Annotated in this window: 46 protein-coding genes (2 of these 46 only partly in view); 20 read left to right on the top strand and 26 right to left on the bottom strand. The window is 71.5% G+C overall.

From position 1 onward, the window contains the following. Nucleotides 1-206: the 3' portion of an ROK family protein gene (locus Dsi01nite_RS24945; protein WP_203848667.1), read on the top strand. The gene continues 736 nt to the left of window position 1, outside the view; the window shows 206 of its 942 coding nt (coding positions 737-942); the start codon falls outside the window, past its left edge; it ends in the stop codon at nucleotides 204-206. Next, the gene (gene nagA, locus Dsi01nite_RS24940) at nucleotides 203-1,309 is read left to right on the top strand and encodes an N-acetylglucosamine-6-phosphate deacetylase (protein WP_203848666.1); all 1,107 of its coding nucleotides are present in this window, start codon (nucleotides 203-205) and stop codon (nucleotides 1,307-1,309) included. Before Dsi01nite_RS24945 ends, nagA begins: the two co-directional genes overlap by 4 nt. 57 nt (nucleotides 1,310-1,366) lie before the next feature. Here the strand turns inward: nagA and Dsi01nite_RS24935 are convergent, their stop codons facing one another. The 3 genes from Dsi01nite_RS24935 to Dsi01nite_RS24925 form a co-directional block, all read right to left on the bottom strand. Then, a complete protein-coding gene (locus Dsi01nite_RS24935) occupies nucleotides 1,367-2,050 on the bottom strand; it encodes a phosphatase PAP2 family protein (RefSeq protein ID WP_203848665.1) in 684 nt (227 codons plus the stop codon). Nucleotides 2,051-2,104: 54 nt separating this feature from the next. Next, nucleotides 2,105-3,292: a trypsin-like serine peptidase gene (locus Dsi01nite_RS24930; RefSeq protein ID WP_239136146.1), complete on the bottom strand. Its 1,188-nt coding sequence runs from the start codon at nucleotides 3,290-3,292 to the stop codon at nucleotides 2,105-2,107. Nucleotides 3,293-3,422: 130 nt separating this feature from the next. Further along, nucleotides 3,423-5,246 carry a potassium channel family protein gene (locus tag Dsi01nite_RS24925; protein ID WP_239136145.1) on the bottom strand — a complete coding sequence of 608 codons (1,824 nt, stop codon included), beginning with the start codon at nucleotides 5,244-5,246 and terminating at the stop codon, nucleotides 3,423-3,425. A 124-nt stretch (nucleotides 5,247-5,370) separates the two neighbouring features. Between Dsi01nite_RS24925 and Dsi01nite_RS24920 the strand changes: the two genes are divergently transcribed. Beyond that, on the top strand, nucleotides 5,371-6,507 hold the full coding sequence (locus Dsi01nite_RS24920; RefSeq protein ID WP_203848663.1) for a hypothetical protein: 1,137 nt from the start codon (nucleotides 5,371-5,373) through the stop codon (nucleotides 6,505-6,507). 48 nt (nucleotides 6,508-6,555) lie between these two features. On the opposite strand, the gene Dsi01nite_RS24915 is transcribed toward Dsi01nite_RS24920, so the two are convergent. Both Dsi01nite_RS24915 and Dsi01nite_RS24910 read right to left on the bottom strand, forming a co-directional pair. Then, nucleotides 6,556-6,912: a hypothetical protein gene (locus Dsi01nite_RS24915; protein WP_203848662.1), complete on the bottom strand. Its 357-nt coding sequence runs from the start codon at nucleotides 6,910-6,912 to the stop codon at nucleotides 6,556-6,558. Between the two features lie 19 nt (nucleotides 6,913-6,931). Then, nucleotides 6,932-7,933, bottom strand: coding sequence for a fatty acid desaturase family protein (locus Dsi01nite_RS24910; RefSeq protein ID WP_203848661.1), 1,002 nt, complete (start codon nucleotides 7,931-7,933; stop codon nucleotides 6,932-6,934). A 100-nt stretch (nucleotides 7,934-8,033) separates the two neighbouring features. Here Dsi01nite_RS24910 and Dsi01nite_RS24905 point away from each other — a divergent pair, with 100 nt between their 5' ends. Next, nucleotides 8,034-8,987: a lactonase family protein gene (locus Dsi01nite_RS24905; RefSeq protein ID WP_203848660.1), complete on the top strand. Its 954-nt coding sequence runs from the start codon at nucleotides 8,034-8,036 to the stop codon at nucleotides 8,985-8,987. Between the two features lie 5 nt (nucleotides 8,988-8,992). On the opposite strand, the gene Dsi01nite_RS24900 is transcribed toward Dsi01nite_RS24905, so the two are convergent. Further along, the gene (locus tag Dsi01nite_RS24900; protein WP_203848659.1) at nucleotides 8,993-9,235 is read right to left on the bottom strand and encodes a hypothetical protein; all 243 of its coding nucleotides are present in this window, start codon (nucleotides 9,233-9,235) and stop codon (nucleotides 8,993-8,995) included. A 112-nt stretch (nucleotides 9,236-9,347) separates the two neighbouring features. Here Dsi01nite_RS24900 and Dsi01nite_RS24895 point away from each other — a divergent pair, with 112 nt between their 5' ends. Both Dsi01nite_RS24895 and Dsi01nite_RS24890 read left to right on the top strand, forming a co-directional pair. Next, nucleotides 9,348-9,635: an MmyB family transcriptional regulator gene (locus tag Dsi01nite_RS24895; RefSeq protein ID WP_239136144.1), complete on the top strand. Its 288-nt coding sequence runs from the start codon at nucleotides 9,348-9,350 to the stop codon at nucleotides 9,633-9,635. Between the two features lie 340 nt (nucleotides 9,636-9,975). After that, nucleotides 9,976-15,780 (top strand): ThuA domain-containing protein, encoded by a 5,805-nt coding sequence (locus tag Dsi01nite_RS24890; protein ID WP_239136143.1) that lies wholly within the window; start codon nucleotides 9,976-9,978, stop codon nucleotides 15,778-15,780. A gap of 247 nt (nucleotides 15,781-16,027) precedes the next feature. Here Dsi01nite_RS24890 and Dsi01nite_RS24885 read toward each other — a convergent pair whose 3' ends face one another. Further along, the gene (locus Dsi01nite_RS24885) at nucleotides 16,028-17,161 is read right to left on the bottom strand and encodes a DMT family transporter (RefSeq protein ID WP_203848656.1); all 1,134 of its coding nucleotides are present in this window, start codon (nucleotides 17,159-17,161) and stop codon (nucleotides 16,028-16,030) included. A gap of 410 nt (nucleotides 17,162-17,571) precedes the next feature. On the opposite strand from Dsi01nite_RS24885, the gene Dsi01nite_RS24880 reads away from it, so the two are divergent. Next, on the top strand, nucleotides 17,572-18,579 hold the full coding sequence (locus Dsi01nite_RS24880) for a hypothetical protein (protein ID WP_203848655.1): 1,008 nt from the start codon (nucleotides 17,572-17,574) through the stop codon (nucleotides 18,577-18,579). A 401-nt stretch (nucleotides 18,580-18,980) separates the two neighbouring features. On the opposite strand, the gene Dsi01nite_RS24875 is transcribed toward Dsi01nite_RS24880, so the two are convergent. After that, a complete protein-coding gene (locus Dsi01nite_RS24875; protein ID WP_203848654.1) occupies nucleotides 18,981-20,663 on the bottom strand; it encodes an RICIN domain-containing protein in 1,683 nt (560 codons plus the stop codon). 128 nt (nucleotides 20,664-20,791) lie between these two features. On the opposite strand from Dsi01nite_RS24875, the gene Dsi01nite_RS24870 reads away from it, so the two are divergent. Further along, the gene (locus Dsi01nite_RS24870) at nucleotides 20,792-24,715 is read left to right on the top strand and encodes a wHTH domain-containing protein (protein ID WP_203848653.1); all 3,924 of its coding nucleotides are present in this window, start codon (nucleotides 20,792-20,794) and stop codon (nucleotides 24,713-24,715) included. A gap of 39 nt (nucleotides 24,716-24,754) precedes the next feature. Here the strand turns inward: Dsi01nite_RS24870 and Dsi01nite_RS24865 are convergent, their stop codons facing one another. Next, complete coding sequence (locus tag Dsi01nite_RS24865) at nucleotides 24,755-25,699, bottom strand: TIGR03557 family F420-dependent LLM class oxidoreductase (RefSeq protein ID WP_203848652.1); 945 nt, start codon at nucleotides 25,697-25,699, stop codon at nucleotides 24,755-24,757. Between the two features lie 85 nt (nucleotides 25,700-25,784). Between Dsi01nite_RS24865 and Dsi01nite_RS24860 the strand changes: the two genes are divergently transcribed. Further along, a complete protein-coding gene (locus tag Dsi01nite_RS24860) occupies nucleotides 25,785-27,014 on the top strand; it encodes an MFS transporter (RefSeq protein ID WP_203848651.1) in 1,230 nt (409 codons plus the stop codon). On the opposite strand, the gene Dsi01nite_RS24855 is transcribed toward Dsi01nite_RS24860, so the two are convergent. Continuing rightward, nucleotides 26,984-27,370: a hypothetical protein gene (locus tag Dsi01nite_RS24855; RefSeq protein ID WP_203848650.1), complete on the bottom strand. Its 387-nt coding sequence runs from the start codon at nucleotides 27,368-27,370 to the stop codon at nucleotides 26,984-26,986. The genes Dsi01nite_RS24860 and Dsi01nite_RS24855 overlap by 31 nt on opposite strands. Before the next feature lie 2 nt (nucleotides 27,371-27,372). Further along, the gene (locus Dsi01nite_RS24850; RefSeq protein ID WP_203848649.1) at nucleotides 27,373-29,175 is read right to left on the bottom strand and encodes a sigma-70 family RNA polymerase sigma factor; all 1,803 of its coding nucleotides are present in this window, start codon (nucleotides 29,173-29,175) and stop codon (nucleotides 27,373-27,375) included. A gap of 154 nt (nucleotides 29,176-29,329) precedes the next feature. On the opposite strand from Dsi01nite_RS24850, the gene Dsi01nite_RS24845 reads away from it, so the two are divergent. Then, on the top strand, nucleotides 29,330-31,903 hold the full coding sequence (locus Dsi01nite_RS24845; protein WP_203848648.1) for a Tex family protein: 2,574 nt from the start codon (nucleotides 29,330-29,332) through the stop codon (nucleotides 31,901-31,903). Nucleotides 31,904-32,004: 101 nt separating this feature from the next. Here the strand turns inward: Dsi01nite_RS24845 and Dsi01nite_RS24840 are convergent, their stop codons facing one another. Then, the gene (locus tag Dsi01nite_RS24840) at nucleotides 32,005-32,577 is read right to left on the bottom strand and encodes a class I SAM-dependent methyltransferase (protein ID WP_203848647.1); all 573 of its coding nucleotides are present in this window, start codon (nucleotides 32,575-32,577) and stop codon (nucleotides 32,005-32,007) included. Then, nucleotides 32,574-32,909, bottom strand: a complete 336-nt coding sequence (locus tag Dsi01nite_RS24835) for a winged helix-turn-helix transcriptional regulator (protein ID WP_239136142.1) — start codon at nucleotides 32,907-32,909, stop codon at nucleotides 32,574-32,576. Before Dsi01nite_RS24835 ends, Dsi01nite_RS24840 begins: the two co-directional genes overlap by 4 nt. Before the next feature lie 71 nt (nucleotides 32,910-32,980). Here Dsi01nite_RS24835 and Dsi01nite_RS24830 point away from each other — a divergent pair, with 71 nt between their 5' ends. Together Dsi01nite_RS24830 and Dsi01nite_RS24825 are read left to right on the top strand one after the other, a co-directional pair. Then, a complete protein-coding gene (locus Dsi01nite_RS24830) occupies nucleotides 32,981-33,946 on the top strand; it encodes a zinc-binding alcohol dehydrogenase family protein (RefSeq protein WP_203848646.1) in 966 nt (321 codons plus the stop codon). A 69-nt stretch (nucleotides 33,947-34,015) separates the two neighbouring features. Next, nucleotides 34,016-34,855 (top strand): DUF2207 family protein, encoded by an 840-nt coding sequence (locus Dsi01nite_RS24825; RefSeq protein ID WP_203848645.1) that lies wholly within the window; start codon nucleotides 34,016-34,018, stop codon nucleotides 34,853-34,855. Nucleotides 34,856-35,517: 662 nt separating this feature from the next. Here the strand turns inward: Dsi01nite_RS24825 and rho are convergent. After that, nucleotides 35,518-36,738 (bottom strand): transcription termination factor Rho, encoded by a 1,221-nt coding sequence (gene rho, locus Dsi01nite_RS24820; RefSeq protein WP_203848644.1) that lies wholly within the window; start codon nucleotides 36,736-36,738, stop codon nucleotides 35,518-35,520. A gap of 301 nt (nucleotides 36,739-37,039) precedes the next feature. Between rho and Dsi01nite_RS24815 the strand changes: the two genes are divergently transcribed. From Dsi01nite_RS24815 to Dsi01nite_RS24800, 4 genes are all read left to right on the top strand, one after another. Next, a complete protein-coding gene (locus Dsi01nite_RS24815; RefSeq protein ID WP_203848643.1) occupies nucleotides 37,040-37,303 on the top strand; it encodes a hypothetical protein in 264 nt (87 codons plus the stop codon). A 44-nt stretch (nucleotides 37,304-37,347) separates the two neighbouring features. After that, nucleotides 37,348-37,704: an ATP-binding protein gene (locus Dsi01nite_RS24810; RefSeq protein ID WP_203848642.1), complete on the top strand. Its 357-nt coding sequence runs from the start codon at nucleotides 37,348-37,350 to the stop codon at nucleotides 37,702-37,704. Beyond that, nucleotides 37,701-38,012 (top strand): STAS domain-containing protein, encoded by a 312-nt coding sequence (locus tag Dsi01nite_RS24805; RefSeq protein ID WP_203848641.1) that lies wholly within the window; start codon nucleotides 37,701-37,703, stop codon nucleotides 38,010-38,012. Before Dsi01nite_RS24810 ends, Dsi01nite_RS24805 begins: the two co-directional genes overlap by 4 nt. Before the next feature lie 81 nt (nucleotides 38,013-38,093). Continuing rightward, entirely contained in the window at nucleotides 38,094-38,369 is a 276-nt protein-coding gene (locus tag Dsi01nite_RS24800; RefSeq protein ID WP_203848640.1) for a hypothetical protein, read from the top strand. Between the two features lie 159 nt (nucleotides 38,370-38,528). On the opposite strand, the gene Dsi01nite_RS24795 is transcribed toward Dsi01nite_RS24800, so the two are convergent. Beyond that, nucleotides 38,529-38,732: a cold-shock protein gene (locus Dsi01nite_RS24795; RefSeq protein ID WP_033363591.1), complete on the bottom strand. Its 204-nt coding sequence runs from the start codon at nucleotides 38,730-38,732 to the stop codon at nucleotides 38,529-38,531. A gap of 519 nt (nucleotides 38,733-39,251) precedes the next feature. Here Dsi01nite_RS24795 and Dsi01nite_RS24790 point away from each other — a divergent pair. Beyond that, nucleotides 39,252-40,136 (top strand): RNA polymerase sigma factor SigF, encoded by an 885-nt coding sequence (locus tag Dsi01nite_RS24790; RefSeq protein WP_203848639.1) that lies wholly within the window; start codon nucleotides 39,252-39,254, stop codon nucleotides 40,134-40,136. 262 nt (nucleotides 40,137-40,398) lie between these two features. Here Dsi01nite_RS24790 and Dsi01nite_RS24785 read toward each other — a convergent pair whose 3' ends face one another. Next, nucleotides 40,399-41,493, bottom strand: coding sequence for an LCP family protein (locus tag Dsi01nite_RS24785; protein ID WP_203848638.1), 1,095 nt, complete (start codon nucleotides 41,491-41,493; stop codon nucleotides 40,399-40,401). Between the two features lie 215 nt (nucleotides 41,494-41,708). On the opposite strand from Dsi01nite_RS24785, the gene Dsi01nite_RS24780 reads away from it, so the two are divergent. Genes Dsi01nite_RS24780 through Dsi01nite_RS24770 form a run of 3 tightly spaced genes read left to right on the top strand, consistent with a single transcriptional unit; the run spans nucleotide 41,709 to nucleotide 46,232 of the window. Further along, nucleotides 41,709-43,724 (top strand): hypothetical protein, encoded by a 2,016-nt coding sequence (locus Dsi01nite_RS24780; RefSeq protein ID WP_203848637.1) that lies wholly within the window; start codon nucleotides 41,709-41,711, stop codon nucleotides 43,722-43,724. A gap of 40 nt (nucleotides 43,725-43,764) precedes the next feature. Continuing rightward, the gene (locus tag Dsi01nite_RS24775; protein WP_239136140.1) at nucleotides 43,765-44,718 is read left to right on the top strand and encodes a glycosyltransferase family 2 protein; all 954 of its coding nucleotides are present in this window, start codon (nucleotides 43,765-43,767) and stop codon (nucleotides 44,716-44,718) included. Next, nucleotides 44,715-46,232 carry an O-antigen ligase family protein gene (locus tag Dsi01nite_RS24770; RefSeq protein WP_203848636.1) on the top strand — a complete coding sequence of 506 codons (1,518 nt, stop codon included), beginning with the start codon at nucleotides 44,715-44,717 and terminating at the stop codon, nucleotides 46,230-46,232. Before Dsi01nite_RS24775 ends, Dsi01nite_RS24770 begins: the two co-directional genes overlap by 4 nt. A gap of 15 nt (nucleotides 46,233-46,247) precedes the next feature. On the opposite strand, the gene Dsi01nite_RS24765 is transcribed toward Dsi01nite_RS24770, so the two are convergent. The 10 genes from Dsi01nite_RS24765 to Dsi01nite_RS24720 all read right to left on the bottom strand — a co-directional run. Further along, nucleotides 46,248-48,107, bottom strand: a complete 1,860-nt coding sequence (locus Dsi01nite_RS24765) for a glycosyltransferase family protein (RefSeq protein ID WP_203848635.1) — start codon at nucleotides 48,105-48,107, stop codon at nucleotides 46,248-46,250. Nucleotides 48,108-48,153: 46 nt separating this feature from the next. After that, nucleotides 48,154-49,416: a nucleotide sugar dehydrogenase gene (locus tag Dsi01nite_RS24760; protein WP_308442096.1), complete on the bottom strand. Its 1,263-nt coding sequence runs from the start codon at nucleotides 49,414-49,416 to the stop codon at nucleotides 48,154-48,156. An 83-nt stretch (nucleotides 49,417-49,499) separates the two neighbouring features. Next, a complete protein-coding gene (locus Dsi01nite_RS24755) occupies nucleotides 49,500-50,255 on the bottom strand; it encodes a hypothetical protein (RefSeq protein ID WP_203848633.1) in 756 nt (251 codons plus the stop codon). A 46-nt stretch (nucleotides 50,256-50,301) separates the two neighbouring features. Next, nucleotides 50,302-52,110 carry a DUF4012 domain-containing protein gene (locus Dsi01nite_RS24750; RefSeq protein ID WP_203848632.1) on the bottom strand — a complete coding sequence of 603 codons (1,809 nt, stop codon included), beginning with the start codon at nucleotides 52,108-52,110 and terminating at the stop codon, nucleotides 50,302-50,304. Further along, a complete protein-coding gene (locus Dsi01nite_RS24745; protein WP_203848631.1) occupies nucleotides 52,091-53,311 on the bottom strand; it encodes a glycosyltransferase family 4 protein in 1,221 nt (406 codons plus the stop codon). The genes Dsi01nite_RS24750 and Dsi01nite_RS24745 overlap by 20 nt, the downstream gene beginning before the upstream one ends. Next, the gene (wzy, locus tag Dsi01nite_RS24740; protein WP_203848630.1) at nucleotides 53,296-54,483 is read right to left on the bottom strand and encodes an O-antigen polysaccharide polymerase Wzy; all 1,188 of its coding nucleotides are present in this window, start codon (nucleotides 54,481-54,483) and stop codon (nucleotides 53,296-53,298) included. Before wzy ends, Dsi01nite_RS24745 begins: the two co-directional genes overlap by 16 nt. Beyond that, entirely contained in the window at nucleotides 54,473-55,714 is a 1,242-nt protein-coding gene (locus Dsi01nite_RS24735; RefSeq protein ID WP_203848629.1) for a lipopolysaccharide biosynthesis protein, read from the bottom strand. Before Dsi01nite_RS24735 ends, wzy begins: the two co-directional genes overlap by 11 nt. 44 nt (nucleotides 55,715-55,758) lie before the next feature. Further along, nucleotides 55,759-56,913 (bottom strand): glycosyltransferase family 4 protein, encoded by a 1,155-nt coding sequence (locus Dsi01nite_RS24730; protein ID WP_203848628.1) that lies wholly within the window; start codon nucleotides 56,911-56,913, stop codon nucleotides 55,759-55,761. 8 nt (nucleotides 56,914-56,921) lie between these two features. Continuing rightward, nucleotides 56,922-57,545 (bottom strand): acetyltransferase, encoded by a 624-nt coding sequence (locus Dsi01nite_RS24725; RefSeq protein ID WP_203848627.1) that lies wholly within the window; start codon nucleotides 57,543-57,545, stop codon nucleotides 56,922-56,924. Continuing rightward, on the bottom strand, nucleotides 57,542-57,671 hold the 3' end of the coding sequence (locus Dsi01nite_RS24720; RefSeq protein ID WP_203848626.1) for a sugar transferase. Its footprint extends 473 nt past the window's final position; 130 of the gene's 603 nt are visible here — the last part of the coding sequence; its start codon lies off the right edge, out of view — the gene reads right to left on this strand; the stop codon is at nucleotides 57,542-57,544. The genes Dsi01nite_RS24725 and Dsi01nite_RS24720 overlap by 4 nt, the downstream gene beginning before the upstream one ends.

Here is a 57,671-nt window from a genome sequence, read left to right as displayed (position 1 = left end):
CGGCGGTCATCGTCCTCGGCGGCGGGCTCGCCGAGGCCGGCGAGGCATTGCTCGCCCCGTTGCGGGCAGGGGTCCATGCGCGCGTGACGTTCCACCGCGAGCCGACCATCACCCGCGCCGCGCTCGGCGACGAGGCCGGCTGCCTCGGCGCCGCCCTGCTCGCACTGGACAGCCTGCACGACAACAGCACAGGAGGAACGCGATGACGGTGGTGTCCGGCGTACGGGTGATCGCGGGTGACCGCGTGATCGAGGACGGCTTCGTGCGGATCGAGGGTGACCGCATCGCCGAGGTCGGTCCGGCCGAGCCGGGTGCCGACCGGTCCACCGTCGTGCCCGGGTTCGTCGACATCCACGTCCACGGCGGCGGTGGCGCCACCTTCACGACCGGCGATCCGGACGCCGCCCGCACCGCGGCCGCGTACCACCTCCGCCACGGCACGACCACGCTGCTGGCGAGTCTCGTCACCTCGCCCCCGGACCTGATGCTGTCGGCCACGAAGGCCTTCGCGCCACTGGTCACCGAGGGTGTGCTGGCCGGCGTGCACTTCGAGGGGCCGTACCTGTCGCAGGCCCGCTGCGGCGCGCAGAACCCGGCGTTCCTGCGCCACCCGTCCCTCGACGAGCTCACCGCCCTCATCGACGCCGGCGACGGCGCCGTGCGCATGGTCACCGTCGCCCCGGAGCTGCCCGGCGCGCTCGACGCGATCAAGCTGCTCGTCTCCCGCGGCGTCGTGGCCGCCATCGGCCACACCGACGCCACCTGGGAGGAGACCCTCGCGGGCGTCGAGGCCGGCGCGACGGTCGGCACCCACGTCTTCAACGGCATGCGCCCGCCGCACCACCGCCAGCCCGGCCCGGTCTTCGCGCTGCTCGGCGCCGCCCCGATCACCTGCGAGTTCGTCGCGGACGGGGTGCACCTGCACGACGGCACCCTCGCCTTCGCGGTCTCCGTCACCGGCCCGGCCCGCGCCGCCCTCATCACCGACGCGATGGCCGCCGCCGGCATGCCCGACGGCGAGTACGACCTCGGCGGCCAGGGCGTCGCGGTCGCCGACGGCGTGGCCCGCCTGACCCGCGACGGCTCGATCGCCGGCAGCACCCTCACCATGGACGCCGCCTTCCGCCGCGCGGCCGGCGCCGGCCTGTCCCTCGTGGACGCCGCCCGGATGGCCTCGACCACCCCGGCCGCCGCGATCGGCCTCGGCGACGAGCTCGGCACCCTGCGCCCCGGCCTGCGCGCCGACCTCGTCGTCCTCGACGAGTCCCTTCACGTCGCCCGCGTGATGCGCGCCGGCACCTGGCTCTAGCGACTCAGGTTGACCTTGGAGACTTTGTCTTGCCAGGACGAGACAAAGTCTCCAAGGTCAATATGCGATCGGGCCGGACCAGCCGCGGGTCGTGAACCAGGACGGCAGGGGGATGGCGTTCCAGGGGACGCGTTGCAGGACGCGGTCCAGGACGATGCCGAGGCAGATGGCGGCGAGGCCGTCGGTGACCCAGTGGAAGCTCAGGTACGTCGTGGTGAACAGCACGACGGCCGGGGCGCCGTAGCGGATGACGCGCAGCTGGCCGGGGCGCAGGAGACCGCCGAGGAGGATGGCGAGCACGCCGTACCAGACGATCGCGTTGACCACGTGTCCCGAGGGGTATGACATCCCGGTCGGCACGTGGAACAGGTACTCGGGGTGGACGACCTTGTGATCACTGGCCGCGGTGCGGTCGGTCCACAGCTTCAGCGGGCCGATCGTCAGGTACGTGATGGCGTAGCCGGCGATGACCGGCAAGGCGGGGCGCACGGAGTGGGTGCGCCAGCCGACGTACACCGCGGTCAGCACGGCCAGGGGGGTGAGGACCTGGCCGCCCTGGCCGAGGTAGTTGAAGACGCGGGCGGTCCAGTAGGCCCAGGTAGGGCGGTGCGCGTCGACCAGGTCGCGGACGGCGAGGTCGACGGACAGCAGCGGGGTGCGCAGCGCGAGGGCGACCGTGATCGCGGCGAAGAGTGCCAGGAGCACCAGGTCGAACCACAGGGCCGGGCGCACGTTCCGCATGCCGGAAAACCTACCCGACGGCGCGAAACGGACCCGGCCCTGAACACGAGACCTCTACAGAAGATTCCTGATGTCCGCGGCGATGTGGTCCATGCGGACGCCGGAGTTGGGGCAGCCGCCGAAGTGGTGCAGGGCGATGACCTTGTTGGTGCGGCGGGAGATGACCGGCGAGCCGGAGGAGCCGCCGTCGGTGTCGCAGTAGTACGACATGTCGGTGTCGACGTCGTAGCCGTCGTAGGCGGGGTTGGCGACGGCGCAGTTGCCGCTGCGCTCGCTGGTGTCGTGGGTGGTGATGACGGTCGGCATGCCGCGGGGGTGCTGCGGGATGTACAGCTCCTCGCCGCGGACCGGGGCACGGTCGTCCAGCTGCAGGTAGCCGAAGCGGGAGATCGCGTCGAAGTTGCGGACCGTGAACAGGGTGTAGTCGAGGACGTCGTCGGTGGAGAGGACCTGGTCGGCCATGACCTTGGTGGGGCGCAGGGTGGCGCCGCCGCCGCACTGGGCGCACTCGTAGTTGAACCAGACCTCGGTGTTGCGGGCCTCGCGGGTGGTGGTGAAGCAGTGGGCGTTGGTCATCATGCGGTTGTTCGCGCCGAGGCGCCAGGCGGTGCACAGCTCGACGCCGTTGATGAGGATGCGGGCGACGGGCCTGGCGTTGGCGTACGCGATGGGATCGCTCGACTTGTAACAGACGGCGTCCTGCTTCTCGTCGCGGCCGCAGATGCTCTCCTCGTGCCGGGCGGCGGCCGCGGCGGCCTTGCGCTTGGCCTCGGCGTCGGCGCGTTCCGTGGGCGTCTGGCCGCGGGCGACCCGGTCGACGGTGACGCCGAGGCCGTCGAGCTTCGACCGGATGCCCAGCGGGTCCTTCTCGGCCCGCTCGACGGTGACCGTGGCCGACTCGCCGGAGACCGACATCGTCCAGTTGTCCGCGTCGCGCAGCTGCTCGCCGCTGTACCGGTGGACCTCGGTGCCGCTCGCGTCGGCGACCTTGACCGTGTCTCCCGGGTCGAGCTGGAGCCGGGAGAAGTGCACCTTCACGTAGTCGGCGCCGGGGTAACGGAACGTCGAGGTGCGTTCGACGCTGCCGCCCGTGATCGCCTCGAGGACCCCTGACGGCTCGGGTGCGGGCTCCTCGTGCGCGGGCGCCGCGAACGCGGTCGCCGGCGGGCGCGCGGGGACGAACGACGTCGCGGCCGCGACACCTGCCCCGGCGAGTGCGACGACGGCGCACACCCCGGTCACCAGCAAAACCCTACGGCGCATGAGCGCATTCCTCCCGATGGTCCGCATGAAGGGACCGCCCGGACTGTTAGGGGTAAATCGGGCGATCCGCCCCATTCAACGACGGATCCCTGGGTGAGGAGGCGGGAACTCAGGGAGTTGGGTCGACCGTGCCGCCGGTCTGAGCCAAAAGGTTGCCCAGGCCCAGCCGGGTCGCTACCACGATGAGCAGGTCCCCTTCGCACAGCACGTAGCTGGCCGGGGGTCCCCAGACGGTCTGCCGGCCGCCGCCGGTGGTGACCGCGAGGACCCGGACCTCGCCGACGTCCTCCGCCGCCGCGACCTGGCCACCGTCGAGGTCGGAGGCCGCGACGACCGGCACCTCGGCCAGCAACAGTACCCGGCGGTCGACGGGGATCGTGCCGATCACCTCGCGTTCCAGCAGCGCGGCCGCGAAGGCCGGCGCGGCGAGGTACGAGACACTGCGCGACGCGGTGATGCCGAACGCCCGCTGCACCCGGTCGGCGAAGGCACCGTCGAAGAGCCGCAGCACGACCCGCAGGTCCGGCTTGAGCTCGCGGCTTTCGAGGGCCGCCTCCAGGTTGGCCTGGTCGTCGGTGGAGACCACGACGAGGGCCCGGCTGGTGTCGACGGACGCGGCCCGCAGCGTGGCGATCCGGCTGGCGTCGCCGACGATGAACGGCACGCCGCGGTCCCGGGCGGACTGGGCGCCGCGGGCGTTCTCGTTGCGGTCGATGACGACCACCGGCACGCCCAGGTCGACGAACGCGTGCATGACCCGGGTGCCGACGTTGCCGAGGCCGACGAGCACCACGTGGTCGGACAGCGGCTCGCGCAGCCGGCCGAGCGCGATCGCCAGCTTCGCGTTCACGACCGCCTCGACGACCGCGGCGGTGATGACCGGGATCAACGCGATGCTGACCAGGCTGAGCAGGACCGTGACCACCTTCTCGGGCCAGCGCGCCTGCAGGTCGGGCCCGGCGCCGACGAGCTCGGACAGCAGCGTCACGTAGGCCGCGTCCCACCAGGAGATCTGTTTGTAGTGCGCGATGATGGCGGTGCCGACGGCGAGCAGACCGAGCATGATCATCGCGGTGGTCCACAGCCGGCGGCCGACCAGGCCCCGGTAGGCCCGGAAGGGGTTGCGCAGCCAGCGCCAGCGGCGGGGCCGGCGACGCACCGGCGCGTTGTCCGGGCCGTCCTCGCGGGGCATGACGGTGCTGACCCGCTCACCGGTCGCGACGGCGAGGACGAGGTCGGCGGCGCCCTGGTCGGCGGGCAGCAGCGTGGGTTCGTGGTCCTCGGCGGTCACCGCCAGGCCGCAGATCACGTCCTCGGCGCGGACCTCGGAGCGGCGGGCGACGAAGAGGGTGCGGCGCGCGACCCGCACGTGGACCGGCGCGACCTCGCCCAGCGCCTCCGACACGAACGCGGGCGCCGCCATCTGTGCGTCGGACAGCACCCGGGCGTCGGCGAAGTGGCGGCGGAGGCTGTAGCCGAGGCGCAGGTTGAACATCCGGATGACGAGCCGGAGCCCGGGATTGATCTCCTGGGCCTGCAACGCGGCGTCGAGGTTGCCGATGTCGTCCTGCCTGACCAGCGCGAGCGCGTCGGCGCCGGCCAGGTCGGCGCGCTGGAAGGCGTCGCCGTCGGCGTGGTCCGCCTCGACGATCCGCCCGCCGCTGTTGCGCACCAGGCGGGCGATCTCGGGTCCGTGCCGGCGGTTGACGCTGGGCAGGATCGCGGTGACGTGCACCCCGTACTGGTTGACCAGCTCCTCGATCAGGCGATACGCGAGGGGGTCGTCACCCCAGACGACGATCTGTTTCGTGGCGGCCGTCCGGGGCGGCCGGCTCGGGTCGACGGCGGGTCCGAGCCGCCACGGACGGGTGATCGCCTGAGGGCGGGGCAGCCCGCTGCGGAGCCGACGCATCAACCAGGATTCGGACTCCACGGGACGATCCTAACGATGATCACCAACGCCCGATGACCCGTCCGATCGACAACTGCCGCGTCACTTTGTCCGGGTTGGTCGTTGAACTGACGATCGGATTTGTCGACCAGATTGGTTTACGAGGATGAACACGTGGTTTCGCCGGGCGGTCGGTACCGTCGGTTTGGCCGGGGGCATGTTGCTGCTCGGTGCCGGTGCCGCACATGCCGATGACGCCTCGCTGGTACCCGGCCAGCTGGACGATCTCTTCTCGCCCGCCGGGGGTCCCAACAACCAGTCGTTGCAGCTCGAGGCACACGGCTCGCGCATCGACACGAGTGCGGCCAGCAGCTCGCAGGCGGGTCGCCGCACCACCACGACGCAGATGGGGAGCCAGCAACTTCCCAACGTGCTGGACATGATCCCGACGGAGATGCTGGGCCTGCCCCGCACCACGTCGAGCAAGGTCTCCAACATCTCGGCGGTGCCGGGCCGGACCCTGCCGACCAACGCCCTGCCGACCAACGCCCTGCCGGCCGAGGGCTCCGTCGCCGCGCTGCCGCTGGTCGGTTCGCTGCAGCAGTTCGGCCTGCCGGGCATGACCGGGATGCCGGTCGACGCCGGCGACACGCTGCGGGGCACGTCGATCGCCGACACCCGCACCGCGTTCCCGAACGTCGGCACCGAGGCCACGAGCCTGCCGGTGGGCAACACCGCGGGTGGCGGCCTGCCGCTCGTCGGCGGTGCCGGCGGGGCGGGTGGCGGCCTGCCGCTCGTCGGGGGTCTCGCCGGCGGCACGGGTGGCCTGCCGCTGGTCGGCGGCCTGCCGGTGCAGGGCACGCTCAAGCCGGTCGACGACTTCGCCATCCCGGTCGGCGCCAAGGGCCAGCGCTCGGGCAACCAGCGGGTGCAGCGGATCCAGGGCACCGAGGCGGCCGGTGGCCTGCCGCTCGTGGGTGACCTCCCGCTCGGCGGCAGTGACGTGCTGAAGAACGACTCGGTCACCGGCGTCCCGGTGATCGGCGGCGTCGGCCCGACCCCCGGCGTCAGCACCACCGCGGTCGCGAACCGCTTCGTGCCGACCACGGGCGCCCTGCCGCAGGCGGCGAGCCAGCTGCCGCTGGTGACCGAGAAGACCTACGCGCCGAAGCACTCGACGGCGTACAGCCCGCGGCACTCCGCCACGGAGGAGGCGCTGCCGGTCGTCGGCGGGCTTCCCCTGCTCAACGGCATCGCGGGCGGCAACCTCCCGCTCGTCGGCGGGCTGCTCGGCGGTCGCTGACCCTTCGTGAAAAGGCCGGCCCCTGCGCGGGGCCGGCCTTTCGCATGTTCACGGGAGCTGCAGCCGGGTGTAGGTCAACGCCACGAGCAGGGCCGGTCCGGCGAGGGCCGCGAGGGTGCCGGCAAGCGGGGCGGGCCGCAGCCATCCCACGGTCATCCGCAGCAGCGCCCACGACAGGACCAGGCACAGCGACAGCACGATCACGCCCACGATCGCGGCCACCTTCAGGATGAAGGTGTCGCCCTCTTCGTCGCAGAAGAGGTCGCCCGGATTGCAGGTGTCGGAGAAGGTCAGGTTGGAGTAGTACCAGACCACCGCGACGATCCACCCGACCGCGTATGCCGCGTACCAGCCGAGCATGATTTTCCAGCCCCTGCGGTACCGCTCCCCCGTGCCAAGATCCATGGACGTCACCGTAGCGGCGCTACTTGCGCAGCGGTGCCCCCGCGGCGTGCAGGTGGCGCAGCGCCTGCGAGTACGAGTCGACGAACGACGCGGACAGGTACGAGACGCCGATCTCCGCGCAGTACTTCTCCACGATCGGCTGGGCCTTGCGCAGGTTCGGGGTCGGCATGTTGGGGAACAGGTGGTGCTCGATCTGGTAGTTCAGGCCGCCGAGCAGCACGTCGACCCAGACCCCGCCCCGCACGTTGCGGGAGGTCAGGACCTGCTTGCGCAAGTAGTCCAGCTCGTCCTCACCGGTGAGGGTGGGCATGCCCTTGTGGTTCGGCGCGAACGTCATGCCCAGGTACAGGCCGAAGAGCCCCTGGTGCACGGCGATGAACGCGACCGCCACGCCCGGCGACAGCAGCGCGAACACGGCGACCAGGTAGAGCACGAAGTGCCCGTACAACAGGAAACCTTCGAGTTTCGAACGCTTGATCTTGCCGATCGCCCGGGCACTGGCCACGTGCAGGTTGAACCCCTCCAGCAGCAGCAGGGGGAAGAACAGCAGCGCCTGCCAGCCGCCGATGAGCCGGGCCAGGCCCTTGGCCTCGTTCGCCTGCCGCGTCGACCAGACCAGGATGTCCGGCGCCACGTCCGGGTCGTGCTCCTCGTGGTTGGGGTTGGCGTGGTGGCGGGTGTGCTTGTTCATCCACCAGCCGTAGCTCATCCCGATGCCGAGGTTGCCCACCAGCATGCCGATGACCTCCGAGGCGCGCCGCCCGCGGAACACCTGCTTGTGCGCGAGGTCGTGCGCCACCAGGGCGACCTGGGCGTACGCGATGGCGAGGACCGCCCCGACCAGCAGCGCCCACCACGACGATCCGGTGAGTGCCAGGGCCGCCCACCCGCCGACGTACAGGGCCGCGACCAGGGTGAACCGGATGGCGTAGTACCCGGGCCTGCGGTCGAGCAGACCGGCCGCACGGATGTGTTTGGACAACGTCGTGAAGTCGGACGTGCGGTCGGCCAGGATCGTCATGTGTCCAGCGTCTCGGCCCTGCGCGGATACAGCGAGCCGGGCAGCCCCGCTGTTTGTGGTAGGGCTGGCCCTACCATCGGGGACCGTTAGGGTGGGTGGGGTGCCAGTGCTCATCGGCTCCTACGCCGACCAGATCTCGATCTTCGACGACGATTTCAAGCCCGCGGGTCCACCGATCCGCGCCTCCTCGCCGTCCTACCTCGCCGCGGGCCCGACCGGTGTGATCTACACGGTCGCCGAGCTCGACGAGGGTCACGTCGCCGCGTTCCGGCCCGACGGCACCCCGCTGGGCTCGCTGCCGACCGGTGGCGCCTCCCCGTGCCACCTGGCCGTCACCGACGGGTTCGTCCTGTCCGCCAACTACCAGGGCGGCAGCGTCTCCGTGTTCGCCCTCGACCCCGACGGCGGCCTGGCGGCCCGCACCGACCTGGTGCAACACGCCGGCCACAGCGTCCACCCCGTCCGGCAGTCCGCTCCGCACGCCCACCAGGTGACGGTCCGCGATGCCATGGTGTACGTGGTCGACCTCGGCCTGGACGAGATCATCCACTACCGGTTGACGCCCGGCGGCACCCTCGAACGCCGGCGCGCCACGAGCACGACCCCGCTGGGCAGCGGCCCGCGGCACCTCGCGCTGCACCCGGACGGCCGGGTCCTCGTCGCCAACGAGCTCTCCTCGACCGTCGCCACCCTGGGCCCGGACTTCGACGTCCTCGACGTCCAGCCGTCCGTGCTGGTCCCGCCCGCGGGCGACAACTTCCCCAGCGAGCTGCTCATCTCCCCGGACGGCACGCGGCTCTACGTCGCCAACCGCGGCAACGACACCATCACCACGTTCGCGGTGCACCCGGCCGGCCTTTCGCCCCTCGACGAGGTGTCGACGGGCGGCACCTGGCCGCGCCACTTCACCCTGATCGACGGCGCCCTCGTCGTGGCCAACCAGCACTCCGACACCGTCACGCTGCTGGAGCTGGACCCGGACACCGGTGTGCCCCAGCCCGGCCGGGTCGTCCTGGAGCACCCGTCACCGAGCATGGTCCTGCACCTGCCCTGAGCGGGTCAGGCGCTCTCCTCCCGCACCACCGTCGGCTCGGCGTCGAACGCCATCGCGTCGAGGGCGGCCCGCAGCCTGGGCAGGTCGCCCTCGGCCAGCTGGAACGACGCCCGGCAGATCTTGTCCACCCACAGCGAGACGACCACGGTGCCGCGCATCGGGTGACAGGTCACCCGCATGGTGCGGTCATCGCCCCGCACGTCTTCGAACACGTCGCCCGACTTGGGCAGCGCCACAAGCTCACCCATACACCCCATGCTGCGGTACTGAACGCTCGTTCTTCAACCCTTGCGTCCCCTTCTCCCCCACGCACTCATCCGCGCGGCCGTCCGCCACCCCGCCACGCGCACCGCACCCACGTTGGTCGATACCCGCAGTTCAGGCCGGGCGGCGGGGGACGAGCAGGGCAGCGGTGGTGGCGAGCAGGCCCGCGGCGCACAGGGTGGCGTCGGTGATCGCGGCCGGTTGAAGATCTTCCGGCACGCCGGCCTCGGCGATCTGCGGCTGGCCACGCAGAGCATGCAGCTGGCCGGCACCCCCGAGCTACGGATGATCGTCTACACCCCGGCCGACGCACCGACGGCGACGGCACTGGCCACCCTCGACACCCCGCTGACCGGCTGCGAAAAGCACCGCACAACCGACTGACGCCGGTTGCGAAAAGCACCGCGCAACCACCGGGCGCCGGCCGCGAAAGCGCCGTACAACCACCTGGAGCTGGCTGGCGAAATGCCACCAGGCAATCAGCTGACCGGCACAAACCATCGCGGAACCGGTCGACCGGTTTCGAAAACCACGGCGAAACCGTATGACCACCAGACGACCCTTCCGCGCGGCGGCCCTCGCGGCTAGTTTGTTAGGTAACACAACGAACCACCGCGAAGACCGGACGACTCCTCGGCGGGAGAACCCCGGTTTTTATCCGCACACCGGTTTTCGGCGAACCGTTGCGCGCAGCGACCTGTGTCCACCCCGCACAAGGAGCTCCGTGTTCACCACCCGCCAGCGCGCGTCACGCGCGCTACTCAGCCTTGCCTCCATATCCCTCATCGCCACCGCGGCCGTCGCCCTTCCGGCCGTCGCCGCACAAGCCGCCCCGGTCCAGGCCCCCGTCCAGGCTCCGGTGCAGAACCAGGCCGTCGAACCGTTCGACGTCCTCGTCTTCTCCAAGACGGCGGGCTTCCGCCACGACGCCATCCCCGCCGGGATCGCCGCCATCCAGCAACTCGGCGCCGCCAACGGCTTCACCGTCGACACAACCGAGGACGCCGGCGCCTTCACCGACGCCAACCTCGCAAAATATGAAGTTGTCGTCTGGCTGTCCACCACCGGCGACGTGCTCGACGCCGACCAGCAGGGCGCGTTCGAGCGGTACATCAAGGCCGGCGGCGGTTACGCCGGTGTGCACGCCGCGAGCGACACCGAATACGACTGGCCGTGGTACGGCGAGCTCGTCGGCGCCTACTTCACCAGCCACCCGGCGCAGCAGCAGGCGACCATCAAGGTCGAGGACCCGGCGCATCCGTCCACGAAGGACCTGCCGGACCGGTGGAGCCGCTACGACGAGTGGTACAACTTCCGCGCCAACCCCCGCGGCAAGGTGCACGTCCTGGCCAGCCTGGACGAGAGCAGCTACACGCCCGGGACCGGTGCCATGGGCGCCGACCACCCGTTCGCGTGGTGCCGCGACTACGACGGCGGGCGCTCCTGGTACACGGGCGCCGGCCACACCCAGGAGTCCTACACCGACCCGCTGTTCCTCGGGCACCTGCTCGGCGGCATCGAGACCGCCGCGGGCGTGCTCAAGTCCGACTGCAGCGCCACGCTGACCAGCGGCTTCGAGAAGACCACGCTGGACAGCAACACCAACAACCCGATGGAGCTCGCGGTCGCGCCCGACGGGCGGGTCTTCTACATCGAGCGCGACGGGCGGGTCCAGATCGTCAAGCCGGACACGCACACCACCGTCACCGCCGCGACCGTCCCGGTCTTCACCGGTAACGAGGACGGGCTGCTCGGCATCACGCTCGACCCGGGTTTCGCGCAGAACCACTGGGTGTACCTGTATTACGCACCCAACGGCGGCGGACCCCGCAACGTCCTGAGCCGGTTCACGGCGGTCGGTGACACGATCGACCTGAGCAGCGAGAAGCAGGTCCTGCAGGTCGACACCCAGCGCAACACGTGCTGCCACGCCGGCGGCACGATGACGTTCGACAGCGCCGGCAACCTGTACCTCGCCACCGGTGACAACACCAACCCGTTCGAGTCCGACGGTTACGCGCCGATCGACGAGCGGGCCGGCCGGCAGGACTACGACGCGCAGCGCAGCGCCGGCAACACCAACGACCTGCGTGGCAAGGTCATCCGGATCAAGCCGCAGGCCGACGGCACGTACACGATCCCGTCGGGCAACCTGTTCCCGGTCGGCACCGCGAAGACCCGTCCCGAGATCTTCGCGATGGGCTTCCGCAACCCGTTCCGCATCGGCGTCGACCCGAAGACGAACACGCTCTACGTCGGTGACTACGGCCCGGACGCCGCGCAGGCGAACGCGAACCGCGGCCCCGGCAACACCGTCGAGTGGAACATCGTCGGGCAGCCCGGCAACTACGGCTGGCCGTACTGCACCGGCGCGAACGTGCCCTACCGCGACTGGACGTTCCCGTCCGGCCCGGCCGGACCGGCGTTCGACTGCGCCGCACCGGTCAACAACTCGCCCAACAACACCGGCCTGACGAACCTGCCGCCGGTCATCGCCGCCACTGTCGACTACGACTACGACGGCAACCCGCGCTTCCCCGAGATCGGTGGCGGTGGCGCACCCATGGGCGGCCCCGTCTACCGGTACAACGCGGACTCCACCTCGGAGAGGAAGTGGCCGCAGTACTACGACGGCAAGGCCATCTTCGGCGAGTGGAACCAGAACAAGCTCTACACGATGCAGGTCAGCGCCGACGGTAAGTCCCTTGTGGACATCAACCAGGCGTTGGTCGGCATGAGCACGATCCGCCCGATGGACATGGAGTTCGGCCCCGACGGCGCGCTCTACCTCATCGAGTGGGGCACCGGCTTCGGCGGCAACAACGACGACTCCGGCGTCTACCGCATCGACTACATCGCCGGTGACCGGGCCCCGATCGCGCAGGCCGCGGCCAACCCGACCAGCGGCCCCGCCCCGCTCGCCGTGCAGTTCTCGAGCGCCGGGTCCCGTGACCCGGACGGGCAGACGATCACCTTCGCCTGGTCGTTCGGTGACGGGGGTACGTCCAGCGACCCGAACCCGTCGCACACGTACACCAGCAACGGCAACTTCACCGCCCAGCTGACCGTCACCGACTCGGAGGGGCGCAGCGCCACGGCGAACGTGCCCGTCACGGTCGGCAACACCGCGCCGAAGGTCACCATCACGCTGCCGCCCGACGGTGGCTTCTACCAGTGGGGCGACCAGGTCGCGTTCACGGTGACCGTGACCGACCCCGAGGACGGCCCGGTCGACTGCTCGAAGGTCCAGGTCCAGTACCTGCTGGGCCACGACGAGCACGCCCACCCGCTCAACCAGTACACCGGCTGCAGCGGCACGGTCCAGACCTCCCTGGCCAGTGGGCACGGCGCCGACGCCGACGTCTTCGCCGTCATCGAGGCCTCCTATGTGGACGGTGGTGGCGCCGGTGGCGCCGGGCCGCTCACCGGGCGGTCGCTGGTCCAGTTGCAGCCCAAGCGCAAGCAGGCCGAGTACTTCGCGGCCACCGGGCGGGTGCCGGGCTCGACCGCCGGCGGCGACCCGGGCGTGCGGACGGAGACGACCGGGGACCCGCAGGGTGGGTTCCAGAACATCGGCTTCGTCGAGGAGGGCGACTGGTTCTCCTTCGCGCCGGCCAACCTCACCGGCATCAGCCAGCTGAAGATCCGCGCCGCCAGCAACAACGCCACCGGCGGCACGATCCAGATCCGCACCGGCGCACTGGACGGCCCGATCGTCGGGTCCGTCGCGGTCCCGGGCACGGGCGGCTGGCAGACCTATGTGGACCTGACGGTGGACGTCACCGCCAGCACCAGCTCCGGCCCGCTGTACTTCATCGCCACCGGTTCCGGAGCCGGCTACAACATCAACTGGGTCGACTTCATCGGCAAGGGCGTGACGGACAACGCGCCGCCGGTGGTCACCGCGACCGCCACCCCGCCGACCGGGACGGCGCCGTTCACCGTGGCGTTCACCGGCTCGGCGACCGACGCCGAGGGCGACACGCCGCTGACCTACGCGTGGGACTTCGGCGACGGCGGCACGGCCACGACGGCCAACGCCAGCCACACCTACACGGCCGCGGGGAACTTCATCGCGACGCTGACCGTCACCGACGCCCGCGGGGCGAAGGGGTACAGCAGCGTGGCCGTGAAGGCCGAGGCGGCGAACACGTCGTGCTTCGGCGCGAAGTCCGACGACTTCCTCGGATCCGCGTTGGACCGTGCGAAGTGGACGGTCGTCCGGGAGAACCAGACGTTCTCCGTCGGCGGCGGATCGCTGATCCTGCCGACCATGGCCGGCGACCTGTACGGCAGCCGCAACGACGCCACCAACCTGGTGCTGCAGCCGGCACCCAGTGGCACGTGGCAGGCCACCACGAAGATCACCCTGCCGACGACGGCGAACTACCAGCAGGCCGGTCTCATCGTCTACGGCGATGACGACAACTACGCCAAGGTCGACGTGCTCTACAGCGGCTCCCGGCGGATCGAGTTCATCCGCGAGAGCGCCGGCACGCCGCGCAACGAGGCTGCCGACGCGACCGCTGGCCCGGCGGGCGACACGTACTACGTGCGGATCGCCTCCGACGGCACCAACCTGACCGCGTCCTACTCGGCGGACGGCACCACGTTCGTCCCGGTCGGCCGGTCGGCGGCGCTCGCCGGCATCGCCAACCCGAAGATCGGTCTGTTCGCGCTGAACGGCGGCACCACCGCGCCGGTCGTCAACGCGAGCTTCGACTACTTCCAGCTGGCGCCGGACGAGGTCGCGAGTGTCGACCCGAACGACGAGTTCACCGGGTCCGCATTGGACCACTGCCGGTGGAACGCGATCGTGCGGGAGGACTCCACGAAGTACCGCGTCGCCAACGGTGTCCTGCAGGTCGACGTCCCCAACGGCGACATCTACGGCGCGGGCAACACCAACCCGACGAACTTCATCCTGCAGAAGGCACCCACCGGTGACTTCACGCTCGACACGAAGGTCGACGGCTCGCAGTTCAACGAGCAGTACCAGCAGGGCGGCCTGATCGTCTACGGCGATGACGACAACTACGTCAAGCTCGACTTCGTCGCCGACAACCAGCCCGGCCAGGCGGTCACGCGGCGGCTCGAGTTCCGCAGCGAGATCGGCGGGGTCGTGCAGAACCCGCAGCCCGGCGCGAGCAACCTGACCGGCTCGGTCTGGTACCTGCGCCTGGTCAAGGCCGGCAACGTCTACACCGCCTCGTACTCGGCGGACGGCGTCACCTACACCGCGTTCGAGACCCTCACCAACGCGGCGGTGGCGACCGGGACCAAGGTCGGTCTGTACACCCTCGGCGCCGGACAGACGGCGTCGAAGCCGGCGGCGTTCGACTACTTCCACCTCAGCACCGCCGTGGTGGACACGACCGCGCCGACGGTGACGTCCACCGTCTCCTCGGACGTCCCACCGACGGCCGGCTGGTACACCGGCCCGGTCACCGTGACCCTCGCGGCGACCGACAACGCGGGCGGCTCGGGCGTCGACAAGGTCGAATACCAGCTCGACGCCGACAGCACCTGGACGGCCTACACCGCTCCGATCGCGGTCAGCGGCGACGGCACGCACACCGTCAAGGCGCGGGCAACGGACAAGGCGGGCAACGTCTCGACCGTCCAGACCACCACCGTGAAGATCGACGCGACCGCGCCGGTCACCACGGCGGCGTTCGCGCCGGCCACCGACGCCGGCTGGCACAACGGCGCCACCCCGGTGACGCTCGCCGCCACCGACGCCGGCGCCGGCGTGTCCAAGGTGGAGTGGTCGCTGGACGGCGGCCCGTGGACGGCGTACACGACGCCGGTCAACGTGACCGGCAACGGCCAGCACGAGCTGCTCTACAAGGCCACCGACGCGGCCGGCAACGTCGAGACGCTCAAGTCGGCCATCCTGAAGATCGACGGCACCGCGCCGACGGTCATCGTCGCCGGCCTCGCCGACGGCCAGCTCTACGGCGACAGCCAGGACGTCCGCGTCACCTGGCAGGCCATCGACCCGGTCTCCGGCATCAGGTCGGTCACCGGTTCGCTGGACGGCGGCGCCTACCAGACCGGCACCCTGCAGGCCATGTACGAGCTCGACCTCGGCATGCACGAGCTGGTCGTCGTCGGCACCGACAACGCCGGCAACGCCACCACCAGCACCGTGCGGTTCTTCGTCACCACCTCGTTCCGGGACATGCAGAACCTGCTGGACCGGTTCAAGGCGACGAGCCGGCTGACGAACAAGGCGTACACCCAGCTGTCGGACCAGCTCGCCAAGGCCCGCAAGGCCGAGGCGAACGGCAACGACACCAAGGCCCTGAAGGAGCTCAAAGCCTTCCGGGACCTGCTGACCACCAAGCTCGTGCCCGAGGCCGAGGTCCGCGACACGTTGACCCGTGACGCGGACGCGATGACGGTGCGGCTCGGTGGGACGCCTCCCAACAACGCCGGTGTGAAAGCCAACGCCGGCAAGTCACTGAAGGGCACCGGCCGGCTCGACGAGGACCCGAACCGGTTGAAGAAGAACGGCAAACTGTGAAGTTCGTTTTCGCTCTGCTCGCGTTCGTGGTGCTGGGCCTCGCGCCCGGCACCGCCTACGCGGACGTTCCCGGCGACCTCAAGCTTGAGGTCGCCGGGGACGGCGCCGAGGGGGTGACCGTCCGCGCGTTCAGCGCGGACGGCCGCCCGGCCGAGGGTGACCTCCGGCTGGTGCTGACCGCGTCCGCGGCCGGCGGCCGGACGATCGGCCCCCTGCAGCTCAACGCCGCGGCGGAGGGCCGCGGCTTCTACGCCTCGGGTCCGGTCCTCTCACCGGGCACGTGGACCGTCGTGGTCACCGGCCCGGGTGCGAGCCCGGTCAAGGCCACGTCGGTGGTGGAGTCGCGCCCCGCGCAGTCACCGCCACCGCCGTCGGCAAGGGCCGCTCCGCCCGCCCCGGCGGACTCCTCCCGCCTCTGGTGGTGGGGGCTCGCCGCAGCGGTCGCGGCGGGGGCCTTCGCGGTCACCGCCGTGGTGCGGCTGCGCCGAGCTCCCTGACCCTCGGTCAGGCTGAGGGTCACGACCGCCGACAGCAACAACCCCGCGCCGGCCGCTGACCACCCGGTCAGCGGCTCGTGCAGGACCAGGACGCCGAGCGCCACCGCGGCGAGCGGCTCGACCAGGGCCACGACCGATGCGGTCGTGGCCCTGACCACTGTCAGGCCCGCGAAGAACAGCGCGTAGGCCAGGGCGGTCGGCACCGCGCCGAGGAACGCCAGCAGCCCGGCCGTCACCCCGATCCCGCCGCGCGTGGGCAGCAGCCCCTCCATCAGGGCGAGCGGCAGCAGCACCACCGTGCCGACCGCGAAACCGCCGAGCGCCGAGTCGTACGGGTCGTCCTTCGCCGCCCGGTTGAGCAGCGTGACGGCGGCGTATCCGGCCGCGGACACCAGTGCCACCGCGAGGCCCTCGATCGGGTGTCCCCCACCGCCGTCCTGGTTGACGTCGCTGGTCAGCAGCACCAGGCCGGCGAGGGAAACGGCCACGGTCGCGGCGCCGGTCCGGCCGAGCCGCTCGCCGAGGAACACCCGCGCGCCGAGGGTGACCAGCACCGGCCCGGAGCCGAGGACGACGACGGTGGCGACGGCGACGCCGGCGAGGTCGATCGCCACGTAGTACGCCGTCTGGTAGAGCGCCATCCCGAGCCCGTTGACGACCATCCACGTCTTGGTCGGCTTGCTGAGGCGGGCTTTTCTGAGGGGGCGCATGGCCGCGAGCAGCAGGAGGCCACCGAGGTACCGCCAGAAGGTGACCGCGATCGGGCCGAGCCCGCTGTGGTCGTACAGGACGGCGGCGACGAACCCGCCGACGCCCCATGAAGCGGCCGCGAACGCGATGAAGAACAGTCCCCGCCCGACGGGCAGAGAATGGTTATGTCCCATTTGTACTTGACTCCCGAATTGTCGTGAGAATGCCGACCTTCACGAAACGCGGGCAGCCGTCACCGGCACCGGACCCTTGTCATCGGTGCGGTTTCCGGGGTCGTTCGCCTGCCCGCTAGCGGATGGGCGGCGAGAGCACGACACGCAAGCACATGTGGCGCAGGCTAGCGATCACCCGCCGGCAGGACACCTGAATTACCGTTCACGATCACGTTCTGGTGACAAGTCCCCGACAGCAACCTGATGATCATCACCGTCCGCCACCACGTCACCCCTGCTGACCGGCACTTTTCCAGGTGGCCGTGACAATTCGTGTCCGGCTTTTCATCGAATTGTCACCCTTCGATGGGTCGACCGGCCCAGCGCACGACCATTACGCTGTAGCGACACGCACAGCCGGAGGTCGTCCCGTGGCTCTTTCCGCACCCGCCACGCACGGGTCATCCACAGGCGAGGGCCTGCCCTGGACCCTCGACGGCGGCAGGGGCATCCTCGGCCTCGACCCCATCACCGGCGCCCTCGCCGTGTGGGCCGCACTGATGGGTGTCATCGTCCTGTTCATCCTCTTCGCCGCGATCCTGTCCCGGTGGAGCCTGCACCGCATCAACCGGGCCGAGCGCCGCGCCGAGGTCGCCGAGGCCGACGCCAGCCTCAGCCCCGCCGAGCGCGCCCGCCTCCGCGTCGAGGCCGGCGAGCTGATCCGCCAGGCCGCCGCGACCGCCACCGCCGCCAAGCGCGCCCAGATCGAGGTCGTCGAGGCCCAGGCCCGCGCCCTCGCCGCGCAGCAGGCCCGCGAGGTCGCGTGGACCACGTTCGACGTCGCCCAGAAGGCCTACGAGGAGGCCCTGCGCATCGCCGCGGCCGTCGACCCTTCCGAGCCGACCGACGCGGAAGAGGAAGACAAGCGCGAGGTGTCCCGGGCCGCCCTCGCCGCCTTCAAGCGCGGCGACATCACCGTCGACGCCCTCGAGTCCGTCTTCAAGGGCGCCTCCGGCTGGGACCAGCTGCACGAGCTGCAGGCCCGCGAGATCGAGCTGCGCCGCTCCGCGGAGAGCCGGGCCCGCCGCCTCTACGACGCGGCCGCCGCAGCCGAGCGCACCGCCGTCAAGGCCGCGGACGTGGCGGTCGTCGCCGCCCACGCCCTCGCCGAGGAGGCCGCCGGGGTCGCCGAGGAGGCCGCCGAGCTGCGCGACACGCTCGACGCCGCCCGCCAGTCGGCCATCGTCGCCTCCACGATCTCCCGCAAGAAGCGCCGCGTCCCACAGCAGCGCGCGAAGAACACCCGCGCCGTCGAGACGAGCCGCCCCGGCCTCGACATCACGGTCACCCCCGTCGACGCCGACCGCACCCAGGACATCCGCGCCGTCCTCGACTCGATCCCGGCCAACAGCAAGACCTCGCTCACCGAAGCCGCCTGACCCCCTGCCCCTGCGGGCGAAGCCGCCCCGCGACGTCCGGCCCTGCGAACATTCGCCGCACACGGCGAGGGGCTCGTGGTTCCGCCCGTGGTGCGACCGGGGGAACACGCGTGATCCGGAAGACTTCTTGCCGCCCGCGCGACCACCCGGCTCTTCGATCACGCGCGCAAGATCCTTCGATCGTGGTGCGGGTCGCGCTCGCGCGCCGATCTGGGTGTTTTGTCCACAGCGCCTGATCCAACGGCGGTGTGGCGGCACCGGATGGTGACCTCGACGGCGCTGGATCATGCCGGTTGATCCAAGGCGCCCTGGGGCCGTCCGGACGACCGACCCGCGCCTTCGATCACGACAGCGGCGGCGGGTGACGGCCCGGTGGCGGCCCGGACGTGGGACGGTCCGCGTCAGTAGGCCTGGACGGTCCACTTCTGGTTGGGGGCGCCGGAGCAGTCCCAGATGATGACGGGGTTGCCGGCGCCGGTGCCGCCGTTGGCGACGTCCAGGCAGCGACCCGAGTGGGGGTTGCGGATGGTGCCGTCGGCGAGGGTCCACTTCTGGGCGACGGTGCCGTTGCAGGCGTAGAGCTGCACGGCGGTGCCGTTGCCGGTGCCGGCGTTCTGGACGTCGAGGCAGGCGCCGTCGGCGCGGACGGTGCCGTCGCCCTGGAAGGTCCAGCGCTGGTTGGTGCTGCGGGACCCGCGGGGGTCGCAGTTGTCGATGACCGCGCGGTTGTTCTCGCCGGAGCGGTATTCCAGGCACTTGGTGGAGCCGGTGCCGCGCAGCTGGCCGGTGAGCAGCGGGGGCGGCGGCGCCACGGAGGTGGCGGACTTCGACGGGGACGCCGAGGCGCGCGCGGAGGCCTTCGTGCGGCTCGGTGAGGGGCTGGCCGAGGACGGGGCGTCCGACGGTGACGGCGACGTGGCGGCGCTGGTCAGCTCGGGCAGGCCGCCGACGCCCGGGTAGCGCGGGCTGGCGTCCACCGCGGCCGGGACCGGGTTGTCGTCGGTGTGGCGGACCAGCTGCAGGACCACGGCGGCGGTGACCAGGAGGATCAGGACGGCGACGGCGACCGCCCCGACCGGATACCGGCGCCAGGGCGCGGCCCGCCGGCGGGCACCCCGGTAGTCGGGGCCGTCCTCCTCGACCTCGTCGGTGACGATCGCGAAGGCCGGTGGCACGTAGTCGGCGACGGTCGGCGAGTCGTCGGCCATCATCACGACCGGCGCGACCCCGATTGGCTGCGGGTCCGGCGCGGTGGCCTCGGCGGCGGGGTCCCCGGTGGTGGCGAACACGGCCGGGTCCACGAGCGCCGGGGACTCGACGAGCGCGGCCGGCTCGCCGGCGGGCGGGGCTTCGAACGACGAACCGGCGGGCGGAGCTTCGAACGACGCCTCGGCCGAGCTGGCCCGGACCTCGCCGGCCAGCGTGCCGACCGTCGCCGGGTCGGGCACGTCACCGAACGCATCGCCGGCAAGGCCGTCGGCAACATCGCTGACAGCACCGTCGCGGAAACCGTCAGCAGCACCGACCGCGAAACCGGCGGCGGGCAGCAGGTCCGCATCGGGAAGCGAACCGGCGTCAGAACGCGGGTCCGGGTCCACACCGGAAGAGCCGGAAGGGTCGGAAGCCAGGTCCGCGCCGGAAGCGAGGTCCGCGCCGGAAGCGAGGTCCGCGCCGGAAGCGAGGTCCGCGCCGGAAGAGCCGGAAGCGAGGTCCGAGTCGACAGCGAGGTCGGCGTCGGAAGGCAGCTCGGCGTCGGACGGGAGGTCGGCGTCGGACGGGAGGTCGGCGTCGGACGGGAGGTCGGCGTCGGGCTCACCGATGTAGAAGGTGTCCGGCTCGTCGTCGGTGACGGGAACGAGCGGAATCGAGGCGGTCGCGATCGCCGTGGGGCCTCCACGACGTTGGCGGGGAATCGCCGAGCCTGTCGGGAACGTCGGCTTCGCCGGGTTGAACGGCTCCGGCAGGACGGGGATCTTCGCGGTGGCGGAGGCCGTCGGCGAGACGCGATGCCGAGCCGCACGGTCCGCACGCCGCGGCGTTTTGCCCGGCTGCTCCTGCTCGTTGCCGTCTTCAGCGACGGACATACCCGACGTGCTCCTTCCAGTGGCCATCATTGCCCGCTGCACCGTAGCTTGCGCACGCAACAACGCGCGACCGGCCGTTCGGCCCCAACAGGAGCGGTCCGTTGCCATTGGCCGGTAAGTTTTCCCGCATGGCTCCTGACGGCTGGGAAACGTTCGCGGCACAGCACACGGTGTGGGGCCGGGTGACCGACGGTGCGTCACATCGCGACCGGGCGGCGGCGCTCGTCCGCCAGCTCGCTGCGGCACGCAAACGATCGGCGGCCGACCTGAACGACGATCCGTGGCAGGACGGTGACTTCGCGCAACGGATGTCGGCGCAGGTGGCGAGCCTGATCGAGTTCCTGCCGCAGGACGTGCGGTTCAGCGGGGCCGAGGCGGCGCTGCTGGTGACGACGCCGTTCCTGCACGACGCGCTGTGGGCGGGCATCGCCGCCGCCGAGCGCGGGGTGCAGCCGGGCGACCTCGAGCCGTCGCAGGACGCCTCCAGCGACCGGGCCGCGTTCGAGCGGTTCTCCCAGACCTACGCCCAGCCGCACCGCCGCGCGCTCGCCGCGATCCGGACCGGACGGCGGGAGGCGGCCGCGGAGATCGGCTGGTGGCTGCTGCACCGGTGGATCGGCCGGCGGCCGGCCGCGTATCAGCCGGCCACGATCGAGGCGCTGATCCGGGGACCGGAGGGCCAGACGCAGGACCTCGCGACCGCGCTGGACGACGAACCGCAGAAGCGCCTGGCGGAGCTGCTGCGGGCGATCCGCGCGGACCCGGCGTTCCTGAACCGGCACGACCGGCCGGAGTCGCTGGTGTCGGAGGACCGCAACGGCACGCGGGAGCGCCTCGTAGCGTTCCTGCTGACGATCGCGCGGTGGCTGGCGATCGAGGCGACGGTGCTGCCGGAGGTCATCGGCGAGCACCTCGGCATCGGTGATCCGGTCACGCCGGGTCAGGTGATCGACACGGTGCACGCGACGCGGTGGGATCTGCGCGGGGCGACCCTGGTGCTCAACGCCGACTGTGCGCACCCGTCGATCGAGGTCGCGCTGCGCGTACACATCGAAACGCTGAATCAGCTGCTCGCTGAGGCGCAGCGGGCGGCCGCGAGGGACGAGACACTCAAAGCGCTGCAACACCTGCCGAACCGGGCCGCGACCGACGAGGTGCGCCCGGCGGTCATCGACGGAGCGCCGGCGTATCAGTCCGCGGGTGTGCGGTTCCGGCTGGCCGAGGACCGGGTGCGCGAGCTGCTGATGGGCGAGCAGCTGTACGGTGACCCCGCCCTCGCCATCCGTGAGCTGTACCAGAACGCCCTCGACGCGTGCCGTTACCGCGAGGCCCGCACGGAGTTCCTGAACCGGACCGGACCCGAGCAGCAGCCGTGGGACGGCCGGATCCGGTTCGAGCAGGGCGTCGATGACGCCGGCCGGGGCTACCTGGACTGCGTCGACAACGGCATCGGCATGGGGGTCCGCGAGCTGAGCGAGGTGTTCTCGCAGGCCGGGGTGCGCCTGGCGGACCTGCCGGAGTTCCTCGAGGAGCAGACCGAGTGGGCCCGGCTCGACCCGCCGGTGCAGCTGTTCCCCAACAGCCGGTTCGGCATCGGCGTGCTCAGCTACTTCATGCTCGCCGACGAGCTGACCGTCGAGACGTGCCGGATGGGCCGCGACGGGCAGGCCGGCGAGCGGTTGCGGGTGTCGATCGCCGGGCCGGGCAGCCTGTTCCGGATCCAGGTGCTGGGCCCGGGCACCGACTCGGGCACGACGGTGCGGCTGCACCTGCGGGAGGGCGTGACCGTCGCGTCGGTCGAGGAGCTGCGCAAACTGCTGTGGGTGGCCGAGTTCGGCACCGACGCGACCGACGGCGTGGAGACCCAGCAGTGGGCGCCCGGGCAGCTGTCGGAGGCGGCGACGGCGGTCGACGAGGACGACGAGGACGAGGAAGGCGTCGGCGCCGGGGTGGTCCCGGCCGAGGGGTCGCGGGTGTGGTGGTGCAAGGGCACCGGCGCGCTGCTCGCCGACGGGCTCTACGCCGGCAAGGAGATCTTCGGCGCGGTGGTCAACCTCAACCGGGACCTGGCGCCGCGGCTGTCGGTCGACCGGACGAAGATCCTGGCGTACCGCGAGGACGACGTCGACCGGCTGCTGTGGGAGGCGGTGCCGGCGCTCACCGCGCCCGGCACCACACTGCTCGGCTACGAGTGGCTGTGCCGCCTGGCGCCGATCCGGCCGCTGGTCGCGGACCTCGTCTTCGAGCAGGCGATCGAGCGCGGCCACGGCAAGTGGGACATGGACGGCGAGATCGTCGACGCCGCCGTCACCGGCTGTTTCGTGGCCAACGACGGGCCGGTCGGCGGGCCGGACGAGCTGGTCGAGTGGCGGCTGACGGCCCTCGCCGCCGGCGGGCGCTACCGCAAGGTGCTCAAGCCCGGCGCGGACTGGAAGCGGGCGCTGCGCTCCCGGCCGTCGGACGCCCTGCTGCTCAGCGTCGACGTCGACGGCACCGGGCCGTGGCTCGATCCGGTCGACATCGTGCCGCTGGTGCACCTGGTGCGGGCCGCGCGCAAGACCGGTCGCAGCGCCCTGGAGATCGCGGCCCGGCTCGACCAGCTCGGCTACGAGCCGTCGGTGGGTGCCGCGCACGTCGGCGTCGACCCCGACGACCTTGTCTTCACCAGCCGGGACGTGGACGGCACCCGGCCGTGGATGCATCCCGATCAGCCGGTGCATCTCGTGCACCTGCTGCGGGCGACGCACAAGACCGGCCGGCCGATCCAGCAGATCGTGGCCCGCCTGCGGCAGCTGGGCTTCGACGTGGACGTCGACGTGGACATGCTGCCGATCGAGCAGTTCGGCCCGAAGGACCTGACCATCGCCAGCCGGGACCTGGACGGCTCGCACCCGTGGCTCGATCCGCGGGAGCCGGTGACCCGGCTGCACGTGCTGCGCGCCGCGCACAAGGTGGACCTGCCGGCCGACGAGACCGCGGCGCGGCTGGCGCTGCTCGGGTACCCCCTCGAGCCCGGCTGGGAGTCGCTGACGGTCGAGTCCGACGACCTGGTGCTCATCTCCCGGGACCTGGACAGCACGTCGCCGTGGCTGGACCTACTGGAGGAGGTGGCGCCGGTGCACGTGCTGCGCGCCGCCGAGCGGACCGGCCGGCCGGTGGCGGAGGTGGTGACGCGGCTGCGCAGCTTCGGCTTCACGCTCGGCGGCAACCTCGACGCGCTGGACACGGTGAAACTGGAGCCGGAGGACCTGCAGCTGGCGAGCCGCGACCTGGACAGTTCGCAGCCGTGGCTGGACCCGGCCCGCCCGGTGCCGCTGATCCACCTGCTCCGGGCGACGGAGGCGACCGGCCGCGACGTCGCCGACGTGGCGACGAGGCTGGCGACGGTCGGGTACCGGGTCGACGTCGACCCCGACGCGATCCTCATCGACCACCTGGAGCCCGACGACCTGACCATCACCAGCGAGGACCTCGACGGCTCGGACCCGTGGCTGGACCCGATGAAGGCGGTCCCGACGATCCGCATCCTGCGCGCGGCGCAGCGGACCCGGCGCAGCGTGCACGACATCGCGGCGCGGCTGACGTTCCTCGGTTACGCGGTGAGCCTGCAGGGCTCGGGTCCGTCGCTGGACCAGGTGGAGCCCGACGACCTGCTGATCACCAGCCGGGACCTGGACGGGTCGCAGCCGTGGCTGGACCTGGACGAGCAGGTGCCGCTGCCGCACCTGCTGCAGGCGGCGCGGCGGGTCCGCCGGCCGGTGCACGAGGTCGCGGCCCGGCTGGAGACGCTGGGCTACACCGTCGACGTCGACCTCAGCAGCATCCAGGTCGACTCGGTGAAGCCCAACGACCTCCTCCTGGCCAGCACCGACCTGGACGGGTCGCGGCCGTGGCTGGACGCGAGCCAGCCGGTGCCGCTCAACCATCTCCTGGCCGCGGCGCAGAAGATCCGCAAGCCGATCGAGGACGTGTCGAGCCGCCTGCGGGCGCTGGGCTATTCGGTGCCGGACGTCGACTCGCGCCTGCCCCGGCTACGCCCGGGCGGCGTGTAGGAGACGCCTCCGCGCCGCGCCGTCGGCGCGGAGCCCGCCTTACGCGCCGTCGGCGCGCAGGGCGGGCAGCAGCTCCGACTGGGACCAGGCAAGGAACTCCTCCTGGTGCCCGCCACCGATCTGGACCAGCGCGACGTGGGTGAACCCGGCGTCGACGTACTTGCGGACCGCCGCGACGTGCCGGTCCAGGTCCGGCCCGCACGGCACGGCCGCGGCGACGTCGTCCTCGGTCACGAACGCGGACGCGGCGTCGAAGGCGCGCTGGTCGGGTAGCTCGGCGAGGACCGGCCACTGCAGGCCGAACCAGCGCCACTGGTCGAGCGCGCGCTTGCGGCACTCGGACTCGTCCGGGCCGTAGCAGAGCGCGACCTGCCCGTACGCCGGCTTGCCCGGCAACCGCAGCGACGCGTCGGGCGCGACGGCGACCGTGCCGTCCAGCTTCTTCGACAGCGCCAGGGAGTCCTCACCGGACACGGCGAGGACCACCGGCACGCCCTCGTCGGGCCGGTCCCACAGCCGTGCCTCGGGCACGTCGAAGTACGTGCCGCCGTGGTGGACCGTCTCACCGGCGAGGAGCGGCCGGATGATCTCTAGGGCCTCGGCGAGCATCTCGTGCCGCTGGGTGCGGTGCGGCCAGGCGCCGGCGATGTGCTCGTTGAGGTTCTCGCCCGCGCCGAGGCCGAGGGTGAACCGGCCCTGCGACATGGCGCCGATGGTCGCCGCCTGCTGGGCCACGACCGCCGGGTGGTAGCGGCGGATCGGGCAGGTCACCATGGTCATGAGTTCGAGGTTCTGGGTGGCGTACGCGACCGCGCCGAGCACCGACCACGCGAACGGCGAGTGTCCCTGCTCGACCAGCCACGGGTTGTAGTGGTCGGAGATCGCCGCGAAGTCGTATCCGGCTTCTTCCGCGCGCACCGCGTCGTCGACGAGGTCGCAGGGCGCGGTCTGCTCACACATCAGTGTGTAACCGAAGTTCGCCATGGCCTCTGGATACCCCGTGCGCGGGCCGTTACGCGCTTGTCGATCATCCTTGGAGAATGCCCAGCACGTAGGCGAGAATCAATCGATGTCTCCCTATCTACCGGTGATCCGGCACCCGGTGTTCAACCGGGTCCTGCCGGGGCTGGTGCTCTCCGCCCTGGGCGACGGCATGAGCGCGGTCGCCGTCGGGTGGCTGGCGTTGCAGCTGGCGCCGCAGCACGCGCGGGGACTGTGGGTCGGGCTCGCCGTGGCCGCGTACGCGCTCCCCGGCGCCATCGGCGCGATCGCGCTGGGGCCGCTGCTGCGCAACCACGGCGCCGCGCAGCTCGCCGCGTGGGACGGCATCCTGCGGGCGGTGTTCCTCGGCGCCGTCGCGCTGCTGTCCGCCTGCGGTGGCCTGTCGATCGGCCGGTACGTCGTGCTGCTGGCCATGTCCGCGCTGCTGTCGGCGTGGGGCTCGGCCGGGCGGTACACCGTCATCGCGCAGGTCCTGCCGACGACCCTGCACCTGCCGGCCAACGCGCTGCTCACGGTCATCGCCGAGGCCTCGACGGTGGCCGGGCCGGTGATCGCGGGGCTGCTGATCGCGGTCCTCGGCGCGCCCGCGGTCCTCGCGGTCGACGCCGCCACCTTCGCTGTCCTCGCGGTGTCGTTCCTGCAGATCAGGTCGCTGACGCCGGCCCGGCCGCCGACCGGCGACCGCGGTGAGGGCTTCGCCGCGATCGGCCGGGACCCGCACCTGCTCGGGCTGATGATCCTGACGTTCTGGTTCTTCCTGCTGTTCGGTCCGGTGCCGGTGGCCGTGCCGCTGTTCGTGTCGAGCGCGGGCGAGGTCGGGCTGCTGTACACGGCCTTCGGCGTGGGCGCGGTCACCGGCGCGGTCGCCACCGGACACCTGCGCCGGTTGCCGCTGTGGCCGACCACGATCGGGGTGGTGATCGGCTTCGGGCTGCTGCTCATGCCGCTCGGCCTGGCGCTGCCCCTATGGGCGCACATGGTCACGCTGATGCTCGCCGGGCTCGCGTGGGCACCGTACCCGGCGACCAGCATGTCGCTGTTCCAGCGCAGGGTCCCGGCCGGGCAGCTGCCGCCGGTGCTCGCCGCCCGCGGCGCGGTGCTCGTCGTGTCGACCCCGCTGGGCACGCTGCTGGGCGCGCCGTTGGTCCAGGCGGCCGGGGCGTCGGCCACCTTCGTCGTCTGCGGCGCGGCGACGGCGGCCGTGGGCCTGGTCGCGCTCGCCGTCCACCTGCGGACCCGGACCCGGGCACGGCGGCGCACCGGGCTTCAGGCGACCTCGTCCAGCACGTTGCGATAGGAGCAAAGGCGGCGGGTGTACTCCCTGAGCACGTCGATCGCCTCGTCCAGGTCCTCGGTCAGCACGTCGGGCAGATCCACCAGAAGGCGCCTGCCGTCGACGGTGCCGTAGCCGCTGACCTCGAACGCACCCTCCCGCACCCACAGGTCGACGCCGAGGTCGACGGTGGTCCGGTCATACCGCAGCACCACCCCGACGAGCGCGAACGGTGCCTCGCCCGGCCCGATCCGCCCGATCAGCTCCCAGTGCATGGGGCCGTGCGTGGCGGCGATCTGCTGGCCGTACCGCTGGAAATCCTCACAGGCGTCATTGAGGGCACCGAGCAGTGTGGCGGCTCCACCCGACCTCGCGTCCATGATCATCCTCCTGCTGCGCGATAGGCGGCGCCCACCCCGGTCGGGGTGGTGCCGTTGCTGTAGAGACCGGTGTCGCCCGCTTTGGAGCTGTACAGGATGAACCAGGCATACCGTTCGACGAACGACAGCCCTTCGAGCATCGCCGTGGAGCTCTTCACGAAGCTGACCTGCTGGTCCACGGTCGGATAGACGGTGCCGTTCTCGAACCGCATCAATGCGTACTCGGTCAGCCAGATCGGCAGTTTGTACTTGTTGTAGACGTTCTGCAGGTAGCGCTTGAGCTGGTTCGGGGCATCCGGTCCGAAGTCGCCGCCGTACCAGTGCAACGTGATGAAGTCGACCCTGTAGCCGCGCTGCCGCGCCCCGGTCATGAACCGGTCCAGCCAGCCGCCGGCGGTGTCACCGCCGTACGCGACCGACGGGCTGCCCAGGCGCAGCCCCGACGCCTGCAGCTTCGGCCACAGGTCCAGGACCTGCTCCGGGCTCATGTTCGACTGTTCCTTGAGGTCCGGCTCGTTGAACCCGAGCAGCACGCTGCCGCTCTGCTTGGCCTTGGCCACGTCCGCGTCGACGTTCGCGGTGCCCCAGACCATCGGCACGAACTCGACCCCACTGGTGGCGCCGAAGCTCGGGCTCGGCGACCAGTTGTAGTACCAGCCGGCCTTCATGTCCTTCACGGCCGCCTGGTTGAACGTCACCTTGCCGTTGGTGCTGACGCCCTTCTTCGGGCTCTTCACCGCCGGCGGCAGGGCCACCGGTGCGCTTGTCGACTTGCTCGGTGCCGCGCTGGACGGTGGGGCGCTGCTGGGCGCCTGGGCACTCGTACTTTGCGTCGCGGACGGCGATTCGCCCGGCTGGGACACCACCGCCGGCTTCTGCTCGCCGTTGGTGGCCACGTAGACGGCGCCGGCGGCCCCGGCGATCGCGACGGTCGCGGCAACCCCGGCGAGGGCGGGCTTCGCCGCGCCGAACCAGCCTGCTATCAGCGCTTTCAGGCCGGTTGTGTTGAAGCCGGTCACTGCCAGCGCCCCGGTCTTGGCGGCGGCCGCGCTGAAGACGAACGGCACCGGCACCAGCGAGATCCCGGCCAGCAGGCGCTCCGCGGCGACCATGTCCATCCACGCCCGGTCGCACCGCTGGCACTCCCGCGTGTGGCGGGCCAGGCGCTTGCGCCACAGCGCGCTCGGGCGGCCGTCCCAGCTGGTCACGATGGCGTGCAGCTCCGGGCAGCGGGGCCGCACGGCCAGCGCCCGCACCACCGCGCGGGCCGCGTCCAACTGCGCCTTCATCCGCTGGATCCGCACCGCGGCGTGCTGCTTGGTGATCCGCAGCGCGTCGACGACCTCTTCGCGCTCCAGCTGCCCGGCGGCCTCCAGCCACCACAGCGACAGCAGCTCCCGGTCGTCGTGGTCGAGCCAGCGGGTCGCCTCGGCGACCTCCTGGCGCTGCCCGGACAGCCGCAGCCGGGTGATCGCGAGGTCGGCGAAGTCGGCGCCGGGGTCCGCGGTGTCGGTCGGGTCGGCCCAGTCGCCGACCAGCGGCGCCTGGATCTGCCGGCGGTGCCGGTCCCTGACCTGGTGCATCGCGATGGCGACGGCCCACGAGCGGAAGCTGTCGGGCTCGCGCAGCCGGGGCAGCCCGTCGACGATGCGCAGCATGGTCTCCTGCACCACGTCGTCGACGTCGGCGTGCCCCTGCAACGCCCGCCCGACGATGTTGTAGATCAGCGGCAGGTACTCGGCGACCAGGGCGTCGAGCGCCCGCTGGTCACCTTCCCTCGCCGCGATCACCGTGGCCGTGCCCATCCGCACCTCCTGTCGAACTATTCAGGAGACGAAGCAGCTCAGGGTCAATAACGCTTTCTCCACGACTTTTTCCGGGTCACGTTGTGACTACCCTTTGTGTTACCGGCGCGCTGGCTTCGCGGGGTGTGTGGCGGGTGGGGCAGAATGCAGGATCGTGACGACCTCCATTCAGCAGCGGATCGCCGAAGAGCTCGGCGTCAGGGAGCGGCAGGTGACCGCGGCGGTCGAGCTGCTCGACGGCGGCGCGACCGTGCCCTTCATCGCCCGGTATCGCAAAGAAGCGACCGAGATGCTCGACGACACCCAGCTGCGCACCCTGGAGGAGCGGCTGCGCTACCTGCGGGAGATGGAAGAGCGCCGGGCCGCGATCCTCGAGTCGATCCGCAGCCAGGGCAAGCTCGACGACGCTCTCGAGGCGCAGATCATGGCCGCCGACTCCAAGGCCCGCCTCGAGGACATCTACCTGCCCTACAAGCCGAAGCGGCGCACCAAGGCGATGATCGCCCGCGAGGCGGGTCTCGAGCCGCTCGCCGACGGGCTGCTCGCCGATCCCACGGTCGAGCCCCTCGCCGCCGCCGCGGTCTTCGTGGACGCCGACAAGGGCGTCGCCGACGCCGCCGCGGCCCTCGACGGGGCCCGGGCGATCCTGGTCGAGCGCTTCTCCGAGGACGCCGACCTCATCGGCTCGTTGCGCGAGACGATGTGGTCGCAGGGCCGGATCGTGTCCCGCATGCGCGACGGCAAGGAGTCCGACGGGGCGAAGTTCTCCGACTACTTCGACTTCAGCGAGCCGTTCACCAAGCTGCCCTCCCACCGGATCCTCGCGATGTTCCGCGGCGAGAAGGAGGAGATGCTCGACCTGGTGCTGGAGCCCACCCAGGACCCCGACGCCCCGTCGCTCTACGAGCCGACGATCGCCTCGAAGTTCGGCATCCGCGACGAGGGCCGCCCCGGCGACAAGTGGCTCAACGACACCGTCCGGTGGGCCTGGCGCACCCGGATCCTCGTCCACCTCGGGATCGACCTGCGGATGCGGCTGTGGCAGGCGGCCGAGGAGGAGGCCGTGCGGGTCTTCGCCTTCAACCTGCGTGACCTGCTGCTCGCCGCGCCGGCCGGCACCCGCGCCACGATGGGCCTCGACCCGGGCTTCCGCACCGGCGTGAAGGTCGCCGTCGTCGACGCCACCGGCAAGGTCGTCGACACCCACACCATCTACCCGCACGTGCCGCAGAACAAGTGGAACGAGTCGATCGCGATCCTGGCCGCGCTGTGCCAGAAGCACAACGTGGAGCTGATCTCGATCGGCAACGGCACCGCCTCCCGGGAGACCGACAAGCTCGCCGCCGACCTGGTCAAGCAGTTCCCGGCGCTCAACGTCACCAAGGTGATGGTGTCCGAGGCCGGCGCGTCGGTGTATTCCGCGTCCGCGTTCGCCTCGCAGGAGCTGCCCGGCATGGACGTGTCGCTGCGCGGCGCCGTCTCCATCGCCCGCCGCCTGCAGGACCCTCTCGCGGAGCTGGTCAAGATCGACCCGAAATCCATCGGCGTCGGGCAGTATCAGCACGACCTGTCCGAGTCGAAGCTCTCACGCTCCCTCGACGCGGTCGTCGAGGACTGCGTCAACGGCGTCGGCGTCGACGTCAACACCGCCTCGGCACCGCTGCTGACCCGCGTCTCGGGCATCGGCGGCAGCCTCGCCGACGCGATCGTCGCGCACCGCGACGCACACGGACCGTTCCGCTCCCGCAAGGCGCTGAAGGACGTGGCCCGGCTCGGCCCGAAGGCGTTCGAGCAGTGCGCGGGCTTCCTGCGCATCCCCGACGGCGACGACCCCCTGGACTCCTCCAGCGTCCACCCCGAGGCGTATCCGGTGGTCCGGCGCATCCTGTCGGCGACCGGCGCCGACATGAAGTCGCTGATCGGCAACGGCACGGTCCTGGCCCGGTTGAAGCCCACCGACTTCGTCGACGACACCTTCGGCCTGCCGACCGTCACCGACATCCTCAAGGAGCTGGAGAAGCCCGGCCGCGACCCGCGCCCCGCGTTCAAGACGGCAACCTTCGCCGACGGCGTCGAGAAGATCTCCGACCTCACGCCCGGCATGCTGCTGGAAGGCGTGGTCACCAACGTGGCCGCGTTCGGGGCGTTCGTCGACGTCGGCGTCCACCAGGACGGCCTGGTGCACGTGTCGGCGCTGTCCTACACGTTCGTGAAGGACCCGCGCGAGGTGGTCAAGCCCGGCGACATCGTGCGGGTGAAGGTCCTCGACGTCGACATCCCGCGCAAGCGGATCTCGCTGACCCTGCGCCTGGACGACGAGGCCCAGCAGTCCGGCGCCCCGGGCGGCGGCAACGGCCAGCGCGGCGGTGGCGGTGGCGGTCAGCGTGGCGCCGGCGGACCCGGTGGGTCGGGTGGCGGTCAGCGCGGCGGGTCGGGCGGTCGCGGTGGCGCCGGGGCTCAGGGCGGTGGCGCCGGCGGTGGCCAGCGCAGTGGCGACTCGCGCGGCGGCGACTCGCGCGGCGGCGACTCGCGCGGCGGTGGGTCGGGTGGCGGTCAGCGCGGTGGGTCGGGCGGCGGTGGTCAGCGCGGCGGTTCCGGTGGCGGTCGCGGTGGCGACTCGCGTGGTGGCGGCCGGCAGCGTGACAGCGGCAGCCTGCAGAACAGCGCCCTCGCCGACGCACTCCGCCGGGCCGGCCTGGACAAGGGCCTGGACGGCCTCAACAAGTAGCCCCGCGTGATCCGGCAGGCCTCGCGCTCCGTGCAGGGCCCCGCATGATCCGGAAGACCTCGTGCACCCTGGCTGCACGAGGTCTTCCGGATCACGGGGACTCAGCGCAGGCGCCAGATCGTGGTGCGCATCGTGCACTGGTCCTCGAGCTTCACGCGGACCGGGACCTCGTACGTCGCCAAAGCCTCGAACAGCCGCGTCGGCAGATAACCGCGGCCCGGGTCGCCGACGAGGACCTCGGCACCGCTGCGGCGCAGGAAGCCCAGCACCCGCTCCGCGACCGGGCCGCTGTAGAAGACGTCGCCGGCGACGATGACCTCGGCCGCGACCGGGACCGTCGAGGTCACGATGTCCACGCCGTTGACCCGCGCGTTGCGGGCACAGGCCGCGAGGGCCTCGGGGTCGGTGTCGACGGCGGTGACCGTGCACGCGCCGGCGCGGGCGGCCGCGATCCCGACGAGCCCGGATCCCGCACCCAGGTCCATGACGCTGCGACCGGCCACGAACAGCGGCTGGTCGAGCAGGAACCGGCCCAGGGCCATGCCGCCCGGCCACGCGAAGGACCAGAAGGGCGGCGGCGCGTCGCTGCGGTACTCCCCGCCGGTCGCGTCGAACAGGCCGGCGTCCTCGTCGGCGAGGTCCAGGGTGAGTTCCGGAAGCAGCGGGATGATCATGCTGCGGCCGGGAAGCGGTGGATGTTGGACTCGACCCAGGTGCGGAGGTGGGCGAGCGGTGCGCAGGCGTCACGGCCGAGGGGGGTCAGCTCGTATTCCACCCGCAGCGGCACCTCCGCGAAGACCTCACGGGTGACCAGCCCGTGCTCCTCGAGCTTGCGCAAGGTCACGGTCAACACCTTCGGGCTGATGCCCTCCAGGCGGGTGCGCAGGCTGCCGAAGCGCCGCGGCCCGTCCTCCAGGGCGCCGAGGGCGAGTGCGCTCCACTTGTTGGCGAGCAGGTCGAGCATGTCGCGGCACGGGCAACAGGCCGCGTAGACGTCGTCGGGCACGGCCCAACGGTACCCAATGGAAAGTCATCACCCTTGCGGGTAACTAGGGCGTCGTGGATAGCGTCGTTCGCATGATGCCTTCTGTTGTCAGCATGCCTTCTGTTGTCAGCACGTCGAACGGCCTCCGAGACGTCGAGTTGCCGATCCCCGCACCGGGGCCGCGGGACCTGCAGGTCCGGGTGCGGGCCGTGTCGGTGAATCCGGTGGACCACAAGGTTCGCCGGGGCGGCGGCGACAAGGTGCTCGGTTGGGACGCCGCCGGGGAGGTCGTCGCGGTGGGCAGTGAGGTGAGCCTGTTCACGCCGGGCGACGAGGTGTACTACGCGGGCAGCATCGATCGCCCCGGCACCAACTCGCGGCTGCACCTGGTCGACGAACGGATCGTGGGCCGCAAGCCGCGGTCGCTGGACTTCGCCGGCGCGGCGGCGCTGCCGCTGACCACGATCACCGCCTGGGAGACGCTGTTCGACCGGTTCCGGCTGGACGCCGGGTCGACCGGCACACTGCTGGTGCTCGGCGCCGCCGGTGGGGTCGGCTCGATGGTGATCCAGCTGGCGAGGGCGCTGACGGGGTTGACCGTAATCGGCTCCGCGTCACGTGACGAGTCTCGCAAGTGGGCCCTGGACCTCGGCGCGCACGACGTCGTGGACCATCACGACCTCCCCGAAGGGGTGGATTACATCTTTTCGCCGAGCACGGCGGGCCGCATCGAACGGTTCGCCGAAATCCTCCGCCCGGGTGGCGCGATCACCGCGATCGACGAGCCCGAAGGGCTGGACCTGTTGCCGCTCAAGGCGAAGAGCATCAGCTTCCACTGGGAGTTGATGTTCACCCGGCCGCTGTTCCAGACCCCGGACATGATCGTCCAGCACGACCTGCTGGACCGGGTCGCGGACCTCGTCGATGCCGGCGCGATCCGCTCGACGCTCACCACCCGACTGTCGCCTATCAACGCCGCAACCATCACTCGGGCCCACGAAATGGTCGAAGGCGGACATATGGTTGGCAAGGTGGTCGTCGCGGAGCCGCTAGAGTGATTCCTCGAAGTCTCCCCATCCCCCGTGGGAAGGACCGTCGTGGACTGGCCTCCGTACCTTGAGTTCAGCGTGCCCATCACGCTGACTGCCTGGGTCGTCGCGGTGGCGGTGAGCCTGTGGCGCTCCCGTCCCCGCCTGCCCGAGCCTGGGCCGACCCGCACCGACCTGCCCGGCCAGGAGCCGCCGGCGGTGGTCAGCCTGATGGTCAACCGGTGGCGCTCCGACGAGGACGCGATCGACAGCACCCTGCTGGACCTGGCCGCCCGTGGGTTCCTGGAGCTGCGGGAGACCGGCGACGAGCCGGCCCAGACGACGGCCCGCCTGCGCAAGGGCGACGGCCGCAGCCTTACGCCGTACGAGCAGCAGATCCTGGACCGCGTGCACCGCTTGTCGATCAACGGGGAGACCTCGCTGACCCGGCTCGCCTTCGACAGCTGGACCGAGGCACGCAGGTGGCGGCGCACGTTCTACCGGGCCGTGGTGGAGGAGGCACGCACCCGTGGCCTCTCCCGGCCGCGCCTGTCCGCAACGACCCGGCGCGCCCTGCTGCTCGGTGCGATCGTGCCGTCGTTGCTGATGTTCGTGACCTGGTGGTGGGTGGACAGCGAACTCAGCGCCAAGGTCCCGGACCAGGTCACCGGCGCGCTCATCGGCACCGGCGCGATCTACCTGGCGCAGTATTTCCTGGTCGACTTCGGCTGGGCCGACCAGACCACCCAGGAAGGCGTGGCCGCGACGGAGAGCTGGCTGGCGCTGCGCGAGCACCTGACGACGCTCGAGGGCGTGGCCGATCTCGCCCCCGCGGATGTCGCGTCGTGGGGCCGGGAGATGGCGTATGCCTCAGCACTCGGCGTCCTGTCCGCAGACGAGGCCCTGGTGCGCCTGACGCCCGGGGCCCGCTCCCGCTGAGCCACCCCGGCGAATCCCACTCCCACCAAACCCGCTCGTGCGAGGCCCATCAGGCCGGCGCCGGCAGCGACTACGTCACCGGCGTGCTCGGGCCGACGCTGCTCGGGGCAGGGCCAGCAGGGCACCGTGCGCACCCTGCGGGGCGTGCCGCGGGGCCGCTCGCGTGAAACCCGCAGGCTCGCATGGAACCGAACAGGCGAAGCCACTCGCGAAGCCTGCTCCCCCGAGGCCGCTCAGGCGAGGCCCACTCCCGCCACGAGCCGCATGCGCGAACCCCGTCCTGCGAGGCCCGCTCCCGCTCTCACTGAGCCGCGGGTGGCTTTGGTGTCGGCGGTGCGGCAGGCGTGTCCCGGGGTGCCGGTGGCATCCCGCCGACGTTCGTCACCGCCCCCGTCGGGGACGCGTGCACGAACCGTTCCTACCGAGGCCCGCTCCCGCTGACCGCGCGCACGAAACGCGCTCCGCGAAGCGAAGCTCGCTCCCGCTGCGCGGCCGAGCGCTCCGCCGGCGTCGAACCGCTCGTCGACACCGAAACGACCCATCGGCGTTGCGTGAGGCCGTCGGCGTTGACCGGTGAACGGCTTCCGCTTTCAGCACCGTACCCTACGCCAAGAAATTGATCTCTAAATCGTAGGCGTGCCGTCACCTTCCGTGGTGGCGGCTCAGCTGGCGTTGCCGCGCAGGAGGAGGGTCAGGAACTCGGCGTTGGACTGGGTCTTCGACAGCCGGTCCAGCAGCTGCTCGGTCGCCGACTGGTTGCTGGCCGACAGCGCCTTGCGGAGGCGGGAGACGGCGAGCAGCTCGTCGGGGTGCAGGATGACGTCGTCGCGGCGGGTGCTGGACGCGTCGATGTCGATCGCGGGGAAGACCCGCCGGTCGGCGAGCTTGCGGTCGAGCTTGAGCTCCGCGTTGCCGGTGCCCTTGAACTCCTCGAAGATGACCGTGTCACCGGTCGAGCCGGTCTCCACCAGTGCCGAGGCGATGATGGTGAGCGAGCCGCCGTTCTCGATGTTGCGGGCGGCGCCGAGCAGGCGCTTCGGCGGGTAGAGCGCGTTGGCGTCGATGCCACCGGTGAGGATGCGGCCGGAGGCGGGCGCCGAGTTGTTGTACGCCCGGCCGAGCCGGGTGATCGAGTCGAGCAGGAGGACCACGTCGTGGCCCAGCTCGACGAGCCGCTTGGCCCGCTCGATGGCGAGCTCCGCGATGCCGGTGTGCTCCGACGGCGGCCGGTCGAACGTCGAGGCGATGACCTCACCCTGGATGGACCGCTGCATGTCGGTGACCTCTTCGGGCCGCTCGTCGATCAGCAGGACCATGATGTGGACCTCGGGGTTGTTCTTCGCGATCGCGTTGGCGATCGACTGGATCACCATCGTCTTGCCGGCCTTCGGCGGCGACACGATGAGCGCGCGCTGGCCCTTGCCGATCGGCATGACCAGGTCGATGAGCCGGTTGGTGAGCTGCCGCGGCCCGGTCTCCAGGCGCAGTCGCTCCTGCGGGAACAGGGCGGTCAGCTTGCTGAACTCGGGCCGGCTGCGGGCCCACTCGGGGTCGTTGCCGTGCACCGTGTCCAGGCGGGTGAGCGTCGCACCGTTGGCGCTGCCGGTGATGGCGTCGCCGTGGCGCAGCCCGTAGCGCCGGACCATGGCGGCGGGGATCGCGACGTCGTCGGGGCCCGGGCTGTAGCTGTCGACCCGGAGGACCATCTTGTCGCGGAAGACGTCGGCGATGCCGGAGACGTCCCGGGCCTCGCCCGACTCCGGGGGCTGAGGCTGGTTACCGGGGCGGCTGTGGTCCCGGTTGCGCTGCGGGGATCTGGTGCGGCGAGGCTTCGCCGGGTGGTTCTGCTTGGCGTTACGATCCAACACTTCGGTTGGGGCCATGGGCGTCCTCCTCGGGACTGGCGTGTGAGATGGCTTGTGTCCCTGAGAACACTGGCCGAAACGCGTGTGACTTACGGCTTCCTGCGAGAGGGCGTTGACACGCGTTTGAGAAAGGTGGTCCCCGGGCGACAGACTGCCGACTTCCGCGGGACTGGCTTGACCGTAGCTCGTCCAGCCGCCCAGGGCAAGTATCTGTCCGTAGTCGACACGCTACCTTCCGGCAACCAGGCGGCGGACCAACCCGCACCAACCCGGCGGAACTCTGATTGGTGTCAGGAAGCACACCAGCCAGGGGGTTGACATGAACAGCACGTTCGACACCGTCCGCGCCGAAGCCCTCTTCGCCTCCGCGCTGCAGGCCTCGCAGGCGCCGTCGCCGGTGCAGGTCCGTGCCGCCGTCACCTCGACGCTGCGCCGCTTCGGCATCAAGGGCTGCGCGGCGCGGGTCGCCGGCGAGTTCGGCGAGTACCCCGAACCGGCCGCCGCCCGCATGAGCTGGGCCCTTGCCATGATCAACGCTGCCTACCAGGAGCTCGCCGCCCGAGAGTTCGCCTACGCGGGCTGACCTGCGAAGCGTTTCGATCTCGCGGACTCGGTAAAACAGCAGATGTGGACCTGCGCCTGACCGTCGACCTGCCGCGCGATCTCGATCGCATGAACACCCTCAGGCACGTCCTGGACGGCGCACTCGCCGGCCTCGGCGTCGACGAGCAGATACGCACCGACATCGGCCTGATCGTCTCGGAGACGTGGGCCAACGTGATCACCCATGTTCGGGTAGGCGTCGCCTACCAGGTCCGCGCTACGGTCGATGAGAAGGCCTGCGTGATCGAAGTCACGTCGCCGCCGGATGCTCCTGACGCACTCCTGCCCTCGGAACCCTCCCTCCAGGTCGTCTCGTCTCTTGCCGACACGATCGATGTCGGCGGCGACGGCCTGCTGCTGAGAGTGGTGAAGCACCTGTGACCGCATTCGCCGCGATGGCCTCCCCCACCGGCGACGGCACGGTGACCGTGACCGCCACCGGCGAACTCGACATGACGAGCGCCCCCACCCTCATCGAGGCGCTGCGCGACGCCATCCATGCGTACGCGCCCTCGCGGGTCGATCTCGACCTCTCCGGCGTGCCCTTCATGGACTCGACCGGCATTCAGGTGCTCGTCGCCGCCCAGGCGGACGTGGGCGGCGACCTGCGCATCACCGGCACCAGCCCTGCCGTGCACCGGCTGCTGCAACTCACCGGCCTGCTCGAAACGTTCGGGCTAACCGTTTAGCAACCGAACAGTCATCACCTCGGCACCTGGCCAGGAGTTAGCTGGAACACAGCAGGGAGCAGCGAGCAGGAGGTCAACACCATGGAGTCAACATTCGAGGCGGTCCGCGCCGAAGCACTCTTCGCCTCCACGTTGCAGATGTCGCAGGGCGCCGAGGACGCCGATGTTCGCGCCGCGGTGACCATCACGCTGCGCCGGATGGGCGTCCAGGGCTGCGTCGCGCGGGTCGCGACCGAGTTCGGTGATCACCCGGAGACGGCGTCGACGCGGATGAACTGGGCGTTGCGGATGATCCGGCACGCCTACGCCCAGTCGTGCACGCCCGAGGTCTTCGCCCGCCCGGCCGCACTGGCCTGAGCGCCAAGAGCCAACAACCAAGAGCCAAGAGCCAAGAGCCAAGAGCCCGCCTCGGTACCGCGAAGCCCCTGAACCGCAAAGCCCCCGCCGGAAGCTCCGGACGGGGGCTTGCTACTCCTTCGGCCGTGAAGCGGGTCTCGGCCTACGACTAAGGGTGTGTCAGACCGGACGGATGTTGTCGGCCTGAGGACCCTTCTGGCCCTGAGTGATCTCGAACTCGACCTTCTGACCCTCGGTCAGCTCGCGGTAGCCGGTGGCCTGGATCGCCGAGTAGTGCGCGAACACATCGGGACCACCGTTGTCCTGCGAGATGAAGCCGTAGCCCTTCTCCGAGTTGAACCACTTCACCGTGCCTGATGCCACGTGTAACTCCTTAGCGACGACACCCCGATCCGCACCTCACGGATCAATGTTGAATCAGGTGCACGCCACGGGTGAGACGGTAGCTTGCGCGCTGCAAAAACGCAGCCCCGGTATCGGCATACGGACCCGATCGACTACCGAATCGAAATGCACAACCATTCCTTGCACATACACAGCGTATCGATCGCCTCCACGGTCAGTGATAGAACGAAGCCTCTTCAACTTCGTGGGAGCGCTCATCTCGCGCAGGGCGCATCGATCTAGTACAGTCGGCCTCGGTTGCCTCGTCCGAACGGACGATTTCGGGCCCCCGTCCAGCAGCGGCGGATCGGCCCCCTGGCTGACCTCGCAGGTCTTGCACCGGCACTCAAACAACGGGTGTCGAGAGCGATTCCCGACCGGCGCCGGCACAGAGCGCGACGCGCCTGCCTGGCACGGTGACGTAACCCCTTCCGCACGGCCTTCAGACCCGTGCCGTCACCGCTGATCCGGTCAACGCACCAAGAAGGGTCACTTCCCATGACGATCTCTGTCTCCGCGTCCCGTGACACGTCCCTCGACACGTCCCGTGAGACGTCGCACGACGTCAGCCGCGCCATCGCCAGGAGCCACGAGACCCCGACCGAGAGCAGCAGCACCAGGGCCAACGACGCCCAGGCCAAGGCCCTGCTGTCCCTGCTCGCCGACCTGCCCGCCGGCGTCGACCGGGAGCGCGTCCGGGCCCGGCTCATCGAGCTGTACATCCCGCTCGCCGAGTATCTCGCCCGGCGCTTCCGCAACCGTGGCGAGCTGTTCGACGACCTCGTGCAGGTCGCGAACCTCGGCCTGATCAAGTCCGTCGACGGCTACGACCCGACCCGCGGCGCCGCGTTCACCAGCTACGCCATCCCGATGATCGTCGGCGAGCTCAAGCGGCACTTCCGTGACAAGGGCTGGGACGTGCGTGTGCCCCGCCGCCTGCAGGAGCTCCGCCTGGAGATCTCCAAGGTCTCCGGTGACCTCGCCCAGGACCTCGGCCGCTCGCCGACGGTCGCCGACCTCGCCGCCCGCCTCGGCGTCAGCGAGGAGGAGATCATCGAGGGTCTCGACTGCGGCCAGGCCTACCGGGCCCTCTCGCTGGACGCTCCCGCCGGTGACAGCGCCGAGCCGGGCGCGGCCGGGCTGGGCGACCTGCTCGGCGGCGAGGACCCCGACATGGTCAACGTCGAGAACCGCGAGTCGCTCCGCCCGGTCCTGGCCAAGCTGCCCGAGCGGGAGCAGAAGATCATCGCGATGCGGTTCCACGGCAACCTGACCCAGTCGCAGATCGCCGCGCAGCTCGGTATCTCCCAGATGCACGTGTCCCGGCTTCTCGCCGGCGCCTTGAAGACGCTGCGCGACGAGCTCGCCGGCGTCGTCGAGTAGCCACCGCCGCACGCATTGCCGACAACCCGAAGGAATGGCGCGAGCCGGCCCTTCGGGTTGTTGCGCGTTGTACAGATGACGGTCAATGCACCATGTGCCCGATTCGCCGGATCAACGACGTGTGTCCGGACTCGCGCGACCATTCCCGGGCCATGAACCCGGCCATGAACCCGGCCATGAACCCAGCCATGAACCCAGCCATGAACCCAGCCATGAACCCAGCCATGAACCGGCGCCAAAAAGTTGCGCGAACAAGAAGCCGTCAGCCGCTGGAGCTGACGATGCCCGGGTTGGAGGCGACGAACGTCGGCACCGTCTTCGTCCGCACGGCGCTCAACAGGTCCAGGGTCGTCTGATCGAGAGCCTCGGCGCCGGGGTTCTCCGGGGACGAGTGGAAGCCGCCGTCGTTGGTCTTGAGGGTCAGCATCCGGTCGCTGTCGATGTTGCGCATCGCGAAGATCCAGTCGTCCAGACCGATCTTGCCCGTGTCGATGGTCATGGCCCGGCCGATGACCTCGAGGACCTTGTTCAGCATGCTGGGGTTGCCCAGGACCTCTTTGCTGGCGATCTTCTTCAGCAGGGCCTTGATGAACTGCTGCTGGTGCCGCTGGCGGTCGTAGTCGCTCTTCGGCAGGGTCTCGCGCTGCCGGACGAAGTCGAGCGCCTCCCAGGCGGCCAGGTGCTGCTGGCCCACCTCGTACACCTTGGGCGTGACCCCCTTGATCGGGATCAGGATCGTGCCGCCGTTGGGGTCGTCCCGCTGGTCGAAGGGGGTCTTGACGTTGCCCTTGGAGTCGTAGCCGACGTGGACCGAGACGGTGCGCTGGTCGACGTACATGTCGACGCCGCCGAGGATCTTCACGACGTCCTGGAAGCCGACGAAGTCGACGATCGCGGCCGCGTCGAAGGTGACGCCCCAGTTCTGCTTGATGGTGGCGGCGAGCAGCGTGGTGCCGTGCTTGCGCTGGTCCTTGCCGGTCAGGCCGTAGCCACCCTCGGCGAACGAGCTGTTGATCTTGCCCTTGCCGCCGCCGTAGGTCCGCTTGCCGTTGCTGTACTTCGGGATCGAGACCCAGGTGTCACGCGGGATCGAGATCAGGAAGGCCATGTCGTGGCTGGCGGGGATGTGCAGGATCAGGATGGAGTCGGAGCGGATGGCCTCGGTGGGGTCCTGGTTCGGGCGCGGGTCGATGCCGATGAGCAGGATGTTCTTCGCGCCGCTGACCGAGGCGTGCTGGGCGCCGTCCACGGGAAGCAGATCTTCCTTGGAGACGCTCCGGGTCGCGTAGCCGAAGACCACGTCCTTGAGCACGAATGTGGTGCCGGCACCGATCATCAGGAGTGCACCCGCGATCACGAGAATCCGCGCCCACAGTGGATCCCGCCGGCCGCGACCCTTTCGTCGCGCCACGCCCTTCGCCAACTCCCCGCCACTCCCCGTATTCGGCAATCACCTTCCGTCATGAAGGCCGGCCCCGGAAGCCTTCTGCACCGTACCCGGACAACGCGATATCGTCACGTCCCGGTCGCGACGTGCATCGCCAGTGGCCACGATGAATACGGAGCGTGTCGGTGATCCGGAAGACGGCGGTGGCGCTCGCCCTGGCCTGGCTGGTCCCCCTGGCGACGCATCCACTGGGGTTGGACTTCGTCCTGCCGGTGTTGATCCTCGCGGGCACGGTGGCCATCCAGCGGGGCGGCGTCACCCTGGCGGACCGGGTGATGGCGGCCTGCGCGCAGCTGTTCGGCGCGGCCTGCGTCTTCGGCCTCGCGATCACGCTGTGGCCCGGGCACCTGCATCCGACATTGATCGCCGGCACCGCCCTCACCGCGCTGATCCTGATCGCCGTAGCGACGCAAAGAACGCCGGAACTGCCCGGAATGCGCAAAGATGCGCTCCTCGCGATCGCGGTGGCCGGCGTATCGGTGGTGGCCCTCGTCCCGTACGCCGTCCGCGACCTCGGTGGAAGGCTCGGCCTGCCCCTCGCGGGCGAGGACATCGCCCGGCACTACCTGCTCTTCGACGTCATCGGCCGCACCGGCGGCTACCTCTTCATGCGACCCGAGGCGCTGCGCCCGTTCGTGCCCGACGCCGAGCTGACCGGCATCGCCAACTACCCCCAGGGCCTGCACTTCAGCTACGCGGTCCTGGACCGGTTCGCGCGATCGAGCGCGCACAACGCCGCCCCCGTGACCGCCGTCGACGTCATGATGTGGCTGCTCGTCGGCACGTACCTGCTGCTCGTCCTCGCGATCCTGTGGGCGGCCCGCCGCATCGCCGGGCCGGGCGCCACGAATGCCCGCCTGCTGCCGGTGCTGGCGCTCGTGGCCGCCTGGCTGGTCCTCGGCGACCCGGTGACGGTGCTGTCCCGCGGCTACCCCAACGAGCTCGCCGGTCTCGCCTGCGCCGCGGTGCTGACCGCGCTGGTGGCCCGCCCGCTGACCAGGCTGGGCGAGCAGACGGCGACGGTCGCGCTGTTGCTGGTCGGCATCTCGTTCACCTATTCGCTGTTCCTGCCCTACGCGGGGATCGTCGCCGCGCTGTGGGCGGTCCGGGCCCGGCTGTGGCGGCACTGGTGGGCGTGGGTGGTCGCGGTGACCGTCGGCGGCCTGGCCGCGATCGGCCCGCTGACCGCGGCCCAGGCCTCCAGCGGCGACCAGCTGCTGCTCAACGGCACCGCCCGGGTGGTGGACCGCCCGGCGACGGCGCTGCTCGTGGCCCTGGCAGCCGTCGCGGTGCTCCAAAGAAGACGGGTCGCGGTGCTCCAAAGAAGACGAGTCGCGGCGCTCCGGAGCAGGACGGACGCGGTGCTCCGGAGCAGCAAGGCGCTCCGGAGCAGCAAGGTGTTCCAGAGCCGGAACGTCGCGGCCTTCGCGCTGGCCACGGCGGGCGCCATGGCGGTCGGGCTCGGCACGTGGCAGATCGTCACCATCGGCCGGCCCGTCTACTACTTCGACAAGCTGCTGCACCTGCTGATCGTGGTCGCGTTGTGCGCCCTCGGTGGCCTGGCCAGGTTCCGATGGAAGTGGACCGCCGCCGCCGTCGCCGCACCGGTCGCCCTGTTCATGCTCGTCGCCGGCGGTGAGTGGCACACCACACCGGTCGCGCCCGGGGTGAAGCTCGCCCTCGGCCGGGACCGCGGCTCTCCGGAGGCGGCCCGCGACGCGCTGCTGATCGCCCGGATGTTCCCCGACGGTGGCAACGCGGTCAACGTCAACCTGATGGGCAGCCCGTGGCGTAACTGGTCCGGCACGCTCGGTGCCGCCGCCCTGCAGGGCCAGTACCGCCAGTTTCCCGGCTGGTCCGCACTGCTGTACCCGGGCGGCAAGGGCGGCACGATGGCCGACCTGGATCGTTTGGTAGCTAACAGTCCCGTGACCGTGCGCTTCTTCCTGCACGACCCGACGGCCAGCCTGCTCGTTGTGGATAAGGATCACCCGAACCGCCCCGCCGTGCGCGCCGGGCAGCCGCTCCCGGTAGCCTTCGGTGATCCCGCTGCACCATCGAATTTCGAGGCGGCCCGCCTGCTGGCCGCGACGTATCCGACAAAAGTGCAGCTCGTGTACGCTACGCCAGCGAACCCGTAAGGATCGCCGAGACGGATTGGTCATCGTGCAAAGACCCGAGGTGAGCGTCGTCATCCCGACGCGCAACCGGCCCGAGCTGGTGGTGCGCGCCGTCCGTAGCGCCCTGGCGCAGACCCTCGCGGAGCTCGAGGTCGTCGTCATCATTGACGGTCCCGACGCCGCGACGGTTGCCGCGCTCGGTGAGATCGGCGACGAGCGGGTCCGCTGGGTCGAGCGGGAGACGTCCGGCGGCGCGCCGACCGCCCGCAACCACGGCGTCGACGTCGCACTCGCCGACTGGGTCGCGCTCCTCGACGACGACGACGAGTGGTTGCCGGAGAAGCTGGAGATCCAGCTGGCCCGGGCCAAGGCGTCCGGGGTGCCGCTGCCGATCGTGGGCAGCCGCCTCTACATGCGCACCCCGCGGGCCGAGCTGATCATGCCGCGCCGCGTGCCGGCGCCCGGCGAGCCGATCAGCGAATACCTGGCCGTGCGGCACGGGCTGTTCCACGGTGACGGCTTCATCCAGACCTCGACGATCATGGCGCCGACGGCGCTGCTGCGGAAGGTGCCGTTCGCCGACGGGCTGCGCCGCCTGCAGGAGCTCGACTGGACGCTGCGCAGCCTGCAGGAGGACGGCGTCGACCTGATCTACGCCGAGGAGCCCCTGGTCATCTGGTATGCGGATGAGAACCGGCCCCGGATCAGCTTCGACGCGCCGTGGAAGCAGTCCCTCGACTGGCTGCGCGAGACCCGCCCGCGGGTGACGCCCCGGGCCTATGCCGCGCTCGCGATGAGCGTGGTCGGCTCGATGGCCGCCGTCAGCCGCAGCCCCCGGGTCTTCTTCGACCTGCTCGGCGAGGCCCGCCGGCACGGCAAGCCGAGCATGACGGACTACGTGACGTTCCTGCAGGTGTGGCTCGTCCCGGCCGGTCCACGGCGGGTGGTGCGCGACTTCTTCCTGGGCCGCAGCCGGCGCAAGGACAAGAAGCCGCTGCAGGCCAGCGCCCGATGACCCGGCGCACCGCAGTCACCGCGGGCGCGGCCGCCGCGGCGATCCTGGCGGTCCTCGCCGCGATCCTGGAGCACGGCCGGACCGGCAGCCTCAGCGAGTCGGCCGAGGCGTTCGCGGCCGCGGTCATCGCCGTCGGCGTCGTCGGCCTGGCGTTGAGCCTGCGCGGCAGCACGGTGCGCGGCGTGGTCGTCGGCGGGCTCTTCACCGCCGCCGGCATCCTCACCTGGACCTCGACCCAGCGCCCGATCGTCATCTGGGGCGTGCTGTTCGTCGAAGTCGTGGTCTTCGCCCTGTGGAGCCGCCCCTGGCTGCGTAACCTGCGGGAGCTGCCGAAGTTCGGCGGGGCCTGGCTCGGCCTGTCCTACTGGGTGTTCGGCGTGCTCGGCGCGCTGTTCGTGCAGCGGTCCGGGCACCTCACCGTGGCCGCGCAGCGCCTGGCGTATCTGGGCGTGTTCACCCTCGCCGTGCTCGCGGTCGTCGCGATCACCGCGAAGGACCGCCGCCGGGACCTCAGCATCGGCATGGCCGCGGCGATCCTCATCGGCATCGGCGCGCTGCTGTACTTCGGCGCCGGCAGCCTCTTCGACGAGTTCCACGCGATCCCGGACAGCGCGTCGGCCCGCCTGATGCGCAACCGGTTCTGGGGCGGCACGGGCGTGTTCTACCACCCGAACTCCCTCGCCGGGCTGGTCGTGATCGCCGCGGTGCGGGTCGGGTTCGACCGGGCGTTCGCCGCGTGGCAGCGCCTCGGCGTCGCCGCGACCGCCGCGCTGGTGCTGTCGATCAGCGACTCGCGGACCGGGTTCGTGTTCGCCACCGCGGCCGCCTGCGCGTATGCCGTCGTGGTCCTGCTGCGGCGCGGCGGGGCCGAGGACGTGGATCGCGGGCGGGCCCGCTGGGTCGCGGTCGCGATGCCGTTCGTGGTCCTCGCGACCGTGTTCACCATCGGCGGCGGCAGCGACTTCCTGTTCCGCGACCGGTTCACCGACGGTGGCAACGACGTCACCAGCGGGCGCACTGACACGTGGCGGCAGGTCTGGGTCGACTGGGAGCACGCCGGCTGGGCGGAGAAGGCGTTCGGCGACGCGCACACCTCGCGGGCCGTGGTGCACCGCGACAACGACGGCGCCCCGGTGGAAGGGCCGCGCCGCGACCTGAACACGGACAACGCCGCCGTCGGAGCGTTCCGCCGCGGTGGTGTGCTCGGTGCGATCGGCTTCCTGATCGGTGTCGCACTGCTGCTGTGGCATGCGCTGCGCGGCCTCTGGTACGCGCTGATCCTGCGACGCCCGGAAACGGCACAACCGGCGATCTGGTTCACCGTCGGTGCCGTCGCCGCGGTACCGACGATCATGACCGAGGACTGGGTCATCGGCGGCACCAACGGCGCGATCTGGCTGGTGCTGCTGGCCGGCGAGGTCCGGTCCCGGCAGAAGGCGGAGCCGGCCGCGGTCGTGCCCGGCCAGAGCCCGTCGACGGAACCGGCCGAGGGCCGTCAGAACGCCAGCACGTAAAGCGCGAGAGGCACGTCAGGGTGCCAGGGCGTACGCCATCTCGCCCTGGCGGATCACCTTCCAGGTCGGCGGCAGGTAGAACTCGCAGACCTTCGGCGGCTGCATGCACACCGCCGCGTCCAGGCCGGCGACGCCCGGCGGGGGCAGGTCCGGCTGCAGCGACTGCAGCGGCACGATCTGCGTGCCCGGCAGCAGGATCCACCAGGGGTACTCCCACGTGTTGTACCCCTGGATCAGCCCGACCTTCTTCGCCCCCGCCGCCCGGATCGCGTCCGCCGCCCACACGTAGTCGCGTCCCCAGGTCGGCTCCCGGATGAACCGCTGGTCGAGCTGCGAGGTCGTGAACACGTTGCCGGGCCCGACGAGGCGGCGCGGCCAGCCGTACGCGACGGCGAGGCCACCGGCGGCGACCCCGGCGACGAGCGCGCCGGTGGTGACCCAGGTGGCGACGCGCCGCCCGGTGAGCCCGGCGATCCAGAGCCCGGCGAGGGGCGCGCCGAGGACGAGCAGGAAGACGATGAGGCGGTTGCCCCACGGCTGCCACTTCACGGTGACGACGTACGCGAGGATCGCCAGCCAGAATACGGCGGCATAGAGCCTGGTGTCCTTGCGGAAGACCAGGACCAGCGCGCCGAGCAGGATGAGCACGCCCTGCGCGGGGAACGACACCCGGTCCTCGTCCGGCGGCCAGGACAGGTACGGGAACTGCTGGTTCCAATACGTGATGTCCCGCCCCTGCGGGTCCACGCCGAGGACGCCGGCCAGGCCGATGATCCCGGCGGCGACGGCGTCGTTGACCGGTGCGACCGGCGTCTGCAGCGCCGTCTCCGCCACGCGCAGCGCGTTGATCAGCACCGACGCCGGGTCGTGCCGTTGCATGGAGATCGACTCGCGCAGGTGCGCCGGTCCGAGCGGGTTGTCGTAGGTCTGCTGGACCCGCAGCAGGCTGGGCCCGGCGAGCAGCACCATCAGCGCGCCGACCGCGACCGCCCCGGGCAGGCCGCGCCACCTGGCGAGGCGCAGCTGCGCGACGGCCCAGACCGCGAGCAGCAGCCCGGCGGCGAGCAGCCCGGTCGCCTTCGTCAGCAGGGTCAGGCCGGCGGCGGTGCCGATCAGCAGGACGTCGAAGGGCCCCGACCGGGTGCGCAGGCCGTCGAGGGTGAAGGTGGCGACGCAGGCGACCCACAGCGCGACGACGAGGTCGGTCTGGGTGCTGGTCGCCTCGAGCACGACCATCGGGGTGGTGCCGACGATGAGCGCGGTGACGAGCTGTGCCCTGGTGCCGCCGCCGAGCTGGCGGGCGATGCGGGACGCGGCGAGGACGGCGCCGACGCCGGCGGCGAGCTGGACCAGGTTGTAGGCGCCGTCGCCGCCGGTGAGCAGGCGCAGGTGCAGCAGCAGGTACTCCGCGCCCGGGGCCATCGCCAGCTGCCGGTCGATGACGGTCGGGTAGAAGTTGACGTCGCCCTGCTGGACCCAGTGTTCGATCTTCGGCAGGTGGTAGGTCTGCGAGTCGAAGTTGTTGGGCGGGGCGATGACGGCGACGACGAGGTCGAGCAGGAACAGCCCGCCGAGCGCGGCCACCATGACCCGGTCCACGCGCGCGAGCCCCGCCCAGCGGGCCCGCACCCCGGAAAGGTCACGGAGGCGGGAGGAGCGGATCGCGAACCCGCCGGTGATCAGCAGGGCGAGGACCCAGCCGGTGATGATCGCGGGCCGGTGCAGCGCGTGCAGCGCCGACAGCGCCTCGACGCTCAGGCACGCGGCGCCGCCGACCAGGACCGCGGCGCGCAGCAGCGCGAGCCGGATGCCGCCCTCGCGGGGCAGGCACAGGCACGCGACGGCCAGGAAGGTGAGCAGCGGCACCACGATCACCGGGCCAAGCTACCCGACGACCGCGATGCCGCCGCATGTCGAGCGGTTACAGGCGTTCGACGGCCTCGCCGTGGCAGCGGGCCCGGGTGTCGAAGATGTAGCCGGCGTGCCGTTCGACCATGTCGTAGTCGAAGTCGTCGTGGTCGGTGAGCAGCACGACGGCGTCGGCGGCGGCTAGTTCGGCCGGGGTCAGGTCGACGACGGTCACCCCGGCGACGTTGCCGGTGTCGCGCTGCGACGCGTGCGGCTCGACGGCGTGCACGTCGGCGCCCTGGGCGACGAGCAGTTCGGCGACGGCGCGGGCCGGTGACTCGCGCAGGTCGCCGACGTTGCTCTTGTACGCCAGGCCCAGCAGCAGGATCCGGCTGCCGTTGACGGGTTTGTAGCGGGTGTTGAGCCCGGCGGCGAGGCGCTGCACGACGTAGCGGGGCATGCCCTCGTTGACGTCGTTGGCCAGCTCGATGAACCGGAACCGCTGCCCGACCTCGCGCTTGACCTGCCAGGAGAGGTACGACGGGTCGATCGGCAGGCAGTGCCCGCCGACGCCGGGGCCGGGGTCGAACGCCATGAACCCGAACGGTTTGGTCGCGGCCGCGCCGATCGCCTCCCGCACGTCGACGCCGAGCTGGTTGGCGACGATGGCGAGCTCGTTGACCAGGGCGATGTTGATGTGCCGGAAGGTGTTCTCGAACAGTTTCGTCAGTTCGGCGGTCCGCGGCGCGGAGACGGGCACCAGCCGGTCGACGAACCGCTGGTAGAAGCGCATCGTGGCGGCCAGGGACGCCTCGTCGATGCCGGCGACGAGCTTCGGCGTGTTGTCCAGGTGCCAGGTGGGGTTGCCCGGGTCGATGCGTTCGGGGCTGTAGCCGAGGAAGAAGTCGTCCGGCGCGCTGAGCCCGGAGGCGTGTTCCAGCAGCGGCCGCAGCACGGTCTCGGTGGTGCCGGGGTAGGTGGTCGACTCGAGGATGACGGTGCAGCCGGACCGCAGGTGCGGGGCGAGTTGCAGCGCGGCCTGCTCGATGTGGCTGATGTCGGGCGCGCCGTCGGTGAGGGGGGTCGGCACGGTGATCGCGCACGTGTCGAAGCCGGCCGCGTCGGCGTAGTCCTCGCTCGGGTGGTACCGGCCGGTCTCCAGGGCCCAGGCGAGCCGGTCGTCGGGGACGTCCTCGACGAAGGAGATGCCGGCACCGAGGGACTTGATCCGGTCGGTGTCGACGTCGAGCCCGACGACGTCGTCGCCCGCCTCGACCGCTCGGATGGCGAGCGGCAGGCCGACGTAGCCCTGCCCGATGATGACTGTTTTGCCCATGATCATCCTAAGGGTGGGAACACTCGACCCGCCGGCCCCAGGCCGACGGGTCGAACGCGGGTGAAGAGGTGGACGGCCGTTCGTCAGGAGACGCGGCGGCGGCGCAGGATGAAGCCGCTGCCGATCAGCGCGGTGATGCCGAGCAGGCTGGCGACCATGTCGGCGCCGTGCGCGGTGCCGGTGCTGGTGTCGGTGTCCGCCGCGAGGTCAGTGGCCTCGGTGGACGTGGCGCCGGCGAGCGAGGTCTCGTTGGCGGACAGCTTGAACGGGCTCCAGCCGCCGAAGAACGGTCCGTAGAAGCCGGCCGGCCGGTCGCCGCCGTCCCACCCGTGGTTGTCCTTGCGCACGCCGTTGCCCAGCGGCGTGCCGGCGAAGAAGTCGTCGCCGCCGAAGTCGTACGAGCCGCGCCAGGCGAGCACCCGCACGGTCACGGAGGCCGACTGCCCCGACTTCTTGCCGGTGACCTTGATGGTGGCGTAGCCGGGTGAGGTGAGCCGGACCTTGGCGGAGAACTTGCCGTCGTCGCCCGCGCGGCGGTCGCCGCTGACACTGGCCGGGAACGGGCTGTCGAAGCCGCCGGAGTGCCGGGTGATGCGGTACTTGACGCGGATCGAGATCGGCTCGCCGGGAAGGAATCGCTTCCCCACGATGCGGACCGCGCCGCCGGTGCTGACCGAGCCGGAACTCACCCTGATAGCAGGTTCGGGTGCCGGGTAGGCCTCAGCGGCAGCCGCGGCTCCACCGGGTTCGGCGTGCGCAGCGGTCGGTGCTCCCAGCACGGCCGCCGCGACGAGTGCCCCCGCGAGGGCGGTCAGTGCGGATCTTGTTCGGGGTCGCATGAATTTCACCGTAGACTCCACATCACCCCAATATGGGCATTTCTCATCATTTCCCGCATGCTCCGGCGGATTGCAACCGAAGCGTCCACGGCCCGATGCCGGGGGTCGTGAGCAGGCGCGGCGTGAACGCGGAGCCCGGCACCGGCAGCGGTCCCGTGATGAGGTTCAGCTCCAGCGTGCTGCTCTTGCCGGGGGCCAGGTCGACGGTGAAGACGGCCACGGTGCGGCCCAGCTCGACCCCGCTGCCGTAGTCGACCGGCGCGCCGTCCTGCGTGGCGTCCACGGGCGCGCCACCGGTCGGCAGGTACACCATGACGTTCGTGCGGATGGTGTACTCACCGGCCAGCCCGAGCCCGAGCACGCTGCGCGGCAGCCCCGAGCGGGGAGCGTTCGAGGCGAGCCGGACGGTGAGCCGGAGGTGCCGGGAACCGTCCTCCAGGCACTCCCCCGGCACCAGCGAGGCCTCCCGGGTCATGTAGTAGCCGAGCTTGGCGCCGGTGCCGTCGTTGAGGAACACCCCGACGGTCGGCCGGTCCCCGTCCTCGACCGGCAGGGTCCCGGCGAAGACGGTCGCGGCGATCTCCGCCTGCTCCGGCGGGTGCGCGCTCCAGGCGAGCAGCCGCCGCTCGCCCGCCGCCTGCCGCAGCGCCGGCACGAGCTTCGTGGTGGAGAACGCGGCACCGGTCAGCTTCTCGAAGACGGCCTTGGCGGCGCCGGCGAAGAACGCGTCCTGGGCGGCCTGGTCGGCGATCGTCAGATACACCTCGGACAGCAGCCGCCGCACCGCGGTCGGACCGGTGAGGGCGGGGCCGCCGGCCACGTCGACCGGGCCGGTCGCCTGCAGCAGGTAGGCCAGCGCCACCGGGTCCGTGGCCAGGACGCCGTCGACGGTCCGGCCGGAGCGCAGCCGGTACATCTCGCGATACAGCGCCGCCGCGGTCGGGAAGTCGGGGGTGAGGTTCACGTCGGCGGGGAAGGTGCCGAGCCTGGCGGTGTGCAGGTCCTCCTGGTCGGGGTCCAGCGGCAGCACCGGGGTCTGAAACGAGCCGATGCCGGTCGCGGCGGCGCCCTGCTCCACGATGCTGATCGCGCCCTTGTCGGCCTGGAGCACCACGTACGCGCCCATCATGCCGCCGGTGGCGCGCACCTCGGCGAGGTTCTGGAAGAGCACCAGGTAGGTCCGTGGCCCGGCGGCACCGAGCATGGCGGGCAGCAGCCGGGCCGCGCGCGCGACCGGCTCCAGCAGCGGCACCACCCGGCGCAGCCCGTCGTCGAGCCGTTCCACCGCGGCCCGGACCCGCGGGTCGAGGCCGCCCCGGTCGAGCTTCGCGAGCCGGTCCTGGGCCGAGCGCACCAGCTCACCCGCGGCCGTGATCTTCGGCGCGGCCGCCGTGACCGCGGCGAGGCCGTCGGTGCCGGTGAAGGTGGACTGCAGCCCGCCGGCCGCGTCCAGCAGCGGCGGCAGGACCCGGTTGGCGAGGTCGTCGACGATCCGGGCGACGGCGCCGACCGCCGTCAGGTCGTCGCCGGCCACCGGGGCGGAGCTGCCCAGCCCCCAGGTGAGGCCCTGCGTGTCGGCGCGGGCGGCCTTCGTCTGGCGGCGCAGGTCGGCGGTCGTGCGGCGGGCGGCGGTCAGGTCGCCGGCGCGCAGCGACCGCTCCAGCGTGCCGACGAGCGTGGCGGCGCGCTGCAGGTGCCCGGCGGCGGAGCCGGCGACGGCCATCAGCCGCAGGCCGAGCACGGCGACGAGCACCAGCGCCACGGCGGCGGCGAACACCGCCCTGCGCCGCCGGGTGCGCAGCAGCGCGCGCAGGTGCGACCGGACGCCGGTGATCTCAGTCGAGCTGTCGCGCACCGCCGACGACCTCCTTGACCTGTTCGGGTTGGGTGATGACGCGCAGGGCGCGGTAGAAGTCGGTGCGGCGCCGGGCCAGGGTCTCCGCGGCGTAGCTGCGGGCGCGGGCCAGGTTGCGCTGCGACGCCGCGGCCATCGCCCCCGGGTCGGCGACCAGGGCGGTGATCGCGTAGGCGAGGGCGACTGGGTCGTCCGGCGGCACCAGGTGCGCCTGGTCGAGCAGTTCCGGGGTGCCGCCGACGCGGGTGCCGACCGCCGGCAGCGCCCTGGCCATCGCCTCGATCAGCGCCCTCGGCAGGCCCTCGGTCCGCGACGGCAGCACGTACAGGTCGGCGTCGTCGAGGAACAGCCGCACGGCCGCGCCGGGTGGGACGGCGCCGGCGAACGCGACCCGCCCGCCGAGGCGCCGCTGCCGGACGAGCCGTTCGAGGTCGGGGCGGCAGCGGCCGTCGCCGAGGTGCACGAGGTGCGCCTCCAGGCCGGCCCGGACCAGCATCGGCAGCGCCTCGATGAGCGTGTCGATCCCCTTGTAGGGCAGCTCGAGCGAGCCGACGGACACCAGCCGCACCGCGACCTTCGGTGCGGCGGCGGCGCGCGGCCGGTCGACGAACGCGGCGTCGTCGAGCTGGATGCTGGAGTACGCGGCGGTCACCGCGCCGCTCGCGGCCGGATACCGCGACTGCAGCGCCCGCTCGGTGACGTAGGCGACGGCGACGGCGGTGCGGCACTGGAAGCGCAGCCGGGCGGTGAACCACGCGCGCAGCAGCGGCCGCAGCGGGTGGCGCAGGGCCTCGGGGGCGAACACGTCGTAGGGGTCGCCGACGACCTCGAGCCCGAACGGCATCCCGCGGCGGCGCAGCGTGCGGTGCAGCAGCGTGCCGATCGGCGACGGCACCCGCAGCAGGGCGGCGTCGCCGGGTTCGACCGCGGTCCGGACGGCGGCGCGGACGCCGCGCAGGCGCCGCAGGTACTGCAGCGGGCCGACGTAGTGCGGCACGGCGTGCACGGTGACGTGGTCGCCGTCGACGCGTTGCGCGTCCGGCGGGCGGCCCGGCCGCTCGGCGACCCTGGCGACGATCCGCACCTCGGCGAAGACCGTCAGGTAGCGTTGCCAGAAGTCGTACGTGCCGCCGGTGGTGCTCCACACCCGCCCGTCCGGGGTCCGCACGTATCGTTGCTCGCAGCTCACGACGAGACGCATGCAACCGTCACCTCCTCTTCACTGCCGGCCGGCACCCGGACCGTCACCAGGCGCAGCACCCCGTAGAAGACGAGCCCGTAGACGCACGTCTTGAGCAGGCTGGCGCTCTCGCCGCGGAAGCCGTACATCCAGGCGACGGTGAACAGCACGCTCGCGTAGGCGTAGACCGGCGCCCGGTCGATCCGGTTGATCAGCAACCGGTGCAGCACGGTGAGGGCGGCGAACAGCACCGGGATGCCCCACAGCCCGAAGTTCAGGTACGCCTCACCGGTGAGGGAGAAGCCGTACCCGGACGCGCTGCCGGGGGCGTAGCGGTCGACGAGCCACTGCGCGAGCGGCGGCTGGGCGTGGCCGGGCACCAGGTTCAGCGCGGCCTGCCAGTAGGTGGCGCCGTGCGTGAACGGGTCGACGGCCGGCACGTGCGTCATCACCCAGGTGTCCACGAACAGCACGGATCCCTGGTTGAGCACCTGGGTGGTGCCGGTGGGCCCGCCGCCGCGGAGGCTGAAGATCAGGGTGGCGCCGAGCAGCAGGGCGATGCCGTAGCCGACGGGCTTGGCGAACGAGCCGCCGCGGGCCAGTTCCCGGTGCAGGACGATGCTGAACAGCACGAAGACGAAGTCGCGCTCGCCGGTCGACAGGCAGTAGGCGATGTAGACGACCAGGTTCAGCCGATACGTGAAACGTCCGGCGTGGCTGCCGTCGGCCATGAAGTACAGCGCGCAGGCGAACATCTCGAACAGCAGGTAGTCGTAGTGCCCGGGGCCGGCGACGCCGATCCGGTCGATCTTGGTGCCGGCGAGGAATCCGGTGCCGCCGAGGACGAGCACCGTCGTGGCGTACACCGTCAGCGCGACGAGCACCACGGGCAGCAGCGGGAACCGGTGCGTCACGGTGGGCCCGCCGAGGTCGGCGCGCTGGCGCACGAGCAGGCCGCCGGCGAGGACCCCGGCGAAGGCGAGCAGCAGCCCGACCGCGGCCCGCCCGATGAGCGCGGTGTTGGTGCCGAAGTAGATCGAGCCGCCGAGCAGGTAGCTGACGACCGGACCGAAGCCGAAGAGGAAGAAGTACGCGGTGACGTAGGCGAGCACGTCCCGCGTCCCGCCCACGAGCAGCAGCACCGGGATCACCAGCCCGGCGAGCAGCACCGCGTACCACGGGTCATAGGTCACGCCGCAGCAGCTCCCATTTCAGGCCGGCGTGGACGGCCGCGGCGGCGGTGGCGGCCCAGGCCGCGCCCGTGATGCCGTAGCGGGGCACCAGCACCAGCGCGGCGAGCACGGCCGCGGCGAGGACGGCGGCGTTGACGGCGAGCTGGCCGGTGAAGCGGCGCACCGCCGACAGGGCGGCGTCGAGCACGAAGCAGGTCGCGGCGACGGCGGTGGCGACGGTGAGGACGGTGAGGGTGAGGGCGTCCCCGGCGTACTCCTCGCCGTAGACGGTCCGCAGCACCGACGCGCCGAACAGGTCCGCGGCCCACACGGCGAGCACCCCGGCCACCGCGACACCGACGAGCGCCTGCCGGACCAGCGTGGCGAAGCGCTCCCGGGCGCCGGCGGCGCGCAGCTCGACCAGGCGCGGCAGGAGGGTCTGCGCGACGGCGGAGACGAGCACGTTGCCGGTGAGGACCAGGTATCCGGCGGCGGCGAACGCGCCGAGGGCGGCCGCGCCGAGCCGGTCCTGCAACGCGTAGCGGGGCACGTTGGCGGTCAGCGAGGTGATCCCGGAGGCGAGGCCGAGCGGCAGCGCCGTCCACACCAGGGCGCCGGGGCCGGGCGGGCTGAAGCGGTGCGTGTGCCGCCTGGGCACGCTCCGGCGGGCGTCGGCGTCCAGGACGCGGGAGGCGAGCGGGGCGCAGCAGCCGAGCCAGGCGATCAGCGAACCCATCGCGGAGCCGGCGGCCGCCCAGGCGATGCTGCCCGTCGCGGCCAGCAGCAGCGCGGTCAGCCCGATGGTGAGCGCGCCGTTGGCGAGCTGGGCGAGCGCGACCGCGCGCTGGTCGTGATGGCGCTGCAGCAGGCCGAGGTAGATGTCGCCGACCCCGTCGAACGCCTTCGCCAGGCCGACCAGGACGACGACTGCGGCCGGCAGGTCGAAGACCCACACGGCGGCGCAGATCGCGGCGGTGGCGACGGCCATCCCGCCGGCGCGGACCCGCAGGTACCGCCGGAACGGGTGCTCGTGCGCGGTGTCGGTGACCAGGACGGTCCGCAGCGACAGGTTCGCCAGCAGCACCAGCGGGGCGCCGACGGCGAGGCCGAGCGCGTAGTCGCCGACCATCGACGGGGTGCCGAGCCGGGCGACGACGACCAGGACGAGCCACTGGCACAGGGCGTAGCCGGCGTTGCCCGCCACGCCCCAGCCGACGTTGCCGGCGAAGGACGGGCGGCGCGCGTGCCGCACCGGCGGGCGGGACGCCGATCTCGATCTGGGTTTGGCCGTCGCCGTCATCGCCCGACGACCCGTTCCAGCACGTCGGCGACCGCGGCGGCGGCCCGGTCCTGGGCGAACCGCGCCTCGGTGCGCTCCCGGGCGAGCTGCCCGCGCCGGCGCAGCGCACCGGTGCGGAACTCGTGGTGCGCCTCGTGCAGGGCGGCGACGAGCGCGTCGACGTCGTCGCGGGGCACGGTCCAGCCGGTCGAGCGGTCCACGGTCTCCGGCAGTGCCCCGGCGTCGGAGACGATGCTCGGCACGCCCATCGCGCCCGCCTCCAGGGCGGCGCCGTGGTTCTCCGACAGCGACGGGCTGATGCTGACGTCGGCGGCCGCGTAGCAGTCCCGGACGTCCAGGGCCGAGTCCTGCCAGTCGACGCTGGGGTCCGCGGCGACGCCGAACCTGGCCATCAGCTGCTGCCGGTGTGCCTCGCCGGCGGGGGTGAAGCCGCCGCCGAGCAGGATCAGCCGGGACGCGGCGGCGCTGGGCGTCTCGCGGCGGAAGCGCCGCCACGCGGCGAGGAGCACGTCGTGGCCCTTGATGCCGCGGCCGCGGTGGGTGAGCCGTTTCGGCGGGTACACGTAGGCGACCAGGCAGGCGGTGAACGTGCCGGCGTCGATGCCGAACGCGTCGCGGCACGCGGCCCGGTACGCGGGCGACGGCGGCGTGAAGTGTGCGGTGTCCACGCCGTACGGGATCGCGGTGACCCTGACGGCGGGCAGGCCGAGGCGGCGGTAGAGGGTCGCGGTGTGGTCGCTGCCGCCGATGACGACCGCGTCGAGCCGGCACAGCAGCCGCTCGACCAGGCGGATCAGCGGCGACTCGAGGTACAGCGGCCCGGCCACCATGTGCACCCGCCGGGCGGGCAGGCCGAGGCTCGCGATCCGGGTGGCGAGGGCGGAGGCGTACAGGTGGTAGTGCAGCACGTCGGGGGCGAGGGCGCGCAGCTGGCCGCGCAGGCCGAGCAGCCCGGTGACGGTGGCCGCCGCCGGGCGGAACCGGAAGTCGAACGCGGACTGCACGACGTCGATCCCCCGGTCGTGCAGCGCCTTGCGCAGCTGCCCCTCGCTGCCGGGTGGCAGCACGGCGACGACCTCGTGGCCGCGGGCGCGCAGCTCGTCGAGGTGTGGCAGGGTCCACCGGCCGCCCTCGTCGGTCTTGATGAGCATGGCGACCTTCACCGCGCCGGTACCCCTTTCACTGTCGTCTTCGGCTCGACGTCGCGGGTGACGCACGCGCCCGCGCCGACGGTGGCGCCCTCGCCGACGTGCAGGCCCTGCAGCACGCAGGCGGTCGTGCCGACAAGCACCTCGGGGCCGATCCGGCAGTCGCCGGAGATCGCGGCCAGGGGGTTGACCTGCACGAAGTCGGACAGTTCGGTGTCGTGGCCGACGGTGCAGTTCTGGTTGAGGTGCACGTGCCGGCCGATGCGGACGTTGGTGGTGACGCGGGCGCCGGCGAACGCGACGAACCCCTCGGCGATGCAGGCGTCGGGTCCGATCGTCGCGGCGGGGTGGATGAGGGTCGCGGCGGCGAGGCCGTGCAGCCGCAGCTGCTCGTCGAGCCGGGCCCGGATCCGCGGGTCGCCGATGCCGATGATGTAGCCGATCGACGGTCGCTCGTCGCCGAGGCGGGCGCTGGGCCCGAGGAACGGCACGCCGAGCGCCGACACCCGGTCGAGGTTGCGCTGGCTGGGGCTGTCGTCGACGAAGCCGCGCACTGGCATGCCGGCCGCCCGCGCGATGGTCAGGATCTCCCGGCCGTGGCCGCCGATACCGACGATGACCAGGCCGTTCTTCATGCCTGCCGGCCTTTCTCGACGGGCCGGAACTCGTGGTTGGTGGCCGAGCCGGTGGCGGTGACGCCGTCGCGGCGCACGACGGTGCGGACGGTCGCGACGAGGATCCGCAGGTCCATCCGGAGCGAG

This window comes from Dactylosporangium siamense (genome assembly GCF_016862795.1).
Taxonomy (GTDB): domain Bacteria; phylum Actinomycetota; class Actinomycetes; order Mycobacteriales; family Micromonosporaceae; genus Dactylosporangium; species Dactylosporangium siamense.
The sequence above is the reverse complement of the archived record's forward strand: the minus strand, read 5'-3'. Positions and strand labels throughout refer to the sequence as shown.

Coding starts and splice junctions, on each gene's coding strand:
- nagA (WP_203848666.1), top strand. CDS start 203: ATGACGGTGGTGTCCGGCGTACGGGTGATCGCGGGTGACCGCGTGATC.
- Dsi01nite_RS24935 (WP_203848665.1), bottom strand. CDS start 2,050: ATGCGGAACGTGCGCCCGGCCCTGTGGTTCGACCTGGTGCTCCTGGCA.
- Dsi01nite_RS24920 (WP_203848663.1), top strand. CDS start 5,371: ATGAACACGTGGTTTCGCCGGGCGGTCGGTACCGTCGGTTTGGCCGGG.
- Dsi01nite_RS24915 (WP_203848662.1), bottom strand. CDS start 6,912: ATGGATCTTGGCACGGGGGAGCGGTACCGCAGGGGCTGGAAAATCATG.
- Dsi01nite_RS24910 (WP_203848661.1), bottom strand. CDS start 7,933: ATGACGATCCTGGCCGACCGCACGTCCGACTTCACGACGTTGTCCAAA.
- Dsi01nite_RS24900 (WP_203848659.1), bottom strand. CDS start 9,235: ATGGGTGAGCTTGTGGCGCTGCCCAAGTCGGGCGACGTGTTCGAAGAC.
- Dsi01nite_RS24885 (WP_203848656.1), bottom strand. CDS start 17,161: ATGGGACATAACCATTCTCTGCCCGTCGGGCGGGGACTGTTCTTCATC.
- Dsi01nite_RS24875 (WP_203848654.1), bottom strand. CDS start 20,663: ATGTCCGTCGCTGAAGACGGCAACGAGCAGGAGCAGCCGGGCAAAACG.
- Dsi01nite_RS24870 (WP_203848653.1), top strand. CDS start 20,792: ATGGCTCCTGACGGCTGGGAAACGTTCGCGGCACAGCACACGGTGTGG.
- Dsi01nite_RS24865 (WP_203848652.1), bottom strand. CDS start 25,699: ATGGCGAACTTCGGTTACACACTGATGTGTGAGCAGACCGCGCCCTGC.
- Dsi01nite_RS24860 (WP_203848651.1), top strand. CDS start 25,785: ATGTCTCCCTATCTACCGGTGATCCGGCACCCGGTGTTCAACCGGGTC.
- Dsi01nite_RS24855 (WP_203848650.1), bottom strand. CDS start 27,370: ATGGACGCGAGGTCGGGTGGAGCCGCCACACTGCTCGGTGCCCTCAAT.
- Dsi01nite_RS24850 (WP_203848649.1), bottom strand. CDS start 29,175: ATGGGCACGGCCACGGTGATCGCGGCGAGGGAAGGTGACCAGCGGGCG.
- Dsi01nite_RS24840 (WP_203848647.1), bottom strand. CDS start 32,577: ATGATCATCCCGCTGCTTCCGGAACTCACCCTGGACCTCGCCGACGAG.
- Dsi01nite_RS24830 (WP_203848646.1), top strand. CDS start 32,981: ATGATGCCTTCTGTTGTCAGCATGCCTTCTGTTGTCAGCACGTCGAAC.
- rho (WP_203848644.1), bottom strand. CDS start 36,738: ATGGCCCCAACCGAAGTGTTGGATCGTAACGCCAAGCAGAACCACCCG.
- Dsi01nite_RS24815 (WP_203848643.1), top strand. CDS start 37,040: ATGAACAGCACGTTCGACACCGTCCGCGCCGAAGCCCTCTTCGCCTCC.
- Dsi01nite_RS24800 (WP_203848640.1), top strand. CDS start 38,094: ATGGAGTCAACATTCGAGGCGGTCCGCGCCGAAGCACTCTTCGCCTCC.
- Dsi01nite_RS24790 (WP_203848639.1), top strand. CDS start 39,252: ATGACGATCTCTGTCTCCGCGTCCCGTGACACGTCCCTCGACACGTCC.
- Dsi01nite_RS24770 (WP_203848636.1), top strand. CDS start 44,715: ATGACCCGGCGCACCGCAGTCACCGCGGGCGCGGCCGCCGCGGCGATC.
- Dsi01nite_RS24760 (WP_308442096.1), bottom strand. CDS start 49,416: ATGGGCAAAACAGTCATCATCGGGCAGGGCTACGTCGGCCTGCCGCTC.
- Dsi01nite_RS24755 (WP_203848633.1), bottom strand. CDS start 50,255: ATGCGACCCCGAACAAGATCCGCACTGACCGCCCTCGCGGGGGCACTC.
- Dsi01nite_RS24745 (WP_203848631.1), bottom strand. CDS start 53,311: ATGCGTCTCGTCGTGAGCTGCGAGCAACGATACGTGCGGACCCCGGAC.
- Dsi01nite_RS24730 (WP_203848628.1), bottom strand. CDS start 56,913: ATGCTCATCAAGACCGACGAGGGCGGCCGGTGGACCCTGCCACACCTC.
- Dsi01nite_RS24725 (WP_203848627.1), bottom strand. CDS start 57,545: ATGAAGAACGGCCTGGTCATCGTCGGTATCGGCGGCCACGGCCGGGAG.